The organism is Nonomuraea sp. NPDC001636 (assembly GCF_040298265.1).
GTDB lineage: Bacteria > Actinomycetota > Actinomycetes > Streptosporangiales > Streptosporangiaceae > Nonomuraea.
Genome location: NZ_JBEOZT010000017.1, coordinates 170,258 through 225,542, shown reverse-complemented (window position 1 = coordinate 225,542; position 55,285 = coordinate 170,258). Strand labels below are relative to the sequence as shown.

Here is a 55,285-nt window from a genome sequence, read left to right as displayed (position 1 = left end):
CGCGGTGGCGATGCCGCCCGCCGCCAGCACCGGGACGCGGACGACGTCGAGCACGCTCTGGAGCAGCGGCAGCGTGCCGACGTCGGCCCGGCCGTGGCCGCCCGCCTCGGCCCCGCGCGCCACGACCGCGTCTACGCCGGCCTGCTCGGCGGCGCGGGCCTCGTCGGTGGTGCCCGCCTGCGTGACGACCGTGATGCCGGCCTGCCGCAGCTCCTCCACGTACCGCTGGTACGGCCCGAAGCTCACGGAGACGAGCCGCGGCCGGGCCGCGAGCACGGCCTCGAACTGGGCCGGGTTGCCGGGCAGCGCCCAGGCCATGAGCCCGATCCCGTACGGCCGCCCGCTCCCGGCGGCGACGGCGGCCTCGGCCTCGATCCAGGAGGCGGGGGCGGCGGCGGACACCCCGATCACGCCGAGCGCGCCGGCCGCGGAGACGGCGGCGGCCAGCCGGCCCGCGCCCACTCCGGCCATGGGCGCGCCCACCAGGGGCACCGTCAGCCCGAACCGCTCGGTCAACCACGTCCGCACGCCGGCCTCCTTGCACGTCGCCTGTCGTTGCCAGTCTCGCACCATGCCCTCTGCGCCCTCTGCGAGCATGGCGGGAGGGCGACAACGCAGGATCCGTACGAAAGTAGAGCCGGATGACCGATGCGCCGGAGGCGGCGGCTGTGCATCCTGGTGGGGACGGGTCCGGCGCGCGTGGCCTGTTGTGAACCCGAGAGGAGTCGCCAGGACATGGACAGCGCTGCGAGCCGCCCGACCGTGGTCTTGGACAACGGTGTCGTCGGCCGGATCATGCTGGCCCACCGGTCGAGGAGTGATCTCGTGCTCGTGCTCGGCATGGACGGCACCCTGCTGAGCTGCGACCTCGACGGCATCGCCTGCGTGGTCGGCGGCCGCCCCCTGTGCCGCGACGGCTGAGCCCCCCGCGCCCGGCGGTCAGGACCGGGCGACCAGGGCGGCCAGTTCGCCGACGGCGGCGAAGTCGTTGGTGAGACGGTTCTTGGTGAGGGCGACGGCGGTGCCGGTCGCGGTGTCGGCCCACGCGTAGCTGCCGCCCGCCCCGCCGATGCCGAACGCCGTCGCGCTCTCCTGCGGCGAGCCGCCGGGAAGCCCGATGGTGAAGCCGAGCCCCCACGTCGAGGGCATGCCGAAGACCTCGTCGGGGCCGCTGTAGGCCACCGCGGTCGCCTCGCGCAGCCGCTCCGGCGAGATCAGCCGCACGCCGTCCACCTCGCCGAGCAGGGCGGCGTACATGCGCGCGATCGCCCTGGCCGAGGTCTTGCCGCCGGCCGGGGTGTCGGCGGTCAGGTAGTCGGGCCTGCTGCCGAGGGCGGCGTTGGGCATCAGCTCCATCGGCCCGGCCCTGAACATCGGCAGGTCGGCCGGCATGTCCCCGAACGCCGACGGGTCCATCGGCTCGTCCTCCAGGCGGGCCAGGCGGTGCTGCTCCGCCGGCGGCATGCCGAAGTAGAGCTCGCGGGCCACGCCCAGCGGGCCGGAGACCTCCTCCAGCAGCACCTGCGAGATGCGCTTGCCGGTGGCCCTGCGGACGATCTCGCCGACGAGGAAGCCGAAGGTGTAGGCGTGGTAGCCCATCTTCGTGCCCGGCTCCCACCACAGCTCGGCGTTCTCCAGGGCGGCGACCATCTTGTCCCAGTCGCAGACGTCCTCGGGCGTCGTGTCGAGCGGCACGCCGGGCACGCCGGCCGTGTGGCTCAGCACGTGGCGGACGGTCACGCCGCCCTTGCCGTTCCTGGCGAACTCCGGCCACAGGTCGGCGACCGGGGTGTCGTAGCCGTACAGGCCGCGCTCGGCCAGCATGTGGGCGACCGTGGAGGTCGCGCCCTTGCCGATGGAGAAGTTGTAGAACGGGGTGTCGGAGGTGACCGGCCGGCCGGTCTCCGGGTCGGCCACGCCGGCCACCACGTCCACGATCTGCACGCCGTCGCGGTAGACGGCCACCTGCAACCCGCGCTCGGCGCCTGACTCGACCAGCTTGTCGGCGGTCTGCTGCACCTGCTGCTGAAGGTCGCTCATGAGGTCGTCACTCCTGTTCGGTTCGGGAACTGGACGGTACAGTACTCACACGAGTACGGAACTGTCCAGTACTATGCGAACTCATGATCGAAAAGGTGGCGTGACGGTGACCGACGAGGACGGCCGGACGGCCCGCAAGCGCAGGCAGATCCTGGACGCGGCGCGCGCGGTGTTCCTGCGCAACGGCTACGTGGGCGCGAGCATGGACGAGGTCGCCTCGATCGCCGCGGTCTCCAAACAGACCGTCTACAAGCACTTCAGCGACAAGGAACAGCTCTTCACCACGATCATCCTCGACACCACGGCGCAGATCGAGGGCCTGGCCAAGCTGATCACCGAGTCGCTGGAGGGCAACGACGACCTGGAGAAGGGGCTGCGCAAGCTGGCCCACGAGTTCCTGGCCTCGATCATGCAGCCCGACGTGCTGCGGCTGCGACGGCTGATCATCGCCGAGGCCGACCGCTTCCCCGACCTCGGCCGCACCTGGTACGAGCAGGGCTTCGAGCGTTCGCTGGAGAGCATGTCCACGGCCTTCGGCCGCCTGGCCGGGCACGGCCTGCGTCCCATGGACGACCCGCGGCTGGCCGCCGACCACTTCGTCGGCCTGCTGCTGTGGGTCCCGGTGAACAGGGTGATGTTCGCGGGCGGCGGCGACCACCACACCGAGGCCGAGCTCGACCGGCTCGCCGACGCCGCGGTCGAGGTCTTCCTGCGCGCCTACGGGTCCTAACCGGTCAGGAACTGCTTGAGCCCGGCGGCCAGCGAGCCGGCCATCTCCCCGCGGAACTCCCCGTCGGACATCTTGGCGGCGTCGCCCGGGTTGGCCATGTTGCCGCACTCGATGAACACCGCCGGGCGGGTGGACAGGTTGAGCCCGCCCAGGTCGGTGCGGGTCTGCAGGCCCTGCTCGCCGAGGTAGGTGGCGTACGGCATGCCGGTGCCGTCGCGGAAGGCGTTCCGGACGGCCACGCCGAGCCTCCTGGACGGCTGGATGATCGCGTCGTTGTGCCCGGCCACCAGGCCCGGCAGGATCACGTGGAAGCCGTGGCCCGCCGGCGGCGCGCCGTCGGCGTGGATGGACAGGACGGCGTCCGCCCGCGCCCTGTTGCCGATGGCCGCCCGCTCGTTGATGCAGGGGCCGACGCCGGTGTCGTCCGGCCTGGTCAGCACCACCTTGGCGCCCATGTCTTCGAGCAGCGGCTTCAGGCGGTTCGCGACGTCCCAGGTGAAGGCGTGCTCGGTGTAGCCGGCGGCAGTCTGGGTGCCGGTGGTGTTGCAGGGTTTGCGTCCGGTGATGATGTCGACCGGGCGGCTGATCTCCTTGGGATGGGAGGCGTTGCCGCCGTTGTGCCCCGGGTCGAGCACGACGATCTTCCCGGCCAGCGCGTTCCGCGTGCTCTGCGACGGCGCGGCGGAGGTCACGACCACCCCCTGGGTGGTGCGCACGGGGCCGCCGCCGCAGGCCGCCGACAGCGCGGCCAGGGCGGTCAGCAGCACGGGGACGGCTGGGTGAACGCGCATGCGACCGACGCTGAGCCGCACCGGCCCACGGGCTCCGCCACCCGCTTCGACCTGCGGGAACAATGACCTGGATGTGATCTGCACGGGCTCTCCCGACGACGGCCGGCGGGGCTAGTCGCGGTCCCAGTTCAGGCCGGGCACCGGCGGCTCCTCACGCTTGCGGATCAGGTACGGCGGCATGACCAGGGCGTGCAGGTTCGTCGAGAGCAGGGTGCCGATCGACTGCTCGGGCGTCTCGGTCAGCGGCTCGCCGGGGCCGTTGAGCGAGGCGTTGACCAGCACCGGGGAGCCCGTGGCCGCGTGCCACCCGGTCAGCAGGGCGTGCAGGAACGGCGTGGCCTGCTCCTCCACCGTCTGGATCCGCGCCGTGCCGTCCACGTGGGTCACGCCCGGCAGGCTCGCGCGGTGCTCGGGGCGCACGTCCACGACGCACTGCAGGAACGGGGCCGGGCGGTCGACGCCGAAGAGGCGCTCGGCGTGCTCGGCCAGCACCAGCGCGGCCAGCGGGCGGAACCACTCGCGGCCCTTGACCTCGAAGTTGACGTAGTCCTGCATGTCCGGCCTGGCCGGGTCGGCGAGCACGCTGCGGTTGCCGAGCGCGCTCGGGCCCGACTCGCTGCGGCCCTGGTGCAGGCCGACGACCCGGCCGCTCTCCAGCAGCGACACGGTCGCGCCGACGAGGTCCGCCGGCTGCTCGGCCACCAGGCCGTCCGGCAGGCTCCGCACCGCGGCGGTGATTTCGGTCTCGTCCGGGTCGGGGCCGAGGAAGTCGTCGGTCCAGCGGAAGCGGCTCTCGACGCCGAGACATTCGATGAGCCCGTACAGGGCGCAGCCCACGGCGGTGCCGCCGTCGTGCGGGCTCGGCGGGATGAACACCTCGCGGAACGGCGACTCGCGGACGATCCGGCCGTTGGCCGTGGCGTTGAGCGCGGTGCCGCCGGCGTAGACCAGCCGGTCCAGGCCGGTCTGCCCGTGCAGCCAGGCGACCACCTGGGCCAGGGCGTTCTCGAAGACGCGCTGGCCGGCCGCGGCCAGGTCCGCCGCCCGGGAGAAGCGCTCGCCGCCGGGCTCGTAGACGTAGGCGTCCCGCTGGGCGAACGTCTCGATCCACTCCTCGGGGATGAACACCTCGTGGCCGCGTACGTCGAGGTCGGGCAGGCCGTACACGTACGCGTCGCCGAACGGGGCCAGGCCCATGACCTTGGCCTCGTTGCCCTCGCCCTCGGGCCACAGCAGCCTGGTCAGCAGCGTGTAGAAGCAGCCGAGGCCGGTCGGCCGGGCCCAGTCGCCGTCCCAGAGCTGTTTGGCCAGGCACTCGACCGGGCCGCCGCGCTCGCAGCGGTAGAACGAGGCGACCTCCAGCATGTCGTCGCGGGTGCCCTTCGGCAGCCGGACCGGCTCGGTGAAGTCCCTGACCCGGCTGCCCTGCGCGCCGATCACCAGGCCCGCCGCCCGGTCGAACGGCGAGGGCGGGAACGCGCTGTAGAGGTGGCTGAGATGGTGGGATATCAGGACGACCCGGGCGTCCTCCTTGAGGCTCAGCGTCTCGCGCAGCTCCTCCTCGTAGGCGTCCTTGTGCTCGATCTCGGTGTCGGCGGCGTATCCCTCGACCACGAGGTCCACGGGCTCCTTGAGCAGCGGCATCTCGGGCAGGTACAGGTCCGGCAGGTCGCCCAGACGGCCCCAGTGGTGCCTGCGCCGGGTGATGCGCTCCTTCTGCAGGCTGTACATGCCCGACTCGCCCACAGCGACAGCAACAGAACCATCCTGAGTACGATTTATGCCGACAACGATAGGAACATCCGTCATCTCTGGTGCCTCCTGGGCTGTGATCACCGGCACCAGTACCCGGGCCTGGGACAAGACCATCCCTCAACCGCGTAACGGACACGTCAGCCCGCAGCCGCCCGCGAACCGGGCGAACTTGTGCGCCGGGCGCGCAGTCAAACCCTGCATGACGACGAAGCACATCATCGCGGCGGCGACCCTCGCGGCGGGCGTCGCGCTGGCCGGGATCGCCTCCCCCGCGCTCGCCGCCCCCGCCTTCGGCCCCCAGGGGTACGGCGGGGTCACGCTGGGCATGAGCGCCAAGGCCGCCCAGGCCACCGGGAAGATCGTCCACAAGCCCGGCCTCGACTCCCCCAGCTGCTCCGGCTGGGACCTCAAGGCCCAGCGGACCGGCCGCGACGCGGTCGGCCTCTTCATCTCCAAGAAGCAGGGCGTGGCGATCATCTTCGCCCCGAAGGGCGTCAAGACGCCGCAGGGCATCGGCATCGGCTCGACGAACGCCCAGCTCAAGCGCGCGTACGCGAACAAGCTGCGGACGGCCGCGAGCGGCTTCCCGTACGTCGCCGTGCCGGGCAACGCCAAGGCGCACTACTACTTCCTGCTCCGCGGCGGCAAGATCTACGAGATGGGCCTGGCCCTCGACAAGCAGGACTGCGCGAACTGACGATCCGAAACCCCGGCGATCATCGGCTGACGGGCCCGGATCGGGCGGCACCGGCTTCTCCATGAAGCCGGTGTTTTTTATTTCCCGATAAATAGGGTCTAGCCCGGAGATGCGGGTTTTTGGTACAAATTGCCGCTGGCGGCTACACGCTGCTTCCTGAACCGGTCATCCACCAATTCCTATAGTGAGCGGGCCGATTTTTGCTTGCCGATGATTTCTTCTTCGTCTGCTGGGACGCGACGGGCTCGGGCAAGCCTCGGCTGCACGTCCCGGGCGTGGCGCTCGGCCTGGCCGGGGCGCTGCTCGCGGAGCTGGTGCTGGAGCAGCGGATCACCGTCGAGGGGGTCCGGCTGCGGGTGGTCGACCGGCGCCCGGTCCCGGACGAGCTGGCCGGAAAGGTGCTGACCGAAATAGGCAATTCCCCGCAGCACACCGATGTGCGGACCTGGCTGGCCTACCTCGCACAACGCTCGGTCACCGAAGTAACCGGCCGGTTGATGGGTAATGGCCTGCTCGACCGCGAATCCCCGAGGCTGCTCAAGCGTAAACAATTCCGCTATTTCTCCACCGACTTCAACCGGGCCATGTGGCCCTCCGCCCGGCTGCGGCTCGCGCTGGTGAAGTGGCAGCCGCTGACCCCGCACGACATGGCGCTGGCGGCGCTGGCCGAGGCCTGCGACCTGACCGACGTCGTCGTCGAGGACCCGGCCGACCGGCGCGGCGCCCACCAGTACCTGACCACGGTGCTGGCCGCGATGCCCCAGCCGCTCAGCGACCTCGGCCGCCAGGTGAGCGCGGCCGTCGGCGACGCCGTCCTGACCTACCGGACCTGAGCCCCGGACCGCCGGCCTGACCACACCGCACCTGAACCCCCCAGAAAGGAACGCGATGCCCTCCGCGAGATCCGGCGCCGCGCCCGACCCGATCGCCGGCGCCCTGGCCGCCGACCGGCTCGGCGCGCCCTCGGTCGTCTACTTCGTCCTGTCGGCCGCCGCGCCGCTCACCGTCGTCGCCGGTGTGATCACCACTGGCTACGCCGTCACCGGCATCACCGGGCTGCCGATCGCGTTCCTGGTCGTGGGCGTGGTGCTGGCGGTGTTCGCGGTCGGGTACGTGGCCATGGCCCGTCACATGGCCAACGCCGGCGCGTTCTACACCTACATCAGCCGGGGTCTCGGCCGTCCTGCGGGCATCGCGGCGGCCTGGGTGGCGCTGATCGCCTACAACGCCCTCCAGGTCGGCCTGTACGGCGCCTTCGGCGCGGCGGCCACCCCGCTGCTCGAACGCTGGTTCGGCGGCGCGCCGCCCTGGTGGGCCATCTCCCTGGTCGCCTGGGCGCTGGTGGGCGTGCTCGGGCTGATGCGGGTGGACGTCAACGGGCGGCTGCTGGCCGTCCTGCTCACCGCCGAGGTGGCGGTCATCCTGCTGTTCGACCTGGCGGACCTGGTCAACCCGGCGCCGTCGGGGTTCTCGGCCGAGACGTTGTCGCCCGCGGCGCTGTTCGTGCCGGGGGTGGGGGCGCTGCTGGTCATCGCGACGCTCGGGTTCGTCGGGTTCGAGTCGTCGGTGGTGTTCTCGGAGGAGAGCCGGGATCCGCGGCGTACCGTGCCGCTGGCCACGTACGCCTCGGTGGCGATCATCGCGGGGCTGTACGCGCTGTCGTCGTGGGCGATGACGGTCGCCACGGGCCCGGCGGACATCGTGGCCGCCGCGCGCCGCGACCAGGCCGAGACGATCTTCATCATCGCGAACCAGCACCTCGGCGGCGCGGTCGTGGACATCGCCCGGGTGCTCTTCGTCACCAGCGTGTTCGCCGCCATGATCTCCTTCCACAACACCACCGCCCGGTACTTCTTCGCGCTCGGCCGCGAGCGGGTGCTGCCCGCCTTCTTCGGCCGCACCCGGCCGCGCAGCGGCGCGCCCCGGTCGGGCTCGATCGCGCAGACCGTGCTCGGGCTGGTCGTCATCGTGGTCTACGCGGTTCTGGGACTCGACCCGCTGGTGCAGCTCTTCTTCTACGGCGGCTCGTTCGGCGGGTTCGGGGTGCTGCTGCTGGTGTTCGTGACCTCGATCGCGATCGTCGCCTTCTTCGCCCGGCAGCCGAGCGGCGAGAACCTCGCGCGGCGGTTCCTGGCCCCCGTGCCCGCCGCGCTGGCGCTGGCCGTGATGGTCTGGCTGGCGCTGGACAACTTCCCGACGCTGCTCGGGGTGCCCGAGGGCGATCCGCTCGCCTGGATCCTGCCGGTCGTGTACGCGGTGGCCGCCCTGCTCGGCGTGGGCTGGGCGCTGGTCCTGCGCTCGGGACAGCCGAGCGTGTACTCGCTGGTGGGCATGGGCGCCAAGGCCGCCGCCACGCCGGAGGCCGTCCGTTGAGGCGCGCACAGGACGTGGCGGCGCACGACGTCCGCCGGGCGACGGCCGACGACGCCGGCGCGGTCGCCGAGCTGATCGCGACCGCGTTCGCGCGGCTGCCCGCGGTGTCGTACCTGGTGCCCGAGCCGGCCGGGCGGCACGAGATCATGGTGGCCGACTTCCTGATCCTCGTCTCGCACGCCATCGAGCACGGCGAGGTGGACCTGCTCGACGAGGGCCGCGCGGTCGCGGTCTGGCTGACGCACACCGCCGACGCGCCGCTGCCCGAGCCGCCCGACTACGACCGCCGCCTGGCCGCCGCCACCGGCAGGTGGGCCGACCGCTTCCGGGTGCTGGACGAGCTGTTCGAACGGCACCACCCGGAGCCGCCGTACCACCACCTGGCGTTCCTGGCCGTGCACCCGGACCACCAGGGCCGGGGGCTCGGATCGGCCCTGCTGCGCCGCCACCACGCCCTACTGGACGGCGCGCCCGCCTACCTGGAGGCCAGCAGCGCCCGCAGCCGCGACCTGTACGCCAGGCACGGCTACCAGGCCGAGGAGCCGTTCGCGCTGCCCGACGGCGCCCTGTTCTGGCCCATGTGGCGGCCCGGCGTCACCGGGTGACGCAGGGCCCTTCGCAGACGTCGGCGACCACGCCGGTCTTGAGGAACACCGACTTCTGCAGCTGGGCGGCCGGGGTCCTGCGCGGCTTCTCGTGCGGGTCCTCGCCCTGCGCGGGCGGGGTGTTGGTGAGCGGCGGCGCGGGGGCGCCGCTGTCCCACATCACCAGGGCCGAGCCGGGATGGGCGCGGCCGCGGATGCCGGGGATGCCCCAGAACGGCACGGCGTCCGGGCTGCGTCCCGGGGCGAGGGCCGGGGTCAGCAGCCGGGCGCCGACGGTGCGGGCCTCGACCTCGGCGGTGACCGTGGCCACCTGGTGGTCGCCGAAGGCCACGTGCATGAGCACCCGGTGCCGCGGCGTCCCCGGGTAGGGGCGGTCGGTCAGGTGGGCGGCGTAGCCGTCGGCCTCGCCGCGGTCCCACAGCATCTGCATGAGCGCCAGGACGATCTGCTGGTCCAGCTTGTCGGGGTAGGCCCGGTCGAAGGCGGCCTGGAAGGGGGCGGCGTCGGCGCTGCGGTTGAACAGGGTGCTGTAGTTCATGCCGGTCACGCCGAGCACGCCGCGCTCGATGTCCTTCGACAGCGCGACCAGCGCGCCGCCCAGGATGCCGCCCTGGCTGTTGCCGTCGTACACCAGGCCGTGGCGCGGGTCGATCAGCGGGCGGCCGCGGGCGGTGCGGAAGGCGGGGTGGGCGGCGAAGCCGTCGGCAGCGGTCATGGCGCGGCCCAGGAACATGAAGTCGAGGAAGCCCTGCAACGTGCGGTCTGGGACCGTGCCGAACCGGGAGATGTCGGTGAAGACCGAGACGACGTTCGGGATGTCCTCGTCTGCCATGCCGATCCACTTGGTGGCGCAGAAGACGAAGCCGTGCTCCTGCGCCATAGTCTTCACGTTCGACGCGCCCACCTCGGCGTGCCTGCCGAGCAGGCCGTGGCCGTACAGGGCGGGCCGGGCGGGGCGGTCGAAGGCGACGCGGGGGATCTCGCAGCGGAAGGGCGCCACCTGCTCGTTGCCGGGCAGGCGGGCCGGCAGGCCGTCGGGGCCGCGGTTGAGCGCCGACCCGGGCGGGCCGCCCGGCCGGTCGAGGTAGCTCGGCACGCGGAAGGTGCCCTCGACCCGGCGGGCGATCTGGGCGTCCTGCTCGGGGGTGAGGTCGGTGACCGAGGTGACCTCGAAGGCGGGCGCGCGGCCGCGCAGCGTGCGCAGGGCGTCGTCGCGCATGGCCAGCGCGGGACCGGCCAGGCCGCGCGCGCTCGCGACGGTGAAGTCCCAGGCCAGGTAGAGGCCGCGGGTGCCGACGCCGGCGCGGCGCAGCGCGGACAGCGCGGGCTGGAGGCGGCGCTGGCGCTCGTGCAGCTCGTGGTCCGGCGGCAGGGGCGGCCCGGCGACCGCGGCGAAGGCGGGGCTCGGCGGGATCGGGGCGCCGGCGGCGTCGCGGAGGTCGCGCAGGGCGACGGCGTACCGGTGGCCCTCGCTCAGGTTGCGGGCCGGGCGGACGATCAGGGCTTGGCGGTCGGCCGGTGCGTTCGCGTCGAGCTCGGCCCAGTACGGCCACCGCTCCCCCGTCACGGTGTCCAGCAGCACGACGGGCGCGTCCCGGTCCAGCGACCTGCCGATGTCGGTGATGGGCGCGGCGCCCGTCCTGGCCAGGTCGAGCCCCGGCACCCTGGCCAGCAGCATCGAGCCCGGCGAGAAGCCGTCGTTCCTGTTCCACTCGGCGGGCGCGATCGGCACGCCGGCGACCGAGACCGGCATGGACCCGGCCGCGAGGGCCACCCGGCGGCCCGTGTCGGTGCCGCGGTCGGCGACGGTGAACCAGTCGTTCGGGAACGGCAGCAGGCAGGCCGCCGGGTCGATCGGGTCGCAGCCGGACGGTTCGGGGACCGCCGAGGCCGGTGACGCCGGCGGGGCCGCGAGCGTCGCGCAGGCCAGGGCGAGGGCGGTGAGGAGACGGGGGAGCACGCGCACGGGCACCTCGGGAGCTGATCGAGGCCGGGGGTTCGGGCCATGGTGGATCGCGCCGGGGCCGCCGTCAATCGGCTTCACGGAATGCCGCCCAGATTTGTGAGGCGTCACAGATTTGACCGTCCGGATTTACCGCCCTGTCCAGTTCACAGAAGGACGAGCAGGGCTCATCGTCATGTCTGCGAATCCAAACGACCTCGAACGACGCGAGCCACGTGGAGTGATGATGCGCCGTCGTACGTTCATCAGGACCGTCTCCGCGGCGGTCGCGTTCTCCGGGGCGATGTGGCACGACGCCGTCGCCTCCGCGGCGGGCGCGGGCGTGAGCCCGTACGGGCCGCTCGGCGCCCCGGACGCCAACGGCATGGCGCTGCCCGCCGGTTTCACCGGCCGGGTGGTGGCCAGGTCGGGCCGGGTCGTCGGCGGCACGCTGTGGCACCCCGCTCCTGACGGCGGCGCGTGCTTCGCCGACGGCTCCGGCTGGATCTACGTGTCCAACTCCGAGGTGCCGCTCGTGGGCGGGACCTCGGCGATCAGGTTCAGGGCCGACGGCTCGATCGACCGGGCCTACCGGATCCTGAGCGGCACGAACCTCAACTGCGCGGGCGGCGCGACCCCGTGGGGCACCTGGCTGTCCTGCGAGGAGATCTTCCGCGGCAAGGTCTACGAGACCGACCCGTACGGCAACCGCTCCGCCCAGCAGCGCCCCGCGATGGGCAAGTTCAAGCACGAGGCCGCGGCCTGCGACCCCGACCACAAGGTCGTCTACCTGACCGAGGACGAGGGCGACGGCTGCTTCTACCGCTTCACCCCCACCACCTGGGGCGACCTGTCCAGCGGCCGGCTCGACGTGCTCTGCGGCATCGGCGGCGACAGCGTCGAGTGGCGGCCCGTGCCCGACGCGACGCCCGGCGTCTTCGACACCCAGACCAGGCACCAGGTCTCCGCCGCCCGGCACTTCAGCGGCGGCGAGGGCTGCCACTACGCCGCCGGGATCTGCTACTTCACCGCCAAGGGCGACCGCAAGGTCTGGGCCTACGACACCGCCCGGCAGACGGTCACCGCGATCTACGAGGGCGGCGGCACCCTCGACGGCGTCGACAACATCACCGGCCGCCCGTCCGGCGACCTGTACGTGGCCGAGGACGGCGGCAACATGGAGATCAACATCATCACCCCCGACGGCGTGGTCGCCCCCGTCATGCGCCTGGACGGCCAGGCCAAGTCGGAGATCACCGGCCCCACGTTCTCCCCCGACGGCACCCGGCTCTACTTCTCCTCCCAGCGCGGCACCAGCGGCGAGACCGCCGGGACCGGGGGGATCACGTACGAGGTGACCGGGCCCTTCCGCCGCTGACCAGCACGGCTTCACCCCACCGGGGCCGCTGACCGGCCCGGCCTCCGTCACCGGAGCCGCTGACCGGCACGGCCATCGCACCCCCCACCCTCCGCCGAAGGAGTCCTCCATGGTCCGACGGTTGCTCGTCCTGCTCTCCGCGACCGCCCTGGCGCTCGGCGTCGTGCCGCCCGCACACGCCGCCCAGGGCGACGTGTACGTGGCGCTCGGCGACTCCGCCGCGTCGGGTCCCCTGGTGCCCGACCAGGTCGTGCCCGACCTCGGGTGCTGGCGTTCCGACCACAACTACGCCCATCTGACCGCCCAGGCCATCGGCGCCGCCACCTTCAGGGACGTCACCTGCTCCGGCGCCAAGACCCGCGACATGTACAACTCCCAGGGCACCGACCTCGGCAGCGTCGCGCCCCAGCTCGACGCGCTCAGCTCGGACACCACCCTGGTCACGGTGCAGATCGGCGCCAACGACGTCGGCCTGACCGGCTTCATCGAGGACTGCCTCAACCTGCTGCCCCCGCCCATCGGCGACGCCTGCAACGACGACTACGTCGTCGACGGCCAGGACTCCTGGCGGGTCAAGACCGACGCGCTGCGGCCCAAGCTGACCACGCTGGTGACCGACATCCGGGCCCGCGCCCCGCGTGCCCGGATCTTCATGGTCGGCTACGCCACCTACGCGCCGCCGAACGGCTGCTACCCGACCGTCCCGATCATCAAGGCCGACGCCAACTACATCCGCGCCACGCTCCAGTACTTCAACCGGATGCTGGCCGAGCAGGCCGCCGCCGCGGGCGTGTCGTTCGTCGACCTGCAGACGCCGAGCGTGGGCCACGACCCGTGCAAGGCTCCCGGCGTGCGCTGGATCGAGCCGTACGTGCCGGCCTCGCCCGCCGCCCCGTTCCACCCCAACGGTCTCGGGATGCGGAACTTCGCCACCGTGGTGACCGCCGCGGTGTCCGGGGTCTGAACGCGGCGAATCGCGCGACGGGAGCCGTCCCCGCCCGGGGGCGGCTCCCGTTCACTTGCGGTGCCGGCGTCTGGCGGCCAGCGCGGCGCCGATGCGTTGCAGGTGGGCCGGGTCCACGGGGTCGAGGCCGGTCAGGCTGACGGCCCTGCGCAGGCGGTAGTCGACCGTGTTGGGGTGCACGTGCAGCAGCTCGGCCGTACGGCGGCGGTCGAGGCCGGTGTCCAGGTAGACCGTGAGCGTCCTGAGCAGGTCGGGGTTGTCGAGCAGCGGGTCGAGCAGCCCGGCGAGCACGGCGGTGGCCTGGGTCGGCCGGGTGAGCTGGTACTCCAGCAGCACGTCGGCCAGCCGGTAGGCGCCCGGCGGCTGCTCGAAGACCCGTACCACCTCCAGGACCTCCTCGGCCAGCTTGACCGCCTCCGGCACCCCGGGCGGCGCGGCGATCTCGGCCGCCGCCCACACCGGCACGCCGGCCGCCTTGGCCATCGCGGCGGCCGTCTCGCCGACCTCGTACCAGTCGGGGTCCTCGCCGGTGATCGGCACGAACACCAGGCCGCCCGTCGTGTCCAGCACCGACAGCACCGGCTCGGCCGCGCCCCGCTGGAGCGCCGTCCTGATCCGGTGGAGCTTGCGGCGGCCCGCGATCGACCCGCCCGGCTCGTCGCTCTCCTCGTCGGGATGCCGGCCCACGGCGAGCGCCAAGACCAGGTAGCGCGGGGCCAGCCGGACCCCGGCCAGGGCCGCCCGGTCGCCGCCGAGCAGCGCGGACACGGCGGCGTGCAGCGCGTGCTGCTCGTGGCTGAGCATCCCCTCGCGCTCCTCCAGGTACGCGGTGCACACGGCGGCCGTCACCGACTCCGTGTAGAGCAGGATCAGGCGGTTGGCCGCCAGCACGTCCTCGAAGTCGGCGGGCGTGGCCGCGGCGAACAGGTGCTCCCACACCTTGCGCGCGCCCAGGTGGTAGGCGGCCAGCAGGGCCTCCAGCGGCACGCCCTCCTGGGCCCGGCGGGCCGCCGACGAGCGCAGCGGGGCCAGCTCGGCCCTGGTGGGCGGGCGGCGGTCGCGGAACATGCGGGCGATCAGCCGCAGGTTGTGCTCGGTGATGACGGTGATCTCGCCGTCGAGCTCCTCCTTCGGCAGCCGCCGGTAGAGCGGGATCTCCTCGGCGAAGCCGCGGACGAGCTGCCTGGCCAGCTTGGCGGTCTGGCGTTCGAGCAACTCGTGCGCGACGCACCCGGCCAGGGTGAGGGCAGGGACCACGTTCGAAACCCTCCCAGAACATCCGGCGTCAGTGAAGGCCCCGGCGGTGCCGTGAAAGTTTCAGGGTCTTCGGGCCCGATCGGGTGCAGCCGTTGACGGGGCGGCGGTGGGCAAGGAGGATCGGGAGCGCTCCATTGGGAGCGCTCCCAACCCCCCGAAGGACCTCCATGACCCGATGCCGGGCCGCGCTGCTGGCCCTCCTCACCATGGTCGCCCTGTCCCCCGCCGCGTCCGCCCGCGCCGCCGACGAGGGACCCGAGCAGATCGTGAACGGCACCTTCGACGCCGGCACCGCCCCCTGGTGGAGCACCGGCAACACCACCCTGACCGTCGACGGCGGCAGGCTGTGCGCCGACGTCCCCGGCGGCACCGCCAACCCCTGGGACGTCATCATCGGCCAGGACGGCGTCCCGCTGGTCGCCGGCGACACCTACGCCTACCGGTTCTCGGCCTCCGCCACCCCCGCGAAAGTCGGCAAGGCCCTGATCCAGCTCCCCGTGGACCCGTGGACCCAGTACCTGTCGGCCGCCCCGGAGCTGAGCGTCTCGGGCAACGACTACTCCTACACCTTCACCGCCCCGGTCTCGCTGCCGAACGCCCAGGTGGCGTTCCAGCTGGGCGGCAGCGCCGAGCCCTGGAGGTTCTGCATGGACGACGTGTCGCTGAAGGGCGGCGCCGAACCCGAGGTCTACGAGCCGGACACGGGCCCGCGCGTCCGCGTGAACATGGTCGGCTACCTGCCCTCGGGCCCGAAGAAGGCCACCCTGGTCACCGAGGCCACCACGCCCCTGGACTGGGAGCTGCGCAACGCGGCAAAGGAATCGGTCGCGACCGGACGTACCGCCCCCAAGGGCATCGACGCCAGCTCGGGCCAGAACGTGCACACCATCGACTTCGGCGCCTACGCCAAGCCCGGCGAGGGCTACACGCTGACCGCCGACGGCGAGACCAGCAGGCCGTTCGACATCGGCGCGGACGTGTACGACTCCCTCCCCGCGGACGCGCTGAAGTTCTACTACACCCAGCGCAGCGGCATCGAGATCCTCGACAGCCTGCGCCCCGGCTACGGACGCCCGGCCGGCCACGCGGGCACGTCCCCCAACCAGGGCGACACGGCCGTGCCCTGCCAGGCGGGCGGCTGCGACTACACCCTGAACGTCAAGGGCGGCTGGTACGACGCCGGCGACCACGGCAAGTACGTGGTCAACGGCGGCATCGCGGTCCACCAGCTGATGGCGGCCTACGAGCGCGACCGGGCCGCCTTCACCGACGGCCAGCTCAAGATCCCCGAGAGCGGCAACGGCGTCCCGGACGTGCTGGACGAAGCCCGCTGGGAGCAGGAGTTCATCCTGAGCATGCAGGTGCCGGACGGCAAGCCGGACGCGGGGATGGCCCATCACAAGGTGCACGACCAGAACTGGACCGGCCTGCCGCTGCTGCCGCACCTCGACCCGCAGAAGCGCGAGCTGCACCCGCCGTCCACGGCCGCGACGCTCAACCTGGCCGCGACGGCGGCACAGGCGGCCCGGCTGTTCGCGCCCTACGACGCGGCGTTCGCGGCGCGGAACCTCCAGGCGGCGCGCAAGGCGTGGGCGGCGGCGAAGGCGAACCCGGCCCGGTACGCCGACCCCGCCGACGGCGTGGGCGGCGGCGCCTACGACGACGCCGTCGTGACCGACGAGTTCTACTGGGCGGCGGCCGAGCTCTACCTGACGACGGGCGAGAAGGAGTTCGCGGACTTCGTGCTGGCCTCGCCGCACCACACCGGCGACATCTGGCGCGAGCGCGGCTTCGACTGGGGCAACACCGCCCAGCTCGGCCGGCTGGAGCTGGCGACCGTGCCCAACGCGCTGCCGGGCCGGGACAAGGTGCGGCAGTCGGTCGTCGAGGGCGCGGACAAGTACCTGGCGGTGCAGCGGGCGCACCCGTACGGGCTGCCGTACGCGCCGGCGGACTTCGACTGGGGCTCCAACAACCTGGTACTCAACAACCTGGTCGTCCTGGCCACCGCCTACGACCTGACCGGCGAGGAGAAGTACCGGGCCGCCGTCCGGGAGGGCATGGACTACCTGCTCGGCCGCAACGCGCTCAACATCTCCTACGTCACCGGCTACGGCGAGGTCTCCGCCCAGAACCAGCACAGCCGCTGGTACGCCCACCAGCTCGACCACGCGCTGCCCCACCCGCCGCGCGGCTCGCTGGCCGGCGGCCCCAACTCCGCCATCCAGGACCCGGTCGCCCAGCGGCTGCTGCGCGGCTGCAAGCCGCAGTTCTGCTACGTCGACGACATCGAGTCCTGGTCCACCAACGAGCTGACCATCAACTGGAACTCGCCGCTGGCGTGGGTCTCGGCGTTCCTGGCGGACAAGGGCGAGCGGTCCGCCTGCCGGGTGCGCTACTCGGCGCACGGCTCGTGGCCCGGCGGCTTCACCAGCCAGATCGTGATCGAGAACACCGGCCGGGAGAGCGTGAACGGCTGGACCCTGAGCTGGTCGTTCCCCGGCGGCCAGCGGATCAAGGAGGGCTGGGGGGCCGAGCTCGCCCAGTCCGGGGCGGTGGTGACGGCGCGGAACCTCGGCTACAACGGCCGGATCAGGCCCGGCGGGTCCGTGACGTTCGGTTTCGTCGGCACGCACGCCTCGGGGCCCAACCCGGCCCCGGAGGTCTTCCGCCTCGACGGCGACCGCTGCCGGTGACGCGCGACGCGGGCGGCCCTTCCGGGGGTCCGCCCGCGTTGCCCACACTCCGTTGAACGGAATACTGTCTCCCCCATGCCCAGGGGAACCTCAGAAGTCAGCGAGCCGATGTACTTCGTGCTCGCCGCGCTGCGCGCCGGCCCGCTGCACGGCCACGCGATCAGCAAGTCGGTCAAGGAGCTGTCCGGCGGCCGGGTCCAGCCCTCCGTCGGCACGCTCTACGGCATCCTGGAACGCCTCAACGAGCGGGGCGTCATCACCGTTGACCGCGAGGAGACGGTCAACGGGCGCAACCGGCGCTACTTCCGGATCACCGACGAGGGCCAGGCGCTGGTGGAGGCGGAGGCGAGACGCATGCAGGCGGCCGCCTCGCTCGTCCTGCGGCCGTCGGCCGGATGACGGCCGTCGGGTCCGCGCGCGCCGCGTCCGCGCTCGAACGGCGTTACCGCAGGCTCCTGCTCGCCTATCCCAGGACGTACCGCGCGGCCCACGGTGACGAGCTGCTCGACGTGCTGCTCGAATCGGCCGCGCCGGGGCGGCGCGTCCCGGTGCCGCGCGAGGCGTGGGGGCTGCTCGTGGGCGGGGTGCGCAGCCGGATCGTCCACCTGGCGAGCGGCAGCCCCTGGGCGGACGGCGTGCACCTCGCCGTCACCGCCGTCGCGGCGGCGAACCTGGCCGCCCTGCTGCCCTACGCCGGCACGCTGCCGCTCTGGACGCTGCTGTCGGCGCTCACGCTGCTGGCGACCGCGCGCGGGTGGCTGCGCACGGCGGCGGCGCTGACGCTGCTCACCGGGGCCAAGGCGGTGGCGCTGGCCGGCGGGTGGTGGCAGCCGTTCGACACGACGCTGTTACCGGTCTATCCGACGTTCCTCCAGGTCCGGCCGTTGTTCATGGACAGCGACCCCTACCTGGTGGCGGGCACCTACGCGGTGGCGCTGGCCGGCCTGCTCGCGCTGCGGCGGGCGCCGCGCACGCGGTCGTGGTGGTGGTGGGCGGCGGTCGTCGCGGCGAGCTGGGCGGGCCCCGAGTGGTTGGAGGACTCCACGACGTTCCCGCTCAGCCTGAGCAGGCTGGTCGTGGAGGCGGCGGCGTTCGGGCTGGCGGCGGGGAGCGCCTACCTGGCCCGCGACCACCGGTGGACGCTGGCGGCGGCGATCTACCTGGCGACGACGTCGGGCGAGCTGGTGCTGCACTCCGACGCCCTGACCCGGCAGCACCTGGCTTACTGGGGGGTGCTCGCGCTGCTGGTCGTGGGGGCCGCCTTCGCGCCCTTCCGCCGGCGGCGGCACTGCCTGGATTGACCATACTTCGTTGAACGGAGTATGGTCTTCGCCATGCTCAAGAGATCCCGCCTGGCCATCGCCATGTCGCTCTCGGCGGCCGTGCTCTGCGGCTGCGGGGGCGCCGCCGAGCCGACCGGCGGCGCCGGGACCGCCCAGCCGTCACAGGCCGCCGCCAAGGACAAGAAGCACCAGTTCGAGGCGGCCAAGGCCGACTGCATGAAGCAGAAGGGCTTCACGTACGTGCCGTACGTGAAGCCCGAGGCCAAGAGCGAGGACGAGCGCAAGCGCGCCTCCGGCGACTACCAGGCGATGAAGAAATACCGCACCAAATACGGATTCGGCGTTTTCGCCCTTCAGGTCTACCCCGGGGAGCTGGAAGGCCCCGGCGGCAAGGACGACCCCAACCCCAACATGAAGATCCAGGCAGACCTCTCCACCGCCCAGCTCACCGCCTACCACAAGGCCAAGGACGCCTGCGTCGTCACGGCCGGCAAGCAGGTCCTCGGCCTCACCCTGAAGTCCAACATCGACTACTTCTCCCAGATGGCCATCGCCCACAGGCGGGCGAAGGCCACCGAACTGGACGGCGACCCCGAGCTGGTCGAGCTGGCCGGCCCCATGGCCACCTGCCTGAAGGGCAAGGGCTACTCGGTGGCCGACGCCAAGCCGTCGGCGCTCAACCAGCGCGGGGAGCGGGAGTTCATGCGCCGGCAGGACAAACTGGGCCGCCAGCAGCAGAAGAACCTCCCCGAAGCCCCGAAGATGACCAAGGAAACCGAGCAGTTCCACCTGCCGGAGCTCACCCCCGACGCCGCCAGGCCGTACCTCGTCCAGGAGGTCAAGGCGGCGCTGGACGACCTGGAGTGCGGCAAGGACTTCTACGCGGCCTACACGCCGAAGGAGACCGCGGTCCAGCGGAAGATCAACGACCTGTTCGCGTTCTGACGCCCTCATGAGATCCCCACGCAGGCTTCTGGCCCTGGTGCTCACCGGGGTCGTGCTCGTCGCCCTGGCCGGGTGGGCGGTGAGCACCCGGCTGCGCTCGCCGGCCGACGAGGCGAGCAGGCGCGCCGCGCCCACACCGTCCCTGGTCACCGCCGCCGTCGAGCGCCGCAGGCTGGTCAGCACCGTGGTGGTCAACGGCACCCTCGAATACGGCTCGCCGCTGCCGGTCGGCCTGGCCGGGGCCGTCGGCGGCGCGTCCGAGCTCCAGCGGGCCACCAGGGCGCCGCGGCCCGGCCGGATCGCCGAGGGCGGGGTGCTGATGGAGGTCAACGGCCGGCCGGTCTTCGTCCTGCGCGGCTCGGTGCCGATGCATCGCACGATCACGCCGGGCAGCGAGGGCGACGACGTCACCCAGGTGCAGCGGGCGCTGCGCCGGCTGGGGCACAGGGCGCCGGCCACCGGCGTCTTCGACCGGGCCACGGTCGCCGCGCTCACCCGGTTCTACGCCGCCAAGGGCTACGAGGCTCAGCGGCCCACCCTCGCCGACCGGCAGACCTACGAGACCCTGCGCAAGGCCGTACGGACCGCCAAGGAGACCCTCGCGGCCGAGAAGCAGGCCCTCGACCGGGGGCGTGACGTGCTGCCGCTCAAGCTCAGGCTGGCCAACGCCAGGACCGGGCTCAAGGTCGCCCGCCGCGCTCTGGCCGAGGCCCGGTCCCAGGAGCTGCCGCCGGCCGACGAGGCCCGGCTGTCGGCCGCCGACTCGGCGGTGCGGGCGGCCGAGGAGCGGCTGCTGGAGGCCGAGCAGGCCCTCGCCGCCGCCCGCACCCCGCCCACGAGCGCGCCCACGGCAGCCGCCACCGCTGCCCCCACTGCTGCCCCCACTGCTGCCCCCACCGGCACGCCCGCGCCCGCCCCCACGGCTGCTCCCCGGCCCACGGCAGCGCCCGCCGACACGCGGCTGCTGGAGCTGCGGGTGGCCAACGCGCGCGCCGACCTGTCGGCCGCCCAGGAGGCCCGCGAGCTGATCCTCAAGGAGGCCGAGCAGGCCCGCGCGGCCCGGATCGAGGAGCTGCGCACCGCCGTGCGCACCGCCCAGGAGACGCTGGCGACCGCCGAGCAGGCGCTGCGCCAGGCCAGGCAGCTCTCCCCCGCCCGGCTCAAGGTGACCGGCGCCCGGGCGGACGTGGCGGCGGCCGAGGAGATGCTGGCCGAGTACTCCCGCACGTACGGGGTCTCGATCCCGCCCGGCGAGGTGGTGTTCCTGCCGAAGCTGCCGGCCCGCGTGCGCAAGGTGGCGGTGAAGGCGGGAGAACGCGTCGAGGGCGCGGTCGCCACCGTGACCAGCTCGACGTTCATGGTCACGGCGTCGGTCGAGGCGGCCGAGTCCGAGCTGCTGCGTCCTGGCATGCCCGCGACCGTCGAGGTGGACACCGGCCGGTCGTACCCGGCCGGGCTGACGGCCGTGGGCGACAAGGCGAGGACGCCGGGCTCCGAGGCGGTCGAGGCCGGGACGAGGGCCGTCCTGATCACGCCGCGCGCGGCGAAGGGCCTCAAGGCCGGGACCACGGTGACCGCGCGGATCACCGTGGGGGCGACGAAGGACCCGGTCCTGGTGGTGCCCGTGGCGGCCGTGATCACCTCGGCGGACGGCCGGGCCCGGGTCCGGGTCGAGTACGCCGCCGACCGCACCAGGGACGTCGAGGTCCGCACGGGCCTGTCCGCCGACGGGAACGTCGAGGTCACCGGCGCGCTCAAGGAGGGCGACCGGGTGGTGGTCGGCGATGCCTGAGCCGGTCATCGAGCTGGTCGAGGTGGGGCGGCGGTATCCGGCGGAGCCGCCGGTCCGCGCGCTGGACGCCGTCTCGCTGCGGGTGGGCCGCGGCGACCACGTGGCAGTCATGGGCCCGTCCGGCTCCGGCAAGTCCACGCTGCTCAACGTGCTCGGCCTGCTCGACCGGCCCGACTCCGGCAGCTACCGCCTCGACGGCGCCGAGACCACCACGCTCCCCGACGGCGTCAGGACCAGGTTGCGCGGCGAGCGGATCGGCTTCGTCTTCCAGTCCTTCCACCTGCTCGCCCACCGCACCGTGGTGGAGAACGTGATGCTCGCCGAGCTCTACACCCGGCGGCCGCGCAAGGGCAGGCGGGAGCGGGCCCTGGCGGCGCTCGACCGCGTCGGCCTCGGACACCGTACGGCGTTCGCGCCCGGCCGGCTGTCCGGGGGCGAACGTCAGCGCACGGCCATCGCCAGGGCCCTCATGGGCTCCCCGTCGCTGCTGCTGTGCGACGAGCCGACGGGCAACCTCGACAGCCGCAACACCGAGGCGGTGCTCGACCTGTTCGACGAGCTGCGGCGGCAGGGGCTGACCATCGTGGTCATCACGCACGAGCAGGAGGTCGGCGCGCGGGCCGAGCGGCGGGTGCGGATCACCGACGGCGTCCTGGTGGAGGAGTGATGGACCTGCGCGACCTGGCGGGCGAGGCCGTCGCCGGCCTGCTGGCCCGGCCGCTGCGCACGGCGCTCACCACGCTCGGCACCGTGCTCGGCATCACCACCCTCGTCGTGACGCTCGGCGTGGCCGCCACCGCGGGCAACCAGGTGGTGGGCCACTTCGACGCGCTGGTGGCCACGGCCATCACCGTCGAGGTGCCCGGCACGCCGGGCGCCCCCCTGGTGACCTGGGACGCGGTGGACCGGCTGACCAGGCTGCGCGGCGTGGAGTCGGCCGCCGCGCTGTCGGAGAGCGAGGACACCGCGAACCTGTCCGTGCGCTCCAACGACATCGTCGATCCGGCGCGCATCACCACGCAGTCGCTGCCCGTGGTCGCCGCGACCACCGGCCTTCCCGGAGCCCTGCGCGGCACGATGCTGCGCGGCAGGTTCTACGACGCCGGGCACGTCCGGCGCGGCGACCGGGTGGCCGTGCTCGGCGACCAGGCGGCCAGGCTGCTCGGGATCACCCGGCTCGACGGGGCGCCCGCGGTCTTCATCGGGAGCCACGCGTACACGGTGATCGGCGTGCTGGGCGGGCTGCGCCGGGAGCGCGATCTGGGCGCGGCCGTGTTCGTGCCGCCGACCGCCGGCGCCCGGTTCGGGCTGCGGACGGTCACCAGGGTGCTGGTCAACACCGGCCTGGGCGCCACCGCGCTGGTCGCGGGCCAGACGCCGGTCGCGCTCAGCCCCGGCAACGAGGACCTGCTCCAGGTGGTCGCGCCGCCCGGCCCCACCCGGGCCCGCGACGCCGCCCAGGACGACGTCAACGCGCTGTTCCTGATCCTCGGCCTGGTCTCGCTCGTCGTGGGCGCGGTCGGCATCGCCAACGTCACGCTCGTCACGGTGCTGGAACGGGTGCCCGAGATCGGGCTGCGCCGGGCGCTCGGCGCGGCGCGGCGGCACGTGGCCGCCCAGTTCCTGCTGGAGTCGACGCTGGTCGGACTGGCCGGCGGCGTGATCGGCACGAGCCTCGGCGTGGTCGCCGTGGTCGCCGTCTCGGCCGCCAGGGAGTGGACGCCGCTCCTCGACGCGCGGCTCGCGCTGGCCGCGCCGGTGGCCGGGGCGGTGGTGGGGTTGCTGGCCGGGCTCTATCCGGCGCTGCGGGCGGCGAAGATGCAGCCGGTGGACTCTCTGCGATAGCGGTCCCGCCACTTATGATGTGCCCGACATATGGCGAAAAAAGCCCAGCGGATGCTGCTCAGAGCGGTCAGACCGCTGCTCGTCAAGGCAGCGGTCCTGTCCGGGCTGCGCGGACGCGAGCGGACCCTCCTCCTGCTCAACCGCGCCCTGGTCTACCTCGCGCTGACCGCCGTGGTCGGCGCCGTCTACTTCGGGATCGGCGCGCTCGACGCCCTGCTCGGCTCGTGGTCCGACCTGATCGCCGCGCTGGCCGCGGGCGCGCTGTTCCAGCCCGTACGGGTGCGCCTGCAGAGCGCGGCGGACCGGCTGTTCCGGTGGGAGCGCGACCCGTACCGGCTGGCTGACCGGGTGAGCCGGAGCGTGCAGGAGGCCAGGGGGCCGGCCGAGGCCCTGGCGTCGGCGGCCCACGCCGTCCGGCTGGCCCTGGGGGCGCCCGGCGTCGCGGTGGAGGTCGTCCTGCCCGGCGGACGGGTGCGCAGCGTCGTCGCGGGCGAGATGGGCCCGGCCCCCTCGGTCGAACGCCTGGTCTGGCACGGCAAGTCGATGGGCTGGCTGTCGGTCAGCGGCGAGCCGCGCGACCGGGCGCTGCTGGACATGCTGGCCAGGCAGCTCGCCGAGGTCGCCCACGCCGTACGGCTCAGCGCCGACCTGCAACGCTCGCGCGAGCGCATGATGGTCACCCGCGAGGAGGAACGCCGCGAACTCCGCCGCAACCTGCACGACGGCCTCGGACCGGCGCTGACGAACCTGGCGATGAGCGTCGACCAGGCCCGGCTCAGCCTGGCCAGCGATCCCGGCTCGGTCGAGCCCCTGCTCAGCACGGCACGCAGGCAGATGACCGAGGCCATCGTGGACGTCCGCGACCTGGTGTACGGCCTGCGTCCGCCCGCGCTCGACGGCGCCGGGCTGGACGAGCTCGGCCTGGAGGGCGCCTTACGGCTGCTCGCCGACGCGCCCGGCCCGAGGGTGGACGTGGTGGTCTCGGGCTCGCTGGCCGACCTGCCGGCCGCGGTGGAGGTGGCGGCGTACAAGATCGCGCATGAGGCGGTGGCGAACGTGCGCCGGCACGCCCGCGCCACCACCGCCCTGATCAGGGTGGAGCGGCGCGACGGGCTCCGGCTGACGGTGTCCGACGACGGGATCGGGCTGCCCGAGCAGCGCCGCCAGGGGGCCGCCCTGATGCGCGGGCGGGCCGAGGAGGTGGGCGGCGTCTGCGAGCTGGACGTCCGCCCCGGCGGCGGCACCGAGGTCGTCGCGGAACTGCCGGTCAAGGAGCCACGATGACCACGAAGACCCCCGCCGGCCACGACGATCCCGGTCCCGGCGCGGACGGGCCCGGCCGCACGCCGGTGTGGCGGCTGCGGCTCGTGCTGACGGTGGTGTGGACGGCGGCCGGGGTCTCGCTCGCGGCCGTGGTGACGGCGGCGGTGCTGGCCGCGCAGCTCGGCGGGCTGGCCGAGACGCAGGGGCTCGACCCGATCGGGCTGATGTTCCCGCTCGCCGGCGCGTTCCTGATCAGCAGGCGCCCCCGGCTGCTGATCCCGTGGCTCATGTGGGCGACGGGCGTGGTCTGGTCGGCGTACTCGCTGCTGTTCGCGCTGACCGGCTGGATGTACTTCCACGCGCCCGGCCCGCTCCTGCCCTACGTCGCCTGGCCGGCCATCTGGCTGTGGCTGCTGCCGGTGCCCACGTTCACGGGGATCATGCCGCTGCTCTTCCCGGACGGGCGGCTGCCGTCGAAGCGCTGGCGGCCGGTGCTCTACGGCAACCTGGTCCTCATGGCCGGGCACTCGCTGCTGCTCGGCCTGTCCCCCGACCCGTCGTTCGAGCTCGGGGTGCCGGTGGGCAACCCGTTCGGGGTGGCGGCGCTGGGCAGGATCCCCGAGGTCGTGGAGTCGTGGATCGGGATCCCGATGATCCTGCTGTGCCTGCTCGGCGTGGTCTCGCTGGGCTTCAGGTACCGGGCGGCGACGCCCGAGGTGCGCCGCCAGATCACCTGGTACTTCCACGCCATGGTGATCTTCGTCGTCTACTGGATCGCCAGCGCGGGCAACCAGGACACCTTCATCATCGCCGTACGGGTCTTCCTGGCCGCGGGCATCCCCATCGCGATCATCGCCGCCGTGCTGCGCCACCAGCTCTACGGCATCCGGCTCATCCTCAACCGCACGCTGGTGTACGGCACGCTCGCGGTCGGGGCCGGCCTCACCTACTCGGCGCTCATCTGGGCGTCCAACAGCGTGGCGGACGGCTACGGCGCGGCGGCCGGGCTCGCCTCCGCGATGGTCACCGGCGCGGCCTTCCATCCCGTGCGCCTGCGCCTCCAGCGCTCGGTGGACCGGCTGTTCAACGTGGAACGCGACCCGTACCGGGCGGCCGACCTGCTCAGCCGTACCGTGCAGAGGGCCGGGGACCCGGCGGGGGCGCTGGCCGAGGCGATCTCCGTCGTGCGCACGTCCCTGGTCGCCCGCGGGGTGGGCGTGGAGGTGCCGGGCGAGCCCGCGCTGTCGTTCGTGGACGGCGAGCTGGGCGCCCGATCGCGATCCGTCGAGCTGACCTGGCACGGCGAGCCGGTCGGGCGGCTGCGCATCGCCGGGGCGCGGCCGGGCCGCGAGCCGCTGGACGTCATGGCCAAGCACCTGGCCGAGCTGGCGCACGCCGTACGGCTGAGCACCGACCTGCGGGACTCCCACGAGCGGATCAGCGCCACCCGCGACGAGGAGCGGCGCCGGCTGGGCAGGGAGCTGCACGACGGGCTCGGCCCCACGCTGACCAGCGTGACGATGACCCTGGACGAGGCCCGGCGGCGGCTGGAGCGCGACCCCGAGTCGGTGGAGGAGCTGCTGGTCCGGGTGCGCGAGGAGATGACCAGCACGCTGATGTCGGTGCGCGAGCTGGTGGACGGCCTGCGCCCGCCGGTGCTGGACGAGCTGGGCCTGGCCGGCGCCCTGCGCGCCTTCGGCCAGGCCCCGGGCCCCCGGGTCGAGGTCACCGTGCCCGCGGCCGCCGACGAGCCCGAAGGGGTGCTCGACGGGTCCGAAGGGGCCCTCGACGGGTTGCCGGCCGCGGTGGAGACGGCCGCATACCGGATCGCGCAGGAGGCGCTGACGAACGTGCGCCGCCACGCCCAGGCCACGTCGGTGCTGGTCACGTTACGGCGGGAGGCCGGGGAGCTGCGGGTGTCGGTCGCCGACGACGGCACCGGCCTGCCCGACGAGCCGTCGCCGGGGGTGGGGCTGACGTCGATGCGCGAGCGGGCGGCCGAGATCGGCGGCACCTGCGCGATCGGCCCCCGGACGGGCGGCGGCACCGAGGTGACCGCCGTCCTGCCGCTCACGGCGCCGGACTAGGAGGTCAGGCTCGGACGCAGCGCGAGCAGGGCGCCGAGGGTGGCGTACCCGACGATCAGGTGGAAGCCGCCGATCCAGTTCGAGATCGACTCGCCGAACACGATGTACGCCGGCACCGTCACCACGGCCCAGCTCTCGGCGACGAGCGGCCACCACCGCAGCGCCCCGCGCCAGCGCCCGGCGAAGGCGATCTTGATGCCGATGGCGCACGGCCGACCGCGCCGAGGCCATCGTCCGCGCCCGCGACGCGGGGCTCGGGAAGTGAGCCGTTCGGGGCTCCCGTACGTCATAGAGGTATGAAGATCTGGCGAATCGTGCTTCTGCCGGCGCTCGCGCTGGCCGTCACGGCCTCCGCGCTGCCCGCCGAGGCGGTGGCCACGCAGCGGAAGGTGCTGGTCGACCTGCGCGAGGAGGGCGGCTTCGCGGGGCTGCTGAACCGCGTGACGGTCTACACCGACGGCTGCTTCCGGCTCAGCCGCCGCACCGGCCCGGTGGTGACCAAGTGCCTCACGGCCAGGGAACACCGCCAGCTGCGCGGCTACCTGAAGGAGCTGAGGATCGGCCGGTCCGAACGCCCGCCGCAGGGCGCGGACTTCCTCAAGTACACGCTGACCCACAAGGGTCACCACGCCACGCGGTACACGCTGCCCCGCACGTGGAAGCCGGTGGTGGCGCACCTGGACAAGGTCCTCGTCAAGTACTGGGCCCCGGACTGACCGCAAACCCTCTCCATCAAGCGATTGACCAAGGGGGCGGGACGGAACTACGGTCGGTCGTATGAGACCTGCCGACAGCGGACAGCCGGCCGTGATCCTCAAGGCGGCCACCCAGCTCTTCGCCGCGCTCGGCTACGACGGCACCTCGACGCGCCAGATCGCCGACGCGGCGGGGATGAACATCGCCACCGTCAACTACCACGTGGGCGGCAAGCGGGAGCTGTACCTGGCCGTCATGGAACGTGCGCACCGGGCGGAGAAGGCGGCGCTGGACCAGGCGCTCGCCCGTCTGCCCGGTGACGACCCGGTCGCCTCCATCCACCGCCTGGTGGACGACTACCTCGACTTCTGCGCGGACAATCCGGAGATCCCCGCGCTGTGGATGCACCGCTGGCTCTCCGACGCCGGCGACATCACCGAGCTGGAACGCCAGTACGTCCAGCCCCTGGTCTCCGCCGTCACCGGAGCGCTGCGCCCGGCGGTCGAGGCCGGCGTGATCGACGGCACGGTCGACCTGGAGTACGCCATGTGGACGGTCATCTGGTCGATCCACGGCTTCGCCAAGGGCGGCGTGCTCGACGCCGACGGCCGCCGCAGGGGCGCGGGCGACCGGGCCGCGCTGCGCCGCTTCCGCGCCCACCTCCACCTCACCCTCCACCGCACCCTCGCCCTCCCCGGCGACCCCCGATGACCGACGTCCGGCCCTCCGCGACGGCCCCGACGGTCACCGGGCGGCCGAGTCGCGGACGGCTGCTCGGCTACGGCGTCGGCTCGGTCGGCACCGGCGTGTTCTCCGCCGTCCCCGGCCTGCTGCTGCTCTACTACCTGACCGACATGCTGGGCGTGCCCGCCGCCGTCGCGGGCGCCGTCCTGGTCGCGCCGAAGATCTGGGACGTGCTGCTCAACCCGCTCGTCGGCGCCGCCAGCGACCGCGAGGCCGTGCGCACCGGCCGCCGGACGCGGCTGCTGGCGGTGGGCGCGGCCACGCTGCCGGTGGCGTTCGCGCTGATGTTCGCCGTGCCCGGCGGCGTCACGGGCGGCGGCGGGGCGGCGTGGTCCGGGGTGGCGTTCCTGCTGGCCGCGACCGCCTTCGCGAGTTTCCAGGTGCCGTACGTGGCGCTGCCGGCCGAGATGTCGGCGAGCCCGGCCGAGCGGACCAGGATCATGTCGTGGCGGGTGGTGTGCCTGACCGTCGGCATCCTGGTCGCGGGCGGCCTGGCCCCCGCCGTGGTCGACCTGGCGGGCGGCGGCCGGCCGGGGTACGCGGTCATGGGCGTCGCGATCGGCCTGGTCATGGCCGCCGCCCTGGTGGCCGCCACGCTGGGCACGCGGTGGGTGTCGTCGCGTCCGGGGCCCCGGCAGCTCGGCCCGGCGGCGGCCTTCCGCCTGGCCCGGGGCAACCGGCCGTTCTTCGCGCTGCTGGCGGCGTTCGTCACGCAGGCGCTCGGGGTGGCGGTGATGCTGGCGGGCGCCCCGTACGTGGCCTCGTACCGGCTGGGCGACTACGGGCTGACCTCGGTGATGTTCGTGTGCCTGGTGGGCCCGAGCATGCTCGCCGTACCGGCCTGGGCCCGGCTGGCCCGCGCGTACGGGACCGTGCGCTGCTACCTGGCCGCCTCGGCCGGGTTCGCCGTCGTGGCGCTCGCCCTGGTCCCCGCCATCGCGACGGGCAGCCTGGCCGCCACGCTGGCACTGACCGCGCTGGCCGGGGTCTGCTACGCCGCGCTGCAACTGCTGCCGCTGTCGCTGCTGCCCGACACCGTGCACGCCGACGCCGCCCGTACCGGCCACGCCCAGGCCGGCGCGTTCACCGGCCTGTGGACGGCCGGCGAGACCGCCGGGCTCGCGCTCGGCCCCGGCCTGTTCGCGCTGGTCCTGGCGGTGTCGGGGTTCGTCTCCGCGCCCGTGGAGTCGCCCGTCGCCCAGCCCGCCGGCGCGCTGACCGGGCTGCTGCTCGGCTTCACCGCGCTGCCCGCCCTGCTCATGCTGATCAGCCTGCCGTTCGTCGTCCGCTACGGCCGGCTCGCCCTCGCCCCCGCCGTCGCCCCCGCCAAGGAGAACGTGTGACCCTCCCCCTGTCCGGAAGAACCGCCGAGGACCTGCTGTCCGAGGTGGCCAGGATGAAGCAGCACGACCTGCCGGTGCGGGGCGGGCAGGTGACCGCGTACGTCTACGACACCGGCCGGCCCGAGGTGCACGAGGCGGCGGCCCGCGCGTACGCCGAGATGCTGGAGGTCAACTGCCTGGACCCGACGGCGTTCCCGAGCATCGTCGAGATGGAGAAGCAGGTCGTGGGCGCGGTCGCCGACCTGCTCGGCGGCGGCCACGGCGTCTTCACCAGCGGCGGCACCGAGTCGATCATGCTGGCGGTCAAGGCGGCGCGGGACGCGGCCGGGCGGCCCGGCGCCAACCTCGTGCTGCCGGTGACCGCCCATCCGGCCTTCCACAAGGCGGCCCACTACCTGGGCCTGCGGGTCAAGGCCGTGCCGGTGGACCTGGAGACGTACAAGGTGCGGGTGGCGGACGTCGCGGCGGCGATCGACGAGGACACGGTCCTGGTGGTGGTCTCGGCGCCGTCGTACCCGCAGGGCGTGATCGACCCGGTCGCGGAGGTCGCCGCGGTGGCGGCCGAGGCGGGCGTGGCCTGTCACGTGGACGCGTGCGTGGGCGGCTGGCTGCTGCCGTGGCTGCGGGAGGCGGGGGCCGACGTGCCGCCGTTCGACCTGTCGGTGCCGGGGGTCACCTCGCTCTCCTGCGACCTGCACAAGTTCGGCTACGCGCCGAAGGGCGCCTCGGTGGTGCTGTTCGCCGACCCGGCGACGCGGCGCAAGGCGTACTTCGCCTCGGCCGCCTGGCCTGGCTACACGATCATCAACGCCACCGTGCAGAGCTCCAGGTCGGCCGGGCCGCTCGGCGGCGCGTGGGCCACGCTCCAGGCGCTCGGCCGGGAGGGCTACGTGGAGCTCGGCCGCGCCACCCTCAAGGCGGCGGCCCGGCTCAGGGAGGGCATCGCCGCGATCCCCGGCCTGCGGGTCCTGGGCGCGCCCGAGTCGTCGCTGGTGGCCTTCGCCGGGGACGACCTCGACGTGTTCGTGCTGGCTGACGCGGCCCGCGAGCGCGGCTGGTTCCTGCAACCGCAGCTCTCCTACGCGGGGATCCCCGCGAACCTGCACGTCACGGTCACCGGCGTGACGCTGAACGGCGTGGAGGCGATGCTCAGGGTGATCGCCGAGGCGGCGGAGGCGGCCCGGCTGCGCGGCCCGGCCGTGGTGCCGGACGGCCTGGTCGAGCTGATCGCCGACCTGGACCTGGACGCCCTGGACGACGCGACCTTCGCCGAACTGGCCGCCTCGGTGGGCGTGGACCTGCGTCCGGGCGCGGGCCAGCCGGGCATGGCGACGGTCAACGCGGTCCTCGACGCCCTGCCCGCCGAAACCAGGGAAGCCCTCCTGCTCCGCTTCCTGTCGGTGATGTACGCCTCCTGACGGGCTCAGGAAAGGTCGAACTCCCCCTTGGCGGCCCCGTCGAGGAAGGCGAGCCATTCGTCCCGGGTGAAGGCCAGCGTCGGGCCTTCACCCCGGTCTTTGGTGTCCCTGACGAGAACGCCGTCATCCGGTTGCCGCATCACCTCGACACAGCTCCCGCCGTTGTCGCCCGACGCCGTGGCCTTGGTCCATTCGCCCGTACGGAGACCGCTCGCCTCACTCATAGCTCTCCATCACTTCGCGGATGATCTCGCGGCTCCTGTCCACGGGATACGCCATGCCGGACAGGGCCTCCCATCGCACAATAAGCGCTTGCACCGTACTGGCGCGATTGGTCACCCTGCCTTCCTCGGCGCTTTCCAGGTAGGCGTGATCAGGCCCTCCGTCCAGGAGCGTGGCCACCTCGAAGGCTCCTAGGCATCCCACGGTGAGCCCCGCCTTCAACGGGACGATCCGCAGCGTGACATAGGGCGGGTTGAGCGCATCGAGCAGCTTGGCGAGCTGCTCTCGCATCACCTCCGGACCGCCGACCGGCCGGTGCAGGACGCTCTCATCGACGAGGGCCGAGTACATGGGCGGGGACAGGCCGGCGAAGACACTTTGCCTGTGGAGACGGAACTGCACGGCCCGCTCTGCTTCCTGCTCCGTGGCTCCCGGCGCTCCAAGGAACACCCGCCTGGCGTAACTCTCCGTTTGGAGCAGGCCGGGGATCAACATGGGCTCCGACGTCCTGATGGTGTGGGCCGCCGCCTCGACCTTGGGCCACTCGCGGAACCAGCGCGGGCCCAGCGCGCCGTGGATCTGGGGCAGCAGCTCCGTCAACTGCCCCTTGAGGCCGAGGGCCTTCTCCACTTCGCGGGTGAAGTCCTCGCTCGGCTTGCGCAGCAGGCGTTCCACGTGCCCGACCGCGCTCTCGCTGTAGGCCAGCCGGTCCGCCAGACGCTCCTGGCTCAACCCGTGGTCCGTACGGAAGGCACGCAGGCGTCTGGCGTACTCGGCCCACGCTTCCGCTTCTTCTTCCTTCGGCATGTCACGCCCTTCCCACAACCGTTCACGCTGAGCTATGGCGTACTCACTGTAAGGAACTGTAGGGCCGATTCCAGGGGCTCGTCAGCCGAATCACGCGCATCCTCAGAACCTGCGTACAAGCGGTCTCAGCCTGTACGCCCATCCCGGAGGTGATCATGTCCAGTTCCCTGCATGCGGGCGTCAAGGTGTGGACGGTCGGCGAGCTCGACGACCCGGCGATGCTGCCCCGGCTGGCGCGTACCGAACTGGCGGCGTGGCTGGGAGCGGATCACCAGGCCCTGGACGACCTGCGGCTGATCGCCTCGGAGCTGGTCGCGAACGCGTTGCAGCACGCGAAGGCACAGTGGGTGCGGCTGTCCCTCGCCCCGGAGGCGGGGTTCTGGCGGCTGGCCGTGACCGATCCGGGCCGGAACGGGCTGGTTCCGCGGCCCCGCGTGCCGGCGGACGCGGACGAGTCGGGACGCGGACTCCGGCTGGTGCACGAGCTGACCACCGGACTGTGGGGGACCTACCAGGACAGGGCCGGCGAGCGGGTGGTGTGGGCACTGCTGCCCCGATAGCGGAGTTTCGATACCCGGGTTGCGAAATGCCGCCCTCCGGGATTACGCTACTCAGGTAGCGAAAAGGAGGCAGGGCATGGTGGGACGACCGCGCAGGACCGACGTCGACGAGGGTGTGCTCAGGGCCGCCACCGAGCTGCTGCTCGCGCGCGGCTACGCCGGCCTGTCCCCCGACGAGGTCGCCGAGCGGGCCGGCATCGCCAAGACCACGCTCTACCGCCGCTGGCCGACCAAGGACCACCTGGCCCTGGCCGTCGTCAACCGGCTCCAGGACCACGACGAGATCACCGACACCGGCGACATCCGCCGCGACCTGCCCGCATACCTGGAGAAGATCGCGGCCGGGCTCAACCGGATGCGCGCGGCCGGCCGCGCGCCCGATGACGACGACGCCTCGGCGGGCACGGTGGCCGAGCTCGTGGCCGCCGCCGCCCGCCACGCCGACGTCGGCGAGCTGGAGCGGCAGATGTACGCCCGCCGCAACACCCTGGCCCGCGCCCTGCTCGAACGGGCCAGGGACCGCGGCCAGCTACGCGCCGACCTCGACGTGGAGGCCCTGTTCGACCAGCTCGCCGGGGCCCTGTACTACCGCGTCCTGATCACCGGCTCCCCCGTCGGCCGCGCCTACGCCGAACGCCTCGTGGAGACAGCACTCCGCGGCGCCCTCTCCGAGAACGGATAACACCATGTCGCTCATCGACCCCCGCAGCACCGCCGTCATCCGCTCCGTCGACGCCGAGGTCATCGGCGGCCCGCCCAGCACGGGCCGCATGCTCCTCGACTCCAGCGCCACCGGCGGCGCCCTGAGCACCATGCGCATCACGCTCGGCTCGGGCGCCGACGGCGCCGTGCCGCACACCCACACCACCGCCTCCGAGATGTTCTACGTCCTCGACGGCCGGGCGCAGGTGCTGGCCGGCGACGAGGTGATCACCCTGGAGCAGGGCGACGTCGCCGTCGTCCCGCCCCACGTGGCCCACGCCTTCGCCGCGGCCCCCGGCGCCGAGGCCGACCTGCTGATCGTCATCACGCCGGGCGTCGAGCGGTTCGAGTACTTCCGCCTGCTGGCCCGGCTCAAGACCGGCGAGGCCACGCTCGAAGAGCTGCTGGCCTCGCAGGACCGCTTCGACAACCACTTCATCGACAGCCCCGCCTGGGCGAAGGCCCGCTCCTGAAGGGTCAGACCTTGGTGATGCGCACGGCGTCGGCGATCACGTAGCCGGTCGCCGAGGTCCACCGGCTCACCCCGACCACGTTGTACGTCCCGGCCGCCAGCGTGTACGTCCCCAGCACCCGCCAGGCGCCGCCGCCGGTGCGCTGGTCCACGTTGACCGTCTGGTTGCCGCCCGAGGCCGCCACGATGTGCGGCGCGGAGCCGTTGTAGCCCGCGTTGGCCGGGTACCAGACCTCCACCCGGTAGCTGCCCGCGCTCGGGATCGCCGCCCGGAACCAGGCCGGGTCGCTGGCCGCGACCGGGTCGGCGAAGCGGTAGTCGGCGCCGTTGGCCTGGGTGGAGTAGCTGGAGGTGCCCCAGGAGGAGGAGGCCGTGAAACCGGCGTCGGCGTTGTCGATCACGACGCTGAAGCCGCCCGTGCCGCCCGCCGACCGGCCCTCGCTCGGCGCGCTCTCCTGGTGGGTCCTGCTCAGCGCGGTCACGTAGTAGGTGGACGCGCCGCCGCCGGGGTCGGTGTAGGACTTCTGCCTGGTCGTGCCGATCAGGTTGCGGGCGTCGGCGAAGAAGCACGGATCGGCCGAGGGCGGGGTGCCGGCCACGCGGTAGACCGCGTACGCCGTGCCGGAGCCGGTCCAGGTGAGCTGGACGCCGTTCGAGCCCGCGGTGGCCGCGGTGATCGCAGGCGCGGCGGGCGCGGCCGCGGAGCCCCGGGCGGGCAGCAGGGCTGGCTTGGCGTAGTGGTCGGCGACCAGCTTGGTGATCGCCCCGATCCGGTCGGCCTTGACGTCCTTGGCGCTGAAGTACACGTCCCCGGCGATCTCGGGATGTTTCCTGTTGTCGTACAGGTGGTCGCTCAGCTCGGCCGGGTCCTGCCAGGCGGCCTCCTGGCCCGAGGCGCCGGCCCGGTAGGCGGCCTGCCCCACGACGAGCTGCACGCCCGTGCCGCGCACGACGTCCGACCACCACGCGGTCAGCACCTCGTAGGCGGCCGTCGAGAACCCGATGTGCCAGTAGATCTGCGGCGCCAGGTAGTCGATCCAGCCCTGTTTGACCCACTGCCGGCTGTCGGCGTAGATCGCGTCGTAGGACTGGAGGCCGGAGGTGCGCGAGCCGAGCGGGTCGGTCGAGGAGTTGCGCCAGATCCCGAAGGGGCTGATCCCGAACGACACCCACGACTTGGCGGTGTGGATGCGCTGGCCGAGCTCGCGGACGAGCAGGTTGACGTTGTCCCGCCGCCAGTCGGCGATGTTCGGGAACGCGCCGCCGTACTGGGCGTAGGCGGCCGAGTCCGGGATGGCCTGGCCGCTGACGGGATAGGGGTAGAAGTAGTCGTCGAGGTGCACGCCGTCCACGTCGTAGCGGGTGACGGCGTCCATGATCGCGTCCTCGATGAAGTCGCGTACCGCCGGGATGCCCGGGTTGTAGTAGAGCTTTCCGCCGTAGGCGAAGCGCCAGTCGGGGTGCTGCCGCGCGGGGTGCGTGGAGATCAGCTTGGTCGGGTCGTCGTTGTTGGCGACCCGGTACGGGTTGAACCAGGCGTGGAACTCCAGGTTCCGCGCGTGGGCCTCGCCGACCATGAACGCCAGCGGGTCGTAGCCGGGGTTCGTCCCCTGGGTGCCGGTCAGCCATTGCGACCACGGCTCGTACGGGGACGGCCAGAACGCGTCCGCCGTCGGCCTGACCTGCACGATCACGGCGTTCATGCGCTTGGCGACGGCCAGGTCGAGCCAGGCCCGGAACTCGGCCTGCTGGGCGGAGACGCTGAGCCCGGTGCGGCTCGGCCAGTCGATGTTGGCGACCGAGGAGATCCACATGGCCCGGAGCTGCCGCTTGGGCGTCGCGGGATCGGTCGCGCAGGCGGCCGCTGCGGACGAGGAGGTGGGGGCTGCGGAGGCGGGGACGGGAGCCACGGCGGTGACGCCAGCGGTGACGACGGCGGCGGTGAGCGCCGCCAGGACGGTACGCAGGAGCGCGGTCACGAAAGGAAGTTTCAGTCCCCTGATCGCGGAGCGCAATAGTTTTCAGGGGCCCAACTTTCCGGCCATCCCCGGGTCGGCGGGCGGAAAGTTTCACCTAACACGTCTGTAATGTCAATTATCGACATTGTGTCAGGGGTGACATACGTTGGGCCGCATTCGGGGCCAAACGCGGGCCGCGGACCCGCGCCCGCGTTCCACCCGTCACCCCCCAACGAGGAGCATCCCCATGATTCTCGCCCGCACGCGATTAGCTGCCCTCGCCACCTCCGCCCTGACCGTCGCCCTGATCACCGCGGGCCAGCCCGCCGCCCAGGCCGCCCGGGAGCCCGCGCTGCCGGCGGCGTTCGCCAAGGCCGCCTCGGCGAGCGACGTGCCCCGCGATCTGCTGGTCGCGCTCGCCTACGCCGAGACCCACCTCGACGACCACCAGGGCAAGCCCAGCGCCAGCGGCGGCTACGGCCTGATGCACCTGGTCAGCAACCCCACGACCCACGCGCTGGAGAAGGCCGCCCAGCTCACCAGCCTGCCGGTCGAGAAGCTGCGCTCCGACAACGCCGCCAACATCCTCGGCGGCGCCGCCCTGCTCCGCTCCTACGCCGACGAGCTCGGCCTCGACGACGCCGGCCGCAAGGACGCCGGCCGCTGGTACCAGGCCGTCGCCAAGTACGGCAACGCCTCCTCACCGGAGATCGCCCGGCTGTACGCCGACTCGGTCTACGAGCAGCTCGGCCTCGGCATCGCGGCACGGGGCGTGACGGTCAAGCCCCAGGAGGTGACCGCCGACCGCGGCGACTACGCCAAGGCCCGCGACCTCAGCGCCCAGGGCGACGTCGGCGTGCTCAGCACCGACTACGGCCCGGCCTCCTGGGTCCCGGCCAGCTCCAGCAACTACACCGCCTCCAGCCGGCCGTCGAGCTACGCGATCGACCGCGTGGTCATCCACGTGACGCAGGGCTCGTACGCCGGGACGATCTCCTGGTTCCAGAACTCGGCCGCGCAGGTCTCGGCGCACTACGTCGTGAAGTCGTCCAACGGCGCCATCACCCAGATGGTGCGCGAGAAGGACATCGCCTGGCACGCCGGCAACTGGACGTACAACACCAGGTCGATCGGCATCGAGCACGAGGGCTACGTCAGCGAGTCCTCGTGGTTCACCGACGCCATGTACCGCGCGTCGGCGGCCCTGACCAAGGCCATCTGCGACAAGTACGGCATCCCGAAGGACCGCGCCCACATCATCGGGCACAACGAGGTTCCCGGGGCCGACCACACCGATCCGGGGCCGTACTGGAACTGGACCACGTACATGAACTACGTGACCGGCGGCGGCACGCCCTCGTGGTCCACCACGGTGGACAACGCCACCTCCGGCCAGTTCACCGCCAGCGCCAACTGGGGCACCTCCGCCTACTCCAGCCAGCGTTACGGCGCCGACTACCGCTTCTCCGACCCGGTCGCGGCCAGCGACCCCGCCTGGTACCAGGCCGCGATCCCCAGCGCGGGCACGTACAAGGTGGAGGTCTGGTACCCGTCCGATCCGGGCTACAACAGCTCGGCGCCGTACATCGTGGCGGCCTCGGGCGGCAACCAGACCGTCTACGTGGACCAGCGCTCCGGCGGCGGAGGCTGGCGCAGCATCGGCACCTTCTCGCTGAACGCCGGCACCTACAACGTCGTCGGCGTCAGCCGGTGGACGGCCGGCACGGGCCTCGTCATCGCCGACGCGGTCCGCATCAGCAAGGTCTGACGGCCCCGCCAGGCCTGAAGCCACCGAAACCGGCTCACACCCTCTCCCCCGGGGGTGTGAGCCATTTCACTTTGCCAATCATGTAATCGATTTCATAAGCTGCCGTGTAATCGATTACACGGAGGAACGATGGCAAGGATCAAGGACGTCGCCGCGCAGGCCGGTGTCTCCGTCGCCACGGTCTCCCGCGTGCTCAACGACAACCCCTCGGTCAACGAGGAGACCCGGCGCCGAGTTTACGACGCGATGAGCGCGCTCAACTACGTGCCGAACGCCGTCGCCCGCTCCCTGCGCACCACCGCGACCAGGACGATCGGCCTGATCATCGGCGACGTCCTGAACCCGTTCTTCACCGAGCTGGCCAGGAGCGTCGAGGACGAGGCCAGGCGCGAGGGCTTCACGGTCGTCATGGGCAACGCCGACGAGCGCGCCGACCAGCAGGACCACTACGTGCGCACGCTGCTGGAGCAGCGCGTCGACGGGCTGCTGATCTGCCCGACCGCCGAGGTCACGCCGCTGGTGCAGCAGCTGGCCGAGGCCGGCCGGCCGGTGGTGTTCCTCGACCGCACGATCTCCGGGCTCGACGTGCCCTCCGTGCGTTCCGACGGCGCCGCCGCCATCGCCGAGCTGGTCCGCCACCTGCGCGAGCAGGGCCACCGCCGGATCGCCCTGGCCTCCGGCCCGGCCACCCTGTCCACCGGCCGCGAGCGCACGGCCGCCTTCGCCGCCGCGATGGCCGCCGAGGGACTGGAGGTGCGCCCCGAGTACGTGCGCCCCGGCGACTTCCGCGAGGGCAGCGGCCGGCGCATCACCGCCGAGCTGCTCGACCTGCCCGAGCCGCCCGAGGCGATCTTCTTCGGCGACAACCTGATGACGCTCGGCGGGCTGGAGGAGATCCAGGCCAGGGGCCTGCGCATCCCCGCCGACGTGGCCGTCGCCTCCTTCGACGACGTGACCTGGTTCAAGCACACCGCCCCGCCGATCACCGCCATCGCGCAGCCGACGGCCGAGATGGGGCGCCTGGCCGTGCGGCTCGTGATCGGCCGGATCCAGAGCGGGCAGGCGGCCGACTCGCACGTCCTGCCGGCGCGCCTGGTGATTCGCCGATCATGCGAGCGGAAAGGGATCATGGAGTGACCGCGGAGATACTCAAGGCCGAGGGCCTGCGCAAGGTCTTCCCCGGCGTCGTGGCACTCGACGGCGTCGATCTGAGCCTGCGCGCCGGTGAGGTGCACGTCCTGCTCGGCGAGAACGGCGCGGGCAAGAGCACGCTGATCAAGATCCTGTCGGGCGCGTACCGGCCGGACGGCGGGCGCGTCACCGTCGACGGGCAGCCGGTGGACATCCGGTCGGCGGGCGACGCCCAGCGGCTCGGCATCGCCACCATCTACCAGGAGTTCAACCTGGTCCCCCAGCTCACCGTCGCGGAGAACCTGGCGCTCGGCCGCCCGCCGCGCCGCTTCGGGCTGGTGGACAAGAAGCGCATGGAACGGCAGGCCAAGGCGCTGCTCGACCGCGTCGGCGTGGACGTCGACCCGGCGACGCCGATCGCCCGGCTCGGCATCGCCCGCATGCAGATGGTGGAGATCGCCAAGGCGCTCGCGCTCGACGCCCGCGTGCTCATCATGGACGAGCCCACCGCCGTGCTCACCTCCGGCGAGGTCGCCAAGCTGTTCACGATCGTCCGCCAGCTCCGCGACGAGGGCGTCTCGATCGTGTTCATCACCCACCACCTGGAGGAGATCGCCGAGATCGGCGACCGGGTGACCGTGCTGCGCGACGGCCGGTCCGTCACCGAGATCCCCGCCGACACCGCCCAGGACGAGCTGGTCAGGCTCATGGTCGGCCGCCCGATCGACCAGCAGTTCCCGCGGCAGGCCGCCGAACGCGGCGAGGCCCTGCTCAAGGTCTCCGGCCTCGGCCGCAGGGGCGTCTTCGACGACGTCTCGTTCGAGGTGCGCGCGGGCGAGGTGGTCGGGGTCGCCGGGCTGGTCGGCGCCGGCCGCACCGAGGTCGCGCGGGCCGTCTTCGGCGCCGACCGCTACGACACCGGCGAGGTCGTCGTCCGCGGCGCCCGCCTGGCGCCCGGCGACGTGCACGCCGCCATGGAGGCCGGGCTCGGCCTGGTCCCCGAGGACCGCAAGGGCCAGGGCCTGGTGCTCGGCGCGGACGTCGCCGAGAACCTGGGCCTGGTCACCATGCGCGCCGCCACCCGCGCCGGCTTCGTCGACCGCGCCGGCCAGCGCAGGGCCGCCGGGAAGGTGGCCGAGCAGCTCGGCATCCGGATGACCGGCCTGGACCAGGAGGTCCGCACGCTGTCCGGCGGCAACCAGCAGAAGGTCGTCATCGGCAAGTGGCTGGTCGCCGACGCGGGCGTGCTCATCCTCGACGAGCCGACCCGCGGCATCGACGTCGGGGCCAAGGTCGAGATCTACCAGCTCATCAACGCGCTCACCGCCTCCGGGCACGCCGTGCTCATGATCTCCAGCGATCTGCCGGAGGTGCTCGGCATGAGCGACCGCATTCTGGTCATGGCCCGCGGCAGGCTCGTCGGCGAGCTGCCCGCGGCCGGGGCCACGCAAGACGACGTCATGGCCCTCGCGGTCACGGATGTGGAGGGTCCCCGTGCCAAGTAGCACCGTTCCGAACAAGCTCACCGGCCGCCGGTCGCCCGCCGCGGCCTGGTTCGCCGAGAACGGCGCGCTCGCCGCGCTCGTCGTGCTGGTCGTGGCGCTGTCGTTGTTGTCCTCCGACTTCCTCAGCGTGACCAACCTGCTCAACGTCGGCGTCCAGGCGGCGGTCACCGCGATCCTGGCCTTCGGGGCCACGTTCGTGATCGTCACCGGCGGCATCGATCTGTCCGTCGGCTCGGTCGCCGCGCTGTCGGCGATCGTGCTGGCCTGGACGGCCACCAGCGCCGGGCTGCCGTGGCCGGTCGCCGTCGTGGTCTCGCTGGCCGTCGGCGTCGTGTGCGGCCTGGTCAACGCCGCCCTGATCGCGTACGGCAAGCTGCCGCCGTTCATCGCCACGCTGGCCATGCTGGGCATCGCCCGCGGCCTGGCGCTGGTCATCTCGCAGGGCAGCCCGATCGCGATGCCCGACTCGGTCTCGCACCTGGGCGACACGCTGGGCGACTACCTGCCGATCCCGGTGCTGGTGATGCTGGTCATGGGCGTGATCGCGGCCGTGGTGCTCAACCGCACGTACCCGGGCCGGGCCATGTACGCCATCGGCGGCAACGAGGAGGCCGCCCGGCTGTCCGGCATCAAGGTCAACCGGCAGAAGCTCATCACGTACGCGCTGTCCGGCGTCTTCGCGGCGGTGGCCGGCATCGTCCTGGCCAGCCGGCTGGCCTCGGCGCAGCCGCAGGCCGCGGCGGGCTACGAACTGGACGCGATCGCGGCCGTCGTCATCGGCGGCGCGAGCCTGTCCGGCGGCAAGGGCAGGGCGCTCGGCACCTTCGTCGGCGCGCTCATCCTCGCCGTGCTGCGCAACGGGCTGAACCTGCTGTCCGTCTCGGCGTTCTGGCAGCAGGTCGTGATCGGCGTGGTGATCGCGCTCGCGGTCCTCGTCGACACCCTGCGGCGCAGGGGAACGAACTAGGAAAAGGAAGTAAAGATCATGCGGATTCCCGCGATTGTCATGGCCGGCGCCGCGCTCACGCTCGGCCTGGCCGCCTGCGGCTCCTCCGGCGACGGCGGCTCCGGAGGCTCGTCCTCGGGGGGCGGGGACATCAAGATCGGCATGTCGGTGTCGACCCTGAACAACCCCTACTTCGTGCAGCTGCGCAGCGGCGCGGAGGCGGAGGCCAAGAAGGAGGGCGTCACGCTGACCGTCACCGACGCCCAGAACGACGCCTCCCAGCAGGTGAACCAGGTCCAGAACTTCACCAGCCAGAACATGAAGGCGATCATCGTCAACCCGGTGGACTCCGACGCGGCGGCCCCGGCGGTCAAGGCGGCGGACCGGGTCAAGATCCCGGTGATCGCGGCCGACCGCGGCGTCAACGGCGCCGAGGTGGCCCAGACCGTGGCCTCCGACAACGTGGCCGGCGGCAAGCTGGCCGCCCAGGAGCTGGCCAAGCAGCTCGGCGAGAAGGGCAGCGTGGTCGTGCTGCAGGGCACGGCGGGCACGTCCGCCTCGCGCGACCGGGGCCAGGGCTTCGCCGAGGGCATCGCCGCGTACCCGAACATCAAGGTCGTGGCCAAGCAGCCGGCCGACTTCGACCGCACCAAGGGCCTGGACGTCATGACCAACATGCTCCAGTCGAACCCCGGCATCACCGGCGTCTTCGCCGAGAACGACGAGATGGCGCTGGGCGCGATCAAGGCGCTGGGCGCCAAGGCGGGCCAGCAGGTCAAGGTCGTCGGCTTCGACGGCACCCCCGACGGCCTGAAGGCGGTGCAGGCGGGCACGCTGGCCGCCAGCGTCGCCCAGCAGCCGTCGCTGCTCGGCCAGCAGGCGGTGCAGGCCGCGGTCAAGGCCGCCAAGGGCGAGACCATCGACAAGACGGTGGCCGTGCCCGTCAAGGTGGCGACCAAGGAGAACGTCGCGGACTTCCAGTGAAACGCGCGGGGATTCTGAACGCCGAGCTGGCGGGGGCCATGGCCCGGCTCGGCCACACCGACCAGGTGCTGGTCTGTGACAGCGGGATGCCCGTGCCGCCCGGCGTGCGGGTCGTCGACCTGGCCTTCCTGCCGGGCATCCCTTCCTTCGCCGACGTGCTCGGCGGGCTGCTCGCCGAGCTCGTCGTCGAGGGGGCCACGGCGGCCGAGGAGGTGCGCGCGGGCAACCCCGACTGCGCCGAGCTGCTCGCGGCCCGGCTGCCGGGGCTGGCGTACGTGCCGCACGAGGAGCTCAAGCGGCTGTCGGCGGGGGTGCGGCTGGCCGTCCGCACCGGAGAGGCGACGCCGTACGCGAACGTGATCCTGCGGTGCGGGGTGGCGTTCTAGGGACGCCTGCCCCCGGGCCACTGGGAAGCGGGCGGAGGAAGATCTACTCTGGCGTCGAGGGAGGCGCCATGACCCACGAGGCAGCAGAGCCGGATCCCGCCCAACTCCGTCGCGTCGCCATGGCGAGCGCGGTCGGCACCACGATCGAGTGGTACGACTACTTCATCTACTCCACGGCCGCCGCGCTGGTCTTCGGCTCCCAGTTCTTCTCCCCGCTCTCGCCCGCGTCGGGCACCCTGGCCGCGTTCGCCACGCTCGGCGTCGGGTTCCTGGCCCGGCCCGTGGGCGGCCTGGTGTGGGGGCACTTCGGCGACCGGCTCGGGCGCAAGGCGATGCTGGTCGCGTCCCTGCTGCTGATGGGCGCGGCCACGGTCGGCGTCGGGCTGCTGCCCACCTACGACCGGATCGGGGTGGCGGCCCCGATCCTGCTGCTGGTCCTGCGGCTGCTCCAGGGGCTCAGCGCCGGGGGCGAGTGGGGCGGCGCGGCGCTGCTCGCCGTCGAGCACGCCCCGCCCGGCAGGCGCGGCCGCTACGGGCTGTACTCCCAGGTGGGCGTGCCCGCCGGGCTGATCCTGGCGCAACTGGTGTACGTGGCGGTGACGGCCGGGCTGTCGGAGGCGCAGTTCGCGAGCTGGGGCTGGCGGCTGCCGTTCCTGTTCAGCGTCGTGCTGGTCGCGGTCGGGCTGTTCATCAGGCTGCGGGTGACCGAGACGCCGGTGTTCCGGGCGCTGTCCGCCGAGCAGGCCCGCAGCAGGCGGCCGGTCCTCGACGTCTTCCGCGAGCGGCCGCGGGCGCTGCTGCTCGCCTCGGCCAGCTTCGTCGCCAACACCGCGATCGGCTACGTGTTCCTCGCCTACCTCCTGTCCTACGGCACCCAGGTGCTGAAGGTGAGCAGGAACCTCATGCTGGTCGTGGTGATCGTCGGCAGCCTGACCTGGCTGGCCGGGATCGTGGCCACGGCGATCTGGTCCGACCGGATCGGCCGCAAGCCGGTCTACCTGGCCGGCTCGGTGCTCCTCGTGGTCTGGGCCGTGCCGTTCTTCCTGCTGGTGGACACCAGGGTGGCGGCGCTGATGGTGGTCGCCGTGGTGGTGCTCAACGTGGGGCTCGCCGCGACGTACGGGCCGCAGTCGGCGCTGTTCGCCGAGATGTTCGAGCCCCGCTACCGCTACAGCGGGGTCTCCTTCTCGTACGCGGTCGGCGCGCTGCTCGGCGGCGGGTTCGCCCCGCTGGTCGCGACCGCCCTGCACGAGGCGACCGGCACGTCGATGTCGGTGTCGGCGTACATGGCCGGGGTCGGGCTGATCAGCCTGGTGGCGGTGCTGGCCATGCGGGAGACCCGCCCGCCCGTGGCCGGCTGAGTCAGGCCGTGGCGCCGCCGTCGATCACGTGGTCCTGGCCGACGACGAAGCTGGACTCCGGCGAGGACAGCCACAGCGCGGCGGCGGCGATCTCCTCCGGGGCGGCGACGCGGCCGATGGGCAGGGCGTCCCGCATGCGCTCGTCGCGCTCGGCGGGCGTCTCGCCGGGACGCGTGGACATGGGCGAGTCGATGGGGCCGGGGCTGAGGGCGTTGACGCGGACGCCGTCGGCGATGTGGTCGCGGGCGGCGGTGCGGGTCAGGTGGCTGACCGCGGCCTTCGAGGCGGCGTAGGCGGCGGCCCCGGCCAGACGCCAGTGGGCGCCCAGGTTGCTGGCCACGTTGACGATCACGCCGCCGCCGTGCTCGCGCATGTAGGCGATCTCGTGCTTCATCGACAGGAACACGCCCTTGAGGTTCACCGCGAGCACGGTGTCCCAGGTGTCCTCGTCGTAGTCGGCCACCGGCGCCAGCATGCCGAAGACGCCGGCGGCGTTCAGCGCCACGTCGAGCCCGCCGTAACGGGTGACGGCGGCCTCCACCATGGCGGCCACGGAGGCCGAGTCGGTGACGTCCGCGGTGAAGCCGGTGGCCCGGCCGCCCGCCGCCTCGATCTCCTTGACCACCGCGCCGAGTCGCGCGGTGTCCCGCCCGGCGGCCAGCACGGACGCGCCCTTCCTGGCGTACGCCAGCGCGGCGGCCCGGCCCACGACCCCGGTGGCCCCGGTGACAAGCACGACTTTTCCTTCGAACACCACAAACTCCTAGAACGATCGGTCTCAAATTTGCACGGCAATCATGGCCTGCTCGACCGCGTCGCGCAGGCGGCGCGGGTCGGGGTCGGCCCGCCCGAGCACGCGCAGGCCCTGGAGCAGCACGAGCAGGAACCTGGCCAGCGCGTAGGGGTCCTTCGACTCGGGGATCTCCCCCTGGGCGCGGGCGCGCACCAGCGCGGCGGCCAGCGCGGTCTCCAGCTCGGCCCAGCTCGCCGTCACCCGGCGGGCCAGCTCGGCGTCGCGCGAGGCGAACTCCACGGCCGTGTTGACGACCATGCAGCCGCGCCGCAGCTCGTCGGCGAGGATCTCGGCCACGTACGCGTCGAGGAAGGCGCGTACGGCCGGCACCGCGGGCCCCGGCTGGGCCAGCGGCTCGACCACGTTGCGCCGGGCCAGGTAGCGCTCCAGCGCCTTGACGTAGAGCTCCCGCTTGCCGCCGAAGGTGCCGTAGATACTGGCCCGCGCCACCCCCAGCCGCTCCACCAGGTCGGCCATCGAGGTCGCCTCGTAACCGCGCTCCCAGAACAGGTCGAGCGCCCGGTCGAGCGCGACCTCGGGATCGAACTCCTTGCTGCGTGCCACGCGGTGAAGCTACCACATTCAAGAACGAACGGTCTAATTAGAAGAGCCCCTACGGTTCGCGGAACTCCGGGGCCTGGCCGTCGTCCGGCGGGGTCTGGGGCGGGTTGAGGTATTCGAGCGGCGTGTCGTCGGCGACGGCCCGCTCGGCGGCGGCGGTCTCCTCCACCGGCCGCTGCCGCGGGATGCTCAGCAGGCCCAGGCTGTCCTGCTCGCCGCGCCGCCTGATGACGTCGTTGATCGCCTCGGCCATCTCCTCCCTGGAGTAGCTGCCCTCGGGCACCTCGTTGAGATGGGCCAGCATGTCGGCGGGGATGTGCACGTGCGCGGAGACCCGCGCGTACACCTCGCGCATCGCCACCCGGTCCCGTCCCTGGAACGCCTCGTCCAGGGCTTCCTGCAGTTCGTCCAGCACGGCCTGGTCAGTCATCGCGATATCCCTTCAGTAGGTCTTCGGCCTGTTCTGTCACGTCGTCCACCGAGACGTCGGCGACCCACGTCCCGTCGTGCTCGCAGCGTTCGGCCTCCGCGTCCACGCCGCTCGCGCCGCACGTCGGGCACCGGGTGGTCCAGGAGATCAGCGGCCGGTGCGCGGTCCTGCTGAGCGGCCCGGCGTTGATGACGTTGACGCACGAGTAGACGGCGACCGTGGGCGTGCCGACGGCCGCGGCGAGGTGGCGCGGCCCGGTGTCGTTGGCGACCACCAGGGCGCAGCGCTCGTACAGGGCGGCCAGGCCGCCGAGGGTGAGCGTGCCGACGACGGGGAGCACCGGGTGCGCGCGCCCGCGCATGGCCGCGACCGTCGCCTCCACCAGGTCCTTCTCGGCCCAGCTCCCGGTCACCGCGACGGGCCGGGCCAGCCGGTCGGCCACCTCGGCGAAACGTTCGGGGGGCCAGCGCCGCCGCGGGTCCGTCGCGCCCGGATGCAGCGCGACCAGCCCGGCCGGCGGCTCGCCGAACGACTCGGCCAGCTCCGCCCGGTCGCGGGCGGTGACGGCCACCAGCGGTTCCAGCCGCTCGGCGACCCCGCCGACCAGCTCGGCGACCTGGAGGAAGCGCAGCGTCTCGTGCTGGAAGGGCGTGTAGGGCACCCACCGGTCCAGTTCCTCGGCGTCCGGGGAGCGCAGCCCGGCGGTCACCCGCGCCCCGAGCGAGCGCACGAACGGGTTGGAGAAACGCCCGCCGCCGTGGATCTGCACCGCCAGGTCGAACGCCCGTTCCCGCAGCTCGGCGCGGGCCCCGCCGGGCACCGGGTAGCCGGTCTCCGACGTCGAGACCCCCGTGATCGGCGGCAGCGCGACCACTTCGTCCACCGGGCCGGGCCGCCCGGACAGGAACTCGGCGTGCCACGGCGTGCCGAGCAGGGTGAGCCGGGCGTCGGGATAGGCCAGCTTGATCGCCTCGATGGCCGGCAGCGCGACCAGGAAGTCGCCGATCGCGTTGGCCCGCAGGACAGCGATGCTCCGCACGCCCTCGACCAGGCCGGGCCGGGCCGTCATGAGGTCCCCGGCATGTAGTCGTAGCATTCCGCGCTCCTGTCCGCGACAGTGGTCGGCAGCTCCAGGTGGCCGGCCCGCCTGGGCGGCGGCCCGGTGCCCGAAGGGCCGTACATAGCGGCCCGGCTACCCGGCAGGGATGGCCCATAACTTCGGTTTCGGACGAACCTATTTGAGCTGGTATGCGTTTGATCTGGGCTTTTACAGGTACTCGCCCTCTATGGGCACCCTGAGGGAAGAGACGGTCAGCGCGGTCGTCGTCGGCGACGTCATGCTCGACTCGTGGCTGCACGGCTCGGCCAAGCGGCTGGCCCAGGAGGCGCCGGTGCCCGTGATGAGCCTGGAGGCGGTCGAGGACGCGCCGGGCGGGGCCGGCAACACCGCGGCCAACCTGGCTGCGCTCGGGGCCCGCGTCCGGCTCGTCGGCGTCGTGGGCGACGACGCCTGCGGCGACCAGCTCGTCCAGGCGTTGCGGCTGCTCGGCGTGGAGACGGATTTGCAGGCGGTGCCGGGGCGGCGGACCGCGCACAAGCGGCGGCTGGTCACCAGCGGCCAGCTCACCGCCCGCTACGACGAGGAGGACCTCGACGTCATCCCGCCCGAGGCCGAACGCGCGCTGCTGGCCCGCGTCTCCGCGGCCGTGGCCGGCGCTGACGTCGTCGTGGCCTGCGACTACGGCGGTGGCGTGTTCACCCCGGCGGTGCGCCGGGCGCTGGCCGGGCTGCCGCTGCTCGTGGTGGACGCGCACGCGGTCGCGCCCTGGGTCGAGTGCGCGCCGGCGGCGGTGCTGCCCAACTACGCCGAGGTGGTGGGCCTGCTCGGCGAGGCGGACGCCGCCGCCGACCGGCCGGCGTACCTGATGGCGCGCTCCGCGCAGATCCTGGCCGCCACCGGTGCCGGGATCGTGGTGACCACCCTGGACGGCGAGGGCACGCTGCTGCACCGGGCCGGCTGCCCGCCGTACCGGACCTACGCCCGGCCCGCGCCGCAGCACATGGCGACCGGCGCGGGCGACACCTACACCGCGGCCTTCTCGCTCTGGCTGGCCGCCGGCGCGACGCCCGAGGAGGCCGCCGAGGCGGGCCAGGCCGCGGCCGGGGTGGTCGTACGCCGGTCCGGCACGTCCATCTGCACCCGCTACGAGCTGCTGCGCGCCCTGCGCCGCCAGGAGGGCACCGTGCAGGCCGCCGAGCGCCTGGCCCAGCTCCTGGACGAGCACCGGCGCAGGGGCGAGCGGATCGTGTTCACCAACGGCTGCTTCGACGTGCTGCACCGGGGCCACGTCAGCTACCTGGAGCAGGCCGGGCAGCTCGGGGACGTGCTCGTGGTCGCGGTCAACAGCGACGCCAGCGTGACCCGGCTCAAGGGCCCGGGACGCCCGCTCAACCCGTGCGAGGACCGCATGTCGGTGCTGGCCGCACTGAACGACGTGGACTACGTGACCGAGTTCGACGAGGACACCCCGGAACGCCTGCTCAGGCTCATCAGGCCGGAGATCTACGTCAAGGGCGGCGACTACACCCCGGAGATGTTGCCGGAGGCGCCGCTGGTGCGCTCGCTCGGCGGCGAGGTGCTGGTGCTCGACTACCTGCCCGACCGCTCGACGACCGCCATCATCGGCCGCATGCGCTCGGTGCCCGGCGCCCCGGACGGTGCCACGCCCGTTCCGCCGGACGGGGTCAGGCCCGTTCCGCCGGACGGGGTCAGGCCCGTTCCGCCAGCACGTCCATGACCAGCGAGCGCACCATCCGCACCGCCTCCTCGACCGCCCCGCGCACCGGCTCGCTCAGCTCCACCAGCACGTCGTCGGTGACCAGCCGGGCCGGCTCGCAGCACAGCACGAGCACCCGCGCGGGCACCCGGCCCAGCTCGCGGGCCATGCGCAGCACCTTGACCGGGTCGAGGCCGTGGCTATCGGCCGCGATGCCGCCGGGGCCGTCCGGGCCGGGCATGTCCGGTTCGAGCAGGGTGAGCGTGCCCGGCGGCTCGCCGCGCGGCGCGGCGTCCACGAGGATCGCCGCCTCGTAGTCGCGCTGGAGCGCGTAGGCCAGGTCGAGGCCACGGCTGCCGAAGTCGAGCACGTCGGCGGGCAGGTCGTCGTCGGCCAGGCGGCGCACGACCTCGACGCCGAAACCGTCGTCGCCGAGGAAGACGTTGCCGATCCCGGCCACCAGGACGCGCGGGCGGCAGCCCCCTCCGACGGGTTCGAGCTCCTCGGCCGAGTAGAAGAACCGGTGGCACGGCAGCCTGGACTCGCCCAGGTCGCGCAGCGGATCGCCGGCGAGCGTGACGCCAACGTGGAAGCCGCCGACGTCGTCCCGCTCGACGCTCTCGATCACCGCGAGGCGGCCGTCGAGCGCGAGGTCGAGGATGTCGGCGCGGCTCTTCGGGCGCAGGCGCACCCGGCTGCCCGGGACCAGCCGCACGCCGTCGACGATCGCCTCGGCCGGGGCCGGCCGTTCCGTCGGGTACCGAGTGTCCATGTCACGTCTCCCGCATGGTGCCGTGCAGGCGCATGAGCTCTTCCGGGGTGAGCGCGGCGCAGTGGTCGAGGAGCTGGTCGATCTCCGTGTCGTCGAACGTGCCGCTCTCCGGCGCGACCTTGGGATGGTCGTAGAGGATGACCGGGGCCGACAACATCGTGTGCCGGTCGCCCTCCTCGCCCACCAGCACCGGCCAGGTGCCGATGTTGTGGCAGCCCGCGGCGAGCGCGCGCAGCCCTTCGGGCGGCTCCGTCAGCGAGACGAACCGGCCGCCGGGCGAGCTCACGACCGTGTGCGCGGAGATCAGGGTGTGCTTCATGGCCTCCACGCGCGAGTCGCCCTGCCACGGGCTGGTGTTCGCCACCCGGACGGTGAGCCGGAACAGGCCCTCGCGCAGCCGTTCGGCGAACACCTCGGCCCGGCCGCTCAGCGCCTCCCAGCCGCGCAGCAGCACGCCCTCGCCGTCGAGCCATTCGGCCCGCTGGCCCGGCGGCACGTGGATCTCCATGCCGGCCGGGCAGGCCAGCAGGTCGGCCAGGCGCAGCCCCGTCTCGGCCACCTCGCGCTCCTTGGCCTCCTCCCTGGGCAGGTGGCGGGCGCCGCCGACGGTCAGCTCGGGCACGCGGACCAGCTCGCCCTCGCGCTGCACGGCCACCTCGCAGGTGATCAGGTGCAGGAAGCGCACGTGCACGTCCACGACGTCGTCGCCGCCGGCCTCCAGCAGGCACTGGGTCTGGGTCAGCCACGGGTTGCCCTCGTGCGCCCGGCCGTAGGACTCGGGGTGCACGCCGCCGAACGTCCAGCGCCGCCGGTCGGGCGGGGCGGAGTGGCGGCTGGGCCACTGCAGGTGGCCCCCGTAGAGGACGGCGCGGGCTATGCGCCTCACGTGGTCCATCTGCCGGCCCCCACGCCGGGCGCCGACCGGACGATCTCGACCTGCTCGACCTCGGGGGCCGCGTCGCGCACGGCCCGGCGCACCGCGTCCGCCGAGCTCCCGTCGTCGTCCGGGAGCCGCAGGCGTACCAGGTCGCCCTCGACGGCGATCACCTCGGCGGCGGTGCCGCGCAGCGCGTCCTCGACCCGGGTCCGCACGTCGATCGGGTGCAGGTCGTGCAGCAGCAGCAGGTGTGCGACCACGTCGTCGGCGGCCAGCCGGGCGGCCAGGTCGTCGTCGGCCGCGGCCATGATCCGCGTCAGGCCCTCGCCGTAGAGGTCGAGCAGGGCCTGGGCCAGCTCGACGGCGGGCGGTTCGGCCCGTTCGAGCAGGCTCTCGATCCTGCCGATGCGTGCGTTCAGCGACATGACGCCCCCAGGACGGTCACGCCGTCAGGAAACCAGTCGTATTTAGCGGCATTCATCGGCCTTAAGCCCCCCAAGTGGCCATTGCAGAGGTTTAGCGATGGCGTCGTTCGGTATCCGATCAGTACCTCTACGTAGCGGGCATACCGCGTCGACGAAGGCGGCAAACCATGACCCAGACCCTGCCCACGCGTCCCGGGCTGTCCGAAGAGGCCCAGCCGGCGGAGAAGGAGAGGCGCGGCCACCCGATCCTGCGCGCCACCGCGCGCGGCGCCGTCGGCTCGATGGCCATGTCGGGGCTGCGGCAGCTCACCGTCTCGCTCGGGATGGTGGAGCGCACGCCGCCGGAGTCGGTTCTGCGCAGGACCGCGCCCCGGCTCTTCCGCAACGTCCCGGCGGAGCGCCGCCCGGCCCTGGTGGAGGCGGTCCACTGGTTGTACGGCGCGGCCGGCGGCGCCGCGTTCGGCCTGCTGCCCCGCGTGATCCGCGAACGACGCTGGGCCGGCCCGGTGTACGGCGTGCTCGCCTGGGCCGCCTTCGAGACCGGCATCGCCCCGGCGCTCGGCCTGCCCCGCAGCCGCGACACCGCCGCCGAACGCCTGGCCCTGCTGGCCGACCACCTGCTGTACGGCGCCGTCGTGGGCGCCTCGGCCCGGCCCCGCCCGCGCCGCTAGACCAGCCGGACCGGCCCGGCGTCGATCGGCACCCGGAACAGCGCGTACGGGTACCGCCGCCGGTCCTGCCCCTCCTGGAACCTGGCCTGCCGGTGCAGCTGGTTGGCGGTCACGTACAGGTGGCCGTCGGCCACCGACAGCGTGTCCGGCCACAGCAGGCGGGCGTCGTGGACCAGGGTGTCGATCGTGCCGTCGGGCGTCCGGCGCAGCACCGCGTTGTGCTCCCAGTCGGTCAGGTAGATGTGCCCGGCGTCGTCGGCCTCCAGGCCGTCGGCCGAGCCGCCCTTGTCGCCCTCGTCCCTGACCGTCGCGGCCACTTCGGCGTCGTCCAGCGTGCGGTCGATCAGGGCGTCCGTGGACACGCTGTACCAGCGGCGGGAGAGCAGCGGGCAGTACCAGAGCCGCTCGCCGCCGGCCGGGAGCGCGATGCCGTCGGCCCCCATCAGGACGGGCGACGGCGGCCCGTCCTGCGGCCGTTCCAGGAACGGCCGGCCCTCCACGACCGGCACGAAGTCCGGCGGCCGCTCCGCCTTGGTGCTCGGGTGGTCGTGCAGCCGGCGCCACGCCTGCCCGCTGGCCAGGTCGACCACGATGATGCCGTTGGGCCCCTTGTCGGCGGAGTCGGTGAGGTAGGCGACCCCTTTGCGCAGGTCGAACCGCACGTCGTTGAGATAGGACGTCTCCAGGGCGACACCGCGATCGAACATGATGACCTTGACCACGGTGTCGGTCTCCAGATCCACGCAGACGAGCTTCGGCCCGCCCTTCCTGGTGGGCCGGAACATCGGGCTGCCGGTGTCGAGGATCCACAGCCGGTCCAGGGGATCGACGACCACGCTCTGCACCGAGACCAGGCATTTCGACGGCTCGTCGGCCTCGGCGTTCCACTCCTGGTCGGGGTAGGGGACGGCCTTGCCGTCCCGCAGCTCGACCACGGTCGCCGGAACGTCGTCACCCCATTTGGGGAAGTTCACGAATATCCGGCCGGCACGGGAGACCGTGACGCCGGTCGGCATCGGGCCGGACTCGAAGGCGTGCACGAGCTCCAGCTTCCCGATGGGCTCATCGACCGGCTGAACGCCGTCGCGGCCGCTCCCCTTCGCCATGTTCCCCCCCGTTCCCCGACCCCGCCGGGCAACTGCCCAGCTCAGGCGGGGAGAAACAGCGCCCGCTCCAGCCACGGCCGCAGGACGGGCAGCACGTTGGCCGCCTGCATGGCCCCGGCGTGGTCGAGCCCGTCGAGCACCTCGACGTCCCAGCCGAGGGCCTCGATGGCGGCCCGCTCGCGGAGCACCGGGCCGGCGATGCTGACGTGGGCGCCGCCCCACCGCTCGTCGTAGACGATCTCGTCGGCGGAGCCGACGAAGCACAGGCGGGGGCAGGACAGGCGCACCTGGCTGTCGTCGAACCCGCGCAGCGCCCGGTACAGGGTGGCGAACTGCCTGGCCTGCCCCTCGCTCAGGGTCACCTCGGTGGAGGACCAGTCGCCCGGCTCGCCCGTCCCCGTGGCCGGCGGCGTGGCGCTCTTCGGCTCGACGGCCATCCGGTACGTGGCCTCGGTGACCTTCAGCATCTCGGCGTAGGGCCCGCCGAGCGGCGGGAAGCCGCCCATGACCAGCGCCGAGAGCCGGTCGGTGCGCAGGGCGAGCTGGAGGCCGCTGAGCGCCAGCCAGGAGTAGCCGTAGTAGGCGAACCGGTCGGCCCCTGCCGCGTCGGCCACCGACAACATGTCGGCCGCCACGTTGTCGGGGGTGAGCGTGTCCGGCTTGGGATGGGCCAGGACGTGGCCCTCGTAGTCGAAGGCCACGACGCGGAAGCCGTCGGACAGGCCGTCGATGAGCGAGCGGCCGAGCGCGGGGTCGGCCCCCCACTTCCGCATCTCCTCGGCCGCCTCGCCCTCGATCGGCTTGGGGTTGACGGCCAGGAGCAGGACCGGGCCCGAGCCGTGGACCTCCGTCTCGATGGTGCTTCCGTCGTGCAGCGTCGCCGTGGTCACCGGGGGCCTCCGTGAATTCGATACACCGTAAACTGTTGTCCTCGGCGAGGATAGCTTATGGCGTAAAGAGTCGCAAAGGGCTAGGCGTCGGTACGCAGCGCATGTCCGCGCCGTCCGCCTCCAGCCAGCGCAGCAGCAGGTTGGCCTTGGCGGGCACGTACGCGCCGGCGAGCAGGTCGCGCAGCTCCTCGGGCTGGCCGTGGTCCTCGGCGCAGCCGGCGAACACCGACCTCGCCTCGGTCCACAGCTCGGCCCGCAGCTCCGGGTGCCGCTCGGCCACGGCTCCGGCGATCTCAAAGAGGTTGTTGACGACCAGGCAGTACAGCAGCCGTTCCCAGCCGTAGGCAGGGCTCACGACGGGCGTGCGGGCGCCGGGCAGGCTGTGGCGGTCCGCGGTCAGCTTGACGCCCTCGTGGTCGCGGAAGATCGCCTGGCCGGGCAGGCCGCGCCCGTCCACGCCGATGAGCACGTTCTGCAGGTGGCATTCGAGCACCACGCCGTGGCGGAAGTAGGCGTGCAGCACCGGCGGCACGACGTGGTCGAGGTAGCGCCGCCACCACACGAGCGCCTCGGCGGCGTCGAGGCCGTCCAGCGGGTTGCCGGGGAAGCCCTCGCTGACCCCGGCGGCCAGCAGCGCCGTCAGCCCCGGCCGCAGGTGCCCGCCCAGCCCGTCACGGACGATCACCGCCAGCGCCTCGCCGCCGTCCCCGCCCAGCTCCAGGCTGCGGTAACCGCGGTCACCGAGGACGGCGGGCCGTGGCCGGTGCGCGGGCAGGTCGTCGAACGCCACGCCCAGCAGGTCGTCGATCAGGCCCAGCCAGCGCAGGTCGTGCAGCCACAGGCGGCGGATGTCGTTGGTGATCCGCACGTCCAGGCTGAACTTGCAGAACAGGTCGGCCTCCGGCAGGTACACCGTGCGGATCGAGGCCGTCGCCACCGCCCGCGCGGGCGTGACGCCCAGGTGGCGCAGCTCCTTGAGCCCGCCCAGCAGCTCCACCTGCCAGGGGTGGGCGGGCAGCAGCGTCAGGCCGTCGGGGGCGGGCGGGCCGAGCCGGTCGAGCGCACCGACGTCGCCCTGCTCGACCAGCGCCTCGGCGGGCACCCCGAGCAGCGGCAGCGCGAAGCTCGCGCGCGCCTCCGGCGAGTAGGGCAGCCAGACGTCCGGGCCCGATCCGCCGCGCGCCTTGGGTGCCGGGTGGTAGCGGTGACCGGCGACGAGCGCCTGCTCCGAGCGCAGGTACAGGTCGGCGGGCGGGGTGGTGGCGCGCTGGGCGGACAGCAGCGCGGCCATGACGTCCCGGCTCTCCATGATCTCCTTGGCCAGGGACGGGTTGGCGTGGCCGGTGCGCGTCCGCAGCTCGTCCTCGGTGAGCGCCACCAGGCCGGGCAGGGAGAGCGGGCGCGGGCCGTCGGGGGTGCGCAGGACGGGGGCGCCCGGGTACCGTCCGGGGCGGACGTGCAGGACGTGCCCGGTCGCGGGCAGCAGCCACCCGCCGTCCTCGGCGGCCGCGGGCTCGGCCACCTCGCGGAGCAGGCAGTTGAGCAGGGCCGTCACCGCGAGGGCCGTGGCCTCGTCCGCGGCCTGGTGGTCTTGCGCCTCGGGTGCCGGACCGGCCGGTGGGAGGAGGCCGTCGATATATGCCATGGCGACCTGTCCTACCCTTTTGTACCGATCAGTGTCCACAGGGTTCTCACCTGGGCATGTTCCTGTTGACGGGGGGGTTCATGCGGCATTCTGCGGCACGGTTCGCGAGGGAGCTGGCCGCCGTGCGCCCGGACCTCACGCCCGGCTACGCCGCGGCCCTGCCGGGGGCGCGGGCCGCCGTCATGGGACGGCTGTGGCGGGGCCTGCTCTGCGAGCCTTTGCCCGGTCTCGCCCCGCCGGTCGCCGCGGGTGGCGACCTGCGCGTGCGGCTCTCGGACGGACGCGAGCTGACCGGACGGGCCCGGCTGCCCTACGACCTGGCCGACGAGCCGGTGCTGCGGCTGGACGGCGTCCCGTACACGGACCCCGCCGAACTGCTGGCGGCGCTCGGCCTCCCCGGCGCGCAGGGACTGGTCGCCGACCTGGACAACAGCGTCGCCTCCCTGGCGTTGTCCCGGGCGGGCGCGGCCTCCCCGCTGCGCGAGCCGGGCCCCGAACGGTACGAGCAGAGCGTCGTGGACGGCCATCCCTACCATCCGGGCTGCCGCAACCGGCCCGGGGTGTCGGTGGCCGAGCAACTGGCGTACATGCCGGAGCACCGGCCCGTCGTCGCGCTCGACCTGGTGGCGGCGCCCGCCGCCAAATGCCTGGTCACCGGGCCGTGGCCGGCCTCGCTCATGGACGGCGACCGGCTGCTGCTGCCCGTCCACCCCTGGCAGACCCGGCACGTGCTGGCCGGGCTGGGGGTGCGCCCGTACGCGATCGGGGCGTTGCCGTGCCATCCGCTGATGTCCGTACGGACCCTGGCGCCCCTGGACGGCGGCCCGCACCTCAAGACGGCGTTCACCACCCGGATGACCTCCGGCGTCAGGGACATCTCCCCCGGCTCGGT

54 protein-coding genes (2 of these 54 cut by a window edge) are annotated in these 55,285 nt (G+C 73.0%); 34 read left to right on the top strand and 20 right to left on the bottom strand.

The window, feature by feature from the left end; genetic code table 11:
* Positions 1–573, bottom strand: partial view of an NAD(P)H-dependent flavin oxidoreductase gene (locus tag ABT158_RS29525; protein ID WP_352358834.1) — the 5' portion only. It extends 432 nt beyond the left edge of the window; only the first 573 of its 1,005 coding nucleotides appear in the window; it begins with the start codon at positions 571–573; the stop codon falls past the left edge of the window.
* A 162-nt stretch (positions 574–735) separates the two neighbouring features.
* Between ABT158_RS29525 and ABT158_RS29520 the strand changes: the two genes are divergently transcribed.
* Complete coding sequence (locus ABT158_RS29520; RefSeq protein WP_352320620.1) at positions 736–921, top strand: hypothetical protein; 186 nt, start codon at positions 736–738, stop codon at positions 919–921.
* Between the two features lie 18 nt (positions 922–939).
* On the opposite strand, the gene ABT158_RS29515 is transcribed toward ABT158_RS29520, so the two are convergent.
* Positions 940–2,040: a serine hydrolase domain-containing protein gene (locus ABT158_RS29515; RefSeq protein WP_352358831.1), complete on the bottom strand. Its 1,101-nt coding sequence runs from the start codon at positions 2,038–2,040 to the stop codon at positions 940–942.
* A gap of 106 nt (positions 2,041–2,146) precedes the next feature.
* On the opposite strand from ABT158_RS29515, the gene ABT158_RS29510 reads away from it, so the two are divergent.
* Entirely contained in the window at positions 2,147–2,770 is a 624-nt protein-coding gene (locus tag ABT158_RS29510; protein WP_352358829.1) for a TetR/AcrR family transcriptional regulator, read from the top strand.
* On the opposite strand, the gene ABT158_RS29505 is transcribed toward ABT158_RS29510, so the two are convergent.
* The gene (locus tag ABT158_RS29505) at positions 2,767–3,561 is read right to left on the bottom strand and encodes an N-acetylmuramoyl-L-alanine amidase (protein ID WP_352358827.1); all 795 of its coding nucleotides are present in this window, start codon (positions 3,559–3,561) and stop codon (positions 2,767–2,769) included. The genes ABT158_RS29510 and ABT158_RS29505 overlap by 4 nt on opposite strands.
* Before the next feature lie 111 nt (positions 3,562–3,672).
* Positions 3,673–5,292: a carbamoyltransferase C-terminal domain-containing protein gene (locus ABT158_RS29500; RefSeq protein ID WP_352358825.1), complete on the bottom strand. Its 1,620-nt coding sequence runs from the start codon at positions 5,290–5,292 to the stop codon at positions 3,673–3,675.
* Positions 5,293–5,515: 223 nt separating this feature from the next.
* Between ABT158_RS29500 and ABT158_RS29495 the strand changes: the two genes are divergently transcribed.
* The 4 genes from ABT158_RS29495 (at position 5,516) to ABT158_RS29480 (ending at position 8,991) form a co-directional block, all read left to right on the top strand.
* Positions 5,516–6,013: a hypothetical protein gene (locus tag ABT158_RS29495; RefSeq protein WP_352358823.1), complete on the top strand. Its 498-nt coding sequence runs from the start codon at positions 5,516–5,518 to the stop codon at positions 6,011–6,013.
* A 200-nt stretch (positions 6,014–6,213) separates the two neighbouring features.
* Positions 6,214–6,846: a GOLPH3/VPS74 family protein gene (locus tag ABT158_RS29490; RefSeq protein ID WP_352358822.1), complete on the top strand. Its 633-nt coding sequence runs from the start codon at positions 6,214–6,216 to the stop codon at positions 6,844–6,846.
* Positions 6,847–6,901: 55 nt separating this feature from the next.
* Entirely contained in the window at positions 6,902–8,386 is a 1,485-nt protein-coding gene (locus ABT158_RS29485; protein WP_352358820.1) for an APC family permease, read from the top strand.
* Entirely contained in the window at positions 8,383–8,991 is a 609-nt protein-coding gene (locus tag ABT158_RS29480) for a GNAT family N-acetyltransferase (RefSeq protein WP_352358818.1), read from the top strand. Before ABT158_RS29485 ends, ABT158_RS29480 begins: the two co-directional genes overlap by 4 nt.
* Here ABT158_RS29480 and ABT158_RS29475 read toward each other — a convergent pair.
* Entirely contained in the window at positions 8,981–10,951 is a 1,971-nt protein-coding gene (locus ABT158_RS29475) for a hypothetical protein (RefSeq protein WP_352358816.1), read from the bottom strand. The two genes, ABT158_RS29480 and ABT158_RS29475, sit on opposite strands and share 11 nt — an antisense overlap.
* 229 nt (positions 10,952–11,180) lie before the next feature.
* Between ABT158_RS29475 and ABT158_RS29470 the strand changes: the two genes are divergently transcribed.
* Both ABT158_RS29470 and ABT158_RS29465 read left to right on the top strand, forming a co-directional pair.
* On the top strand, positions 11,181–12,311 hold the full coding sequence (locus ABT158_RS29470; RefSeq protein WP_352358854.1) for an alkaline phosphatase PhoX: 1,131 nt from the start codon (positions 11,181–11,183) through the stop codon (positions 12,309–12,311).
* 109 nt (positions 12,312–12,420) lie between these two features.
* A complete protein-coding gene (locus ABT158_RS29465) occupies positions 12,421–13,275 on the top strand; it encodes an SGNH/GDSL hydrolase family protein (RefSeq protein ID WP_352358814.1) in 855 nt (284 codons plus the stop codon).
* A 51-nt stretch (positions 13,276–13,326) separates the two neighbouring features.
* Here the strand turns inward: ABT158_RS29465 and ABT158_RS29460 are convergent, their stop codons facing one another.
* Complete coding sequence (locus ABT158_RS29460) at positions 13,327–14,532, bottom strand: PucR family transcriptional regulator (RefSeq protein WP_352358812.1); 1,206 nt, start codon at positions 14,530–14,532, stop codon at positions 13,327–13,329.
* Between the two features lie 167 nt (positions 14,533–14,699).
* Between ABT158_RS29460 and ABT158_RS29455 the strand changes: the two genes are divergently transcribed.
* The 9 genes from ABT158_RS29455 (at position 14,700) to ABT158_RS29415 (ending at position 26,443) form a co-directional block, all read left to right on the top strand.
* Positions 14,700–17,228 (top strand): glycoside hydrolase family 9 protein, encoded by a 2,529-nt coding sequence (locus tag ABT158_RS29455; RefSeq protein WP_352358810.1) that lies wholly within the window; start codon positions 14,700–14,702, stop codon positions 17,226–17,228.
* A 75-nt stretch (positions 17,229–17,303) separates the two neighbouring features.
* Positions 17,304–17,627, top strand: a complete 324-nt coding sequence (locus ABT158_RS29450; protein ID WP_189651648.1) for a PadR family transcriptional regulator — start codon at positions 17,304–17,306, stop codon at positions 17,625–17,627.
* Complete coding sequence (locus ABT158_RS29445) at positions 17,624–18,529, top strand: hypothetical protein (RefSeq protein ID WP_352358808.1); 906 nt, start codon at positions 17,624–17,626, stop codon at positions 18,527–18,529. The genes ABT158_RS29450 and ABT158_RS29445 overlap by 4 nt, the downstream gene beginning before the upstream one ends.
* Positions 18,530–18,562: 33 nt before the next feature.
* Complete coding sequence (locus ABT158_RS29440; protein WP_352358806.1) at positions 18,563–19,456, top strand: hypothetical protein; 894 nt, start codon at positions 18,563–18,565, stop codon at positions 19,454–19,456.
* 7 nt (positions 19,457–19,463) lie between these two features.
* Positions 19,464–21,248: a peptidoglycan-binding protein gene (locus ABT158_RS29435; protein ID WP_352358804.1), complete on the top strand. Its 1,785-nt coding sequence runs from the start codon at positions 19,464–19,466 to the stop codon at positions 21,246–21,248.
* The gene (locus tag ABT158_RS29430) at positions 21,241–21,915 is read left to right on the top strand and encodes an ABC transporter ATP-binding protein (protein ID WP_352358802.1); all 675 of its coding nucleotides are present in this window, start codon (positions 21,241–21,243) and stop codon (positions 21,913–21,915) included. The genes ABT158_RS29435 and ABT158_RS29430 overlap by 8 nt, the downstream gene beginning before the upstream one ends.
* Positions 21,915–23,093 (top strand): ABC transporter permease, encoded by a 1,179-nt coding sequence (locus ABT158_RS29425; protein WP_352358800.1) that lies wholly within the window; start codon positions 21,915–21,917, stop codon positions 23,091–23,093. The genes ABT158_RS29430 and ABT158_RS29425 overlap by 1 nt, the downstream gene beginning before the upstream one ends.
* 30 nt (positions 23,094–23,123) lie before the next feature.
* Positions 23,124–24,377 carry a sensor histidine kinase gene (locus ABT158_RS29420; protein WP_352358798.1) on the top strand — a complete coding sequence of 418 codons (1,254 nt, stop codon included), beginning with the start codon at positions 23,124–23,126 and terminating at the stop codon, positions 24,375–24,377.
* On the top strand, positions 24,374–26,443 hold the full coding sequence (locus tag ABT158_RS29415) for a sensor histidine kinase (RefSeq protein WP_352358796.1): 2,070 nt from the start codon (positions 24,374–24,376) through the stop codon (positions 26,441–26,443). The genes ABT158_RS29420 and ABT158_RS29415 overlap by 4 nt, the downstream gene beginning before the upstream one ends.
* Here the strand turns inward: ABT158_RS29415 and ABT158_RS29410 are convergent.
* Entirely contained in the window at positions 26,440–26,733 is a 294-nt protein-coding gene (locus ABT158_RS29410) for a hypothetical protein (RefSeq protein ID WP_352358794.1), read from the bottom strand. The two genes, ABT158_RS29415 and ABT158_RS29410, sit on opposite strands and share 4 nt — an antisense overlap.
* Positions 26,734–26,739: 6 nt before the next feature.
* Between ABT158_RS29410 and ABT158_RS29405 the strand changes: the two genes are divergently transcribed.
* The 4 genes from ABT158_RS29405 (at position 26,740) to ABT158_RS29390 (ending at position 30,644) form a co-directional block, all read left to right on the top strand.
* Positions 26,740–27,159, top strand: coding sequence for a hypothetical protein (locus ABT158_RS29405; RefSeq protein WP_352358792.1), 420 nt, complete (start codon positions 26,740–26,742; stop codon positions 27,157–27,159).
* Between the two features lie 61 nt (positions 27,160–27,220).
* Positions 27,221–27,850, top strand: a complete 630-nt coding sequence (locus ABT158_RS29400) for a TetR/AcrR family transcriptional regulator (protein WP_352358790.1) — start codon at positions 27,221–27,223, stop codon at positions 27,848–27,850.
* On the top strand, positions 27,847–29,226 hold the full coding sequence (locus ABT158_RS29395) for an MFS transporter (RefSeq protein ID WP_352358788.1): 1,380 nt from the start codon (positions 27,847–27,849) through the stop codon (positions 29,224–29,226). The genes ABT158_RS29400 and ABT158_RS29395 overlap by 4 nt, the downstream gene beginning before the upstream one ends.
* Positions 29,223–30,644, top strand: coding sequence for a pyridoxal phosphate-dependent decarboxylase family protein (locus tag ABT158_RS29390; RefSeq protein WP_352358786.1), 1,422 nt, complete (start codon positions 29,223–29,225; stop codon positions 30,642–30,644). Before ABT158_RS29395 ends, ABT158_RS29390 begins: the two co-directional genes overlap by 4 nt.
* A 5-nt stretch (positions 30,645–30,649) precedes the next feature.
* Here the strand turns inward: ABT158_RS29390 and ABT158_RS29385 are convergent, their stop codons facing one another.
* Together ABT158_RS29385 and ABT158_RS29380 are read right to left on the bottom strand one after the other, a co-directional pair.
* Complete coding sequence (locus ABT158_RS29385; protein ID WP_352358784.1) at positions 30,650–30,868, bottom strand: DUF397 domain-containing protein; 219 nt, start codon at positions 30,866–30,868, stop codon at positions 30,650–30,652.
* Positions 30,861–31,673, bottom strand: a complete 813-nt coding sequence (locus ABT158_RS29380; RefSeq protein ID WP_352358782.1) for a helix-turn-helix domain-containing protein — start codon at positions 31,671–31,673, stop codon at positions 30,861–30,863. The genes ABT158_RS29385 and ABT158_RS29380 overlap by 8 nt, the downstream gene beginning before the upstream one ends.
* A 155-nt stretch (positions 31,674–31,828) precedes the next feature.
* On the opposite strand from ABT158_RS29380, the gene ABT158_RS29375 reads away from it, so the two are divergent.
* The 3 genes from ABT158_RS29375 (at position 31,829) to ABT158_RS29365 (ending at position 33,408) form a co-directional block, all read left to right on the top strand.
* Positions 31,829–32,233, top strand: a complete 405-nt coding sequence (locus ABT158_RS29375) for an ATP-binding protein (protein WP_352358780.1) — start codon at positions 31,829–31,831, stop codon at positions 32,231–32,233.
* 76 nt (positions 32,234–32,309) lie between these two features.
* Positions 32,310–32,915, top strand: a complete 606-nt coding sequence (locus ABT158_RS29370; protein WP_352358778.1) for a TetR/AcrR family transcriptional regulator — start codon at positions 32,310–32,312, stop codon at positions 32,913–32,915.
* 4 nt (positions 32,916–32,919) lie between these two features.
* A complete protein-coding gene (locus ABT158_RS29365; RefSeq protein WP_352358776.1) occupies positions 32,920–33,408 on the top strand; it encodes a cupin domain-containing protein in 489 nt (162 codons plus the stop codon).
* 4 nt (positions 33,409–33,412) lie between these two features.
* Here ABT158_RS29365 and ABT158_RS29360 read toward each other — a convergent pair whose 3' ends face one another.
* Entirely contained in the window at positions 33,413–35,386 is a 1,974-nt protein-coding gene (locus ABT158_RS29360; RefSeq protein ID WP_352358774.1) for a family 10 glycosylhydrolase, read from the bottom strand.
* 226 nt (positions 35,387–35,612) lie between these two features.
* On the opposite strand from ABT158_RS29360, the gene ABT158_RS29355 reads away from it, so the two are divergent.
* The 7 genes from ABT158_RS29355 to ABT158_RS29325 all read left to right on the top strand — a co-directional run bounded on the left by ABT158_RS29355 (position 35,613) and on the right by ABT158_RS29325 (position 43,446).
* Positions 35,613–37,133: a golvesin C-terminal-like domain-containing protein gene (locus ABT158_RS29355; RefSeq protein WP_352358772.1), complete on the top strand. Its 1,521-nt coding sequence runs from the start codon at positions 35,613–35,615 to the stop codon at positions 37,131–37,133.
* Positions 37,134–37,262: 129 nt separating this feature from the next.
* Positions 37,263–38,270 (top strand): LacI family DNA-binding transcriptional regulator, encoded by a 1,008-nt coding sequence (locus ABT158_RS29350; RefSeq protein ID WP_352358770.1) that lies wholly within the window; start codon positions 37,263–37,265, stop codon positions 38,268–38,270.
* Positions 38,267–39,769, top strand: a complete 1,503-nt coding sequence (locus ABT158_RS29345; RefSeq protein WP_352358768.1) for a sugar ABC transporter ATP-binding protein — start codon at positions 38,267–38,269, stop codon at positions 39,767–39,769. The genes ABT158_RS29350 and ABT158_RS29345 overlap by 4 nt, the downstream gene beginning before the upstream one ends.
* Positions 39,759–40,736 (top strand): ABC transporter permease, encoded by a 978-nt coding sequence (locus ABT158_RS29340; RefSeq protein ID WP_352358766.1) that lies wholly within the window; start codon positions 39,759–39,761, stop codon positions 40,734–40,736. Before ABT158_RS29345 ends, ABT158_RS29340 begins: the two co-directional genes overlap by 11 nt.
* Positions 40,737–40,754: 18 nt before the next feature.
* Positions 40,755–41,699, top strand: a complete 945-nt coding sequence (locus tag ABT158_RS29335; RefSeq protein ID WP_352358764.1) for a substrate-binding domain-containing protein — start codon at positions 40,755–40,757, stop codon at positions 41,697–41,699.
* On the top strand, positions 41,696–42,085 hold the full coding sequence (gene rbsD / locus ABT158_RS29330) for a D-ribose pyranase (RefSeq protein ID WP_352358762.1): 390 nt from the start codon (positions 41,696–41,698) through the stop codon (positions 42,083–42,085). Before ABT158_RS29335 ends, rbsD begins: the two co-directional genes overlap by 4 nt.
* 68 nt (positions 42,086–42,153) lie before the next feature.
* Positions 42,154–43,446, top strand: coding sequence for an MFS transporter (locus ABT158_RS29325; RefSeq protein ID WP_352358760.1), 1,293 nt, complete (start codon positions 42,154–42,156; stop codon positions 43,444–43,446).
* A gap of 1 nt (position 43,447) precedes the next feature.
* On the opposite strand, the gene ABT158_RS29320 is transcribed toward ABT158_RS29325, so the two are convergent.
* Genes ABT158_RS29320 through ABT158_RS29305 form a run of 4 tightly spaced genes read right to left on the bottom strand, consistent with a single transcriptional unit; the run spans position 43,448 to position 46,326 of the window.
* The gene (locus ABT158_RS29320) at positions 43,448–44,182 is read right to left on the bottom strand and encodes an SDR family NAD(P)-dependent oxidoreductase (protein ID WP_352358758.1); all 735 of its coding nucleotides are present in this window, start codon (positions 44,180–44,182) and stop codon (positions 43,448–43,450) included.
* 42 nt (positions 44,183–44,224) lie between these two features.
* Positions 44,225–44,803, bottom strand: a complete 579-nt coding sequence (locus tag ABT158_RS29315; protein WP_352358756.1) for a TetR/AcrR family transcriptional regulator — start codon at positions 44,801–44,803, stop codon at positions 44,225–44,227.
* A gap of 49 nt (positions 44,804–44,852) precedes the next feature.
* A complete protein-coding gene (locus ABT158_RS29310; RefSeq protein WP_352358754.1) occupies positions 44,853–45,230 on the bottom strand; it encodes a hypothetical protein in 378 nt (125 codons plus the stop codon).
* A complete protein-coding gene (locus tag ABT158_RS29305; RefSeq protein WP_352358752.1) occupies positions 45,223–46,326 on the bottom strand; it encodes a glycosyltransferase family 9 protein in 1,104 nt (367 codons plus the stop codon). The genes ABT158_RS29310 and ABT158_RS29305 overlap by 8 nt, the downstream gene beginning before the upstream one ends.
* Positions 46,327–46,516: 190 nt before the next feature.
* Here ABT158_RS29305 and rfaE2 point away from each other — a divergent pair, with 190 nt between their 5' ends.
* A complete protein-coding gene (gene rfaE2, locus ABT158_RS29300) occupies positions 46,517–48,028 on the top strand; it encodes a D-glycero-beta-D-manno-heptose 1-phosphate adenylyltransferase (protein ID WP_352358750.1) in 1,512 nt (503 codons plus the stop codon).
* On the opposite strand, the gene ABT158_RS29295 is transcribed toward rfaE2, so the two are convergent.
* Genes ABT158_RS29295 through ABT158_RS29285 form a run of 3 tightly spaced genes read right to left on the bottom strand, consistent with a single transcriptional unit; the run spans position 48,000 to position 50,081 of the window.
* Positions 48,000–48,779: a hydrogenase maturation protease gene (locus tag ABT158_RS29295; protein ID WP_352358748.1), complete on the bottom strand. Its 780-nt coding sequence runs from the start codon at positions 48,777–48,779 to the stop codon at positions 48,000–48,002. The genes rfaE2 and ABT158_RS29295 overlap by 29 nt on opposite strands.
* 1 nt (position 48,780) lies before the next feature.
* The gene (locus tag ABT158_RS29290) at positions 48,781–49,665 is read right to left on the bottom strand and encodes a hypothetical protein (protein WP_352358746.1); all 885 of its coding nucleotides are present in this window, start codon (positions 49,663–49,665) and stop codon (positions 48,781–48,783) included.
* The gene (locus ABT158_RS29285) at positions 49,662–50,081 is read right to left on the bottom strand and encodes a NifU-related iron-sulfur-binding protein (protein WP_352358745.1); all 420 of its coding nucleotides are present in this window, start codon (positions 50,079–50,081) and stop codon (positions 49,662–49,664) included. The genes ABT158_RS29290 and ABT158_RS29285 overlap by 4 nt, the downstream gene beginning before the upstream one ends.
* Before the next feature lie 167 nt (positions 50,082–50,248).
* On the opposite strand from ABT158_RS29285, the gene ABT158_RS29280 reads away from it, so the two are divergent.
* The gene (locus ABT158_RS29280; RefSeq protein ID WP_352358743.1) at positions 50,249–50,752 is read left to right on the top strand and encodes a hypothetical protein; all 504 of its coding nucleotides are present in this window, start codon (positions 50,249–50,251) and stop codon (positions 50,750–50,752) included.
* On the opposite strand, the gene ABT158_RS29275 is transcribed toward ABT158_RS29280, so the two are convergent.
* The 3 genes from ABT158_RS29275 to ABT158_RS29265 are packed head-to-tail and all read right to left on the bottom strand — an operon-like array spanning position 50,749 to position 54,393.
* Entirely contained in the window at positions 50,749–51,858 is a 1,110-nt protein-coding gene (locus tag ABT158_RS29275) for an L-dopachrome tautomerase-related protein (protein WP_352358741.1), read from the bottom strand. The genes ABT158_RS29280 and ABT158_RS29275 overlap by 4 nt on opposite strands.
* A gap of 41 nt (positions 51,859–51,899) precedes the next feature.
* On the bottom strand, positions 51,900–52,748 hold the full coding sequence (locus ABT158_RS29270; RefSeq protein WP_352358739.1) for an alpha/beta fold hydrolase: 849 nt from the start codon (positions 52,746–52,748) through the stop codon (positions 51,900–51,902).
* A gap of 55 nt (positions 52,749–52,803) precedes the next feature.
* Positions 52,804–54,393 (bottom strand): IucA/IucC family protein, encoded by a 1,590-nt coding sequence (locus ABT158_RS29265; RefSeq protein WP_352358737.1) that lies wholly within the window; start codon positions 54,391–54,393, stop codon positions 52,804–52,806.
* Positions 54,394–54,473: 80 nt separating this feature from the next.
* Between ABT158_RS29265 and ABT158_RS29260 the strand changes: the two genes are divergently transcribed.
* On the top strand, positions 54,474–55,285 hold the 5' portion of the coding sequence (locus tag ABT158_RS29260; protein WP_352358735.1) for an IucA/IucC family protein. 790 nt of this gene lie beyond the right edge of the window; the window shows 812 of its 1,602 coding nt (coding positions 1–812); the start codon lies at positions 54,474–54,476; its stop codon lies off the right edge, out of view.

Coding starts and splice junctions, on each gene's coding strand:
- ABT158_RS29520 (WP_352320620.1), top strand. CDS start 736: ATGGACAGCGCTGCGAGCCGCCCGACCGTGGTCTTGGACAACGGTGTC.
- ABT158_RS29515 (WP_352358831.1), bottom strand. CDS start 2,040: ATGAGCGACCTTCAGCAGCAGGTGCAGCAGACCGCCGACAAGCTGGTC.
- ABT158_RS29505 (WP_352358827.1), bottom strand. CDS start 3,561: ATGCGCGTTCACCCAGCCGTCCCCGTGCTGCTGACCGCCCTGGCCGCG.
- ABT158_RS29500 (WP_352358825.1), bottom strand. CDS start 5,292: ATGTACAGCCTGCAGAAGGAGCGCATCACCCGGCGCAGGCACCACTGG.
- ABT158_RS29495 (WP_352358823.1), top strand. CDS start 5,516: ATGACGACGAAGCACATCATCGCGGCGGCGACCCTCGCGGCGGGCGTC.
- ABT158_RS29485 (WP_352358820.1), top strand. CDS start 6,902: ATGCCCTCCGCGAGATCCGGCGCCGCGCCCGACCCGATCGCCGGCGCC.
- ABT158_RS29470 (WP_352358854.1), top strand. CDS start 11,181: ATGCGCCGTCGTACGTTCATCAGGACCGTCTCCGCGGCGGTCGCGTTC.
- ABT158_RS29465 (WP_352358814.1), top strand. CDS start 12,421: ATGGTCCGACGGTTGCTCGTCCTGCTCTCCGCGACCGCCCTGGCGCTC.
- ABT158_RS29455 (WP_352358810.1), top strand. CDS start 14,700: ATGACCCGATGCCGGGCCGCGCTGCTGGCCCTCCTCACCATGGTCGCC.
- ABT158_RS29450 (WP_189651648.1), top strand. CDS start 17,304: ATGCCCAGGGGAACCTCAGAAGTCAGCGAGCCGATGTACTTCGTGCTC.
- ABT158_RS29445 (WP_352358808.1), top strand. CDS start 17,624: ATGACGGCCGTCGGGTCCGCGCGCGCCGCGTCCGCGCTCGAACGGCGT.
- ABT158_RS29440 (WP_352358806.1), top strand. CDS start 18,563: ATGCTCAAGAGATCCCGCCTGGCCATCGCCATGTCGCTCTCGGCGGCC.
- ABT158_RS29435 (WP_352358804.1), top strand. CDS start 19,464: ATGAGATCCCCACGCAGGCTTCTGGCCCTGGTGCTCACCGGGGTCGTG.
- ABT158_RS29430 (WP_352358802.1), top strand. CDS start 21,241: ATGCCTGAGCCGGTCATCGAGCTGGTCGAGGTGGGGCGGCGGTATCCG.
- ABT158_RS29425 (WP_352358800.1), top strand. CDS start 21,915: ATGGACCTGCGCGACCTGGCGGGCGAGGCCGTCGCCGGCCTGCTGGCC.
- ABT158_RS29420 (WP_352358798.1), top strand. CDS start 23,124: ATGGCGAAAAAAGCCCAGCGGATGCTGCTCAGAGCGGTCAGACCGCTG.
- ABT158_RS29415 (WP_352358796.1), top strand. CDS start 24,374: ATGACCACGAAGACCCCCGCCGGCCACGACGATCCCGGTCCCGGCGCG.
- ABT158_RS29410 (WP_352358794.1), bottom strand. CDS start 26,733: ATGACGTACGGGAGCCCCGAACGGCTCACTTCCCGAGCCCCGCGTCGC.
- ABT158_RS29405 (WP_352358792.1), top strand. CDS start 26,740: ATGAAGATCTGGCGAATCGTGCTTCTGCCGGCGCTCGCGCTGGCCGTC.
- ABT158_RS29400 (WP_352358790.1), top strand. CDS start 27,221: ATGAGACCTGCCGACAGCGGACAGCCGGCCGTGATCCTCAAGGCGGCC.
- ABT158_RS29395 (WP_352358788.1), top strand. CDS start 27,847: ATGACCGACGTCCGGCCCTCCGCGACGGCCCCGACGGTCACCGGGCGG.
- ABT158_RS29385 (WP_352358784.1), bottom strand. CDS start 30,868: ATGAGTGAGGCGAGCGGTCTCCGTACGGGCGAATGGACCAAGGCCACG.
- ABT158_RS29380 (WP_352358782.1), bottom strand. CDS start 31,673: ATGCCGAAGGAAGAAGAAGCGGAAGCGTGGGCCGAGTACGCCAGACGC.
- ABT158_RS29375 (WP_352358780.1), top strand. CDS start 31,829: ATGTCCAGTTCCCTGCATGCGGGCGTCAAGGTGTGGACGGTCGGCGAG.
- ABT158_RS29370 (WP_352358778.1), top strand. CDS start 32,310: ATGGTGGGACGACCGCGCAGGACCGACGTCGACGAGGGTGTGCTCAGG.
- ABT158_RS29365 (WP_352358776.1), top strand. CDS start 32,920: ATGTCGCTCATCGACCCCCGCAGCACCGCCGTCATCCGCTCCGTCGAC.
- ABT158_RS29355 (WP_352358772.1), top strand. CDS start 35,613: ATGATTCTCGCCCGCACGCGATTAGCTGCCCTCGCCACCTCCGCCCTG.
- ABT158_RS29350 (WP_352358770.1), top strand. CDS start 37,263: ATGGCAAGGATCAAGGACGTCGCCGCGCAGGCCGGTGTCTCCGTCGCC.
- ABT158_RS29335 (WP_352358764.1), top strand. CDS start 40,755: ATGCGGATTCCCGCGATTGTCATGGCCGGCGCCGCGCTCACGCTCGGC.
- ABT158_RS29325 (WP_352358760.1), top strand. CDS start 42,154: ATGACCCACGAGGCAGCAGAGCCGGATCCCGCCCAACTCCGTCGCGTC.
- ABT158_RS29310 (WP_352358754.1), bottom strand. CDS start 45,230: ATGACTGACCAGGCCGTGCTGGACGAACTGCAGGAAGCCCTGGACGAG.
- ABT158_RS29305 (WP_352358752.1), bottom strand. CDS start 46,326: ATGCTACGACTACATGCCGGGGACCTCATGACGGCCCGGCCCGGCCTG.
- rfaE2 (WP_352358750.1), top strand. CDS start 46,517: ATGGGCACCCTGAGGGAAGAGACGGTCAGCGCGGTCGTCGTCGGCGAC.
- ABT158_RS29295 (WP_352358748.1), bottom strand. CDS start 48,779: ATGGACACTCGGTACCCGACGGAACGGCCGGCCCCGGCCGAGGCGATC.
- ABT158_RS29285 (WP_352358745.1), bottom strand. CDS start 50,081: ATGTCGCTGAACGCACGCATCGGCAGGATCGAGAGCCTGCTCGAACGG.
- ABT158_RS29280 (WP_352358743.1), top strand. CDS start 50,249: ATGACCCAGACCCTGCCCACGCGTCCCGGGCTGTCCGAAGAGGCCCAG.
- ABT158_RS29275 (WP_352358741.1), bottom strand. CDS start 51,858: ATGGCGAAGGGGAGCGGCCGCGACGGCGTTCAGCCGGTCGATGAGCCC.
- ABT158_RS29265 (WP_352358737.1), bottom strand. CDS start 54,393: ATGGCATATATCGACGGCCTCCTCCCACCGGCCGGTCCGGCACCCGAG.